The sequence below is a fragment of the Micromonospora sp. NPDC049836 genome (assembly GCF_044465125.1).
Taxonomy (GTDB): Bacteria; Actinomycetota; Actinomycetes; order Mycobacteriales; family Micromonosporaceae; genus Micromonospora.
Genome location: NZ_JBITLH010000001.1, coordinates 783341 through 840720 on the forward strand (window position 1 = coordinate 783341; position 57380 = coordinate 840720).

At 72.6% G+C, this 57380-nt stretch carries 49 protein-coding genes and 3 pseudogenes (2 of these 52 running past the window's edge); 22 read left to right on the forward strand and 30 right to left on the reverse strand.

Annotation, left to right across the window (positions count from 1 at the left end):
- Both ACIBPB_RS03755 and ACIBPB_RS03760 read right to left on the reverse strand, forming a co-directional pair.
- A protein-coding gene (locus tag ACIBPB_RS03755) for a type II secretion system F family protein (RefSeq protein ID WP_396838031.1) crosses the window boundary here: on the reverse strand, positions 1–668 show its 5' portion. 445 nt of this gene lie to the left of the window's left edge; only the first 668 of its 1113 coding nucleotides appear in the window; the start codon lies at positions 666–668; its stop codon lies beyond the left edge, outside the window.
- 17 nt (positions 669–685) lie between these two features.
- Positions 686–1312, reverse strand: a pseudogene (locus ACIBPB_RS03760) (ATPase, T2SS/T4P/T4SS family); the annotation flags it as partial.
- Between the two features lie 83 nt (positions 1313–1395).
- Between ACIBPB_RS03760 and ACIBPB_RS03765 the strand changes: the two are divergent.
- The 5 genes from ACIBPB_RS03765 (at position 1396) to ACIBPB_RS03785 (ending at position 4559) form a co-directional block, all read left to right on the forward strand.
- Positions 1396–1737 (forward strand): hypothetical protein, encoded by a 342-nt coding sequence (locus ACIBPB_RS03765; protein ID WP_396838032.1) that lies wholly within the window; start codon positions 1396–1398, stop codon positions 1735–1737.
- The gene (locus tag ACIBPB_RS03770; protein WP_396838033.1) at positions 1737–1913 is read left to right on the forward strand and encodes a hypothetical protein; all 177 of its coding nucleotides are present in this window, start codon (positions 1737–1739) and stop codon (positions 1911–1913) included. The genes ACIBPB_RS03765 and ACIBPB_RS03770 overlap by 1 nt, the downstream gene beginning before the upstream one ends.
- Positions 1910–2110 carry a hypothetical protein gene (locus tag ACIBPB_RS03775; protein ID WP_396838034.1) on the forward strand — a complete coding sequence of 67 codons (201 nt, stop codon included), beginning with the start codon at positions 1910–1912 and terminating at the stop codon, positions 2108–2110. The genes ACIBPB_RS03770 and ACIBPB_RS03775 overlap by 4 nt, the downstream gene beginning before the upstream one ends.
- On the forward strand, positions 2107–2808 hold the full coding sequence (locus ACIBPB_RS03780) for a DUF2637 domain-containing protein (protein ID WP_396838035.1): 702 nt from the start codon (positions 2107–2109) through the stop codon (positions 2806–2808). Before ACIBPB_RS03775 ends, ACIBPB_RS03780 begins: the two co-directional genes overlap by 4 nt.
- A 71-nt stretch (positions 2809–2879) precedes the next feature.
- Entirely contained in the window at positions 2880–4559 is a 1680-nt protein-coding gene (locus ACIBPB_RS03785; protein ID WP_396838036.1) for a helicase HerA domain-containing protein, read from the forward strand.
- A gap of 193 nt (positions 4560–4752) precedes the next feature.
- Here the strand turns inward: ACIBPB_RS03785 and ACIBPB_RS03790 are convergent, their stop codons facing one another.
- The 10 genes and pseudogenes from ACIBPB_RS03790 to ssd form a co-directional block, all read right to left on the reverse strand.
- Positions 4753–6198 (reverse strand): phage major capsid protein, encoded by a 1446-nt coding sequence (locus ACIBPB_RS03790; protein WP_396838037.1) that lies wholly within the window; start codon positions 6196–6198, stop codon positions 4753–4755.
- A 173-nt stretch (positions 6199–6371) separates the two neighbouring features.
- Positions 6372–6611 (reverse strand): hypothetical protein, encoded by a 240-nt coding sequence (locus tag ACIBPB_RS03795; protein WP_357329499.1) that lies wholly within the window; start codon positions 6609–6611, stop codon positions 6372–6374.
- 283 nt (positions 6612–6894) lie between these two features.
- A complete protein-coding gene (locus ACIBPB_RS03800; RefSeq protein WP_396838038.1) occupies positions 6895–7104 on the reverse strand; it encodes a hypothetical protein in 210 nt (69 codons plus the stop codon).
- A gap of 118 nt (positions 7105–7222) precedes the next feature.
- A complete protein-coding gene (locus tag ACIBPB_RS03805; protein ID WP_396838039.1) occupies positions 7223–8362 on the reverse strand; it encodes a hypothetical protein in 1140 nt (379 codons plus the stop codon).
- On the reverse strand, positions 8359–8712 hold the full coding sequence (locus tag ACIBPB_RS03810; RefSeq protein ID WP_396838040.1) for a hypothetical protein: 354 nt from the start codon (positions 8710–8712) through the stop codon (positions 8359–8361). The genes ACIBPB_RS03805 and ACIBPB_RS03810 overlap by 4 nt, the downstream gene beginning before the upstream one ends.
- A complete protein-coding gene (locus ACIBPB_RS03815) occupies positions 8699–8932 on the reverse strand; it encodes a hypothetical protein (protein ID WP_396838041.1) in 234 nt (77 codons plus the stop codon). The genes ACIBPB_RS03810 and ACIBPB_RS03815 overlap by 14 nt, the downstream gene beginning before the upstream one ends.
- 119 nt (positions 8933–9051) lie before the next feature.
- Entirely contained in the window at positions 9052–9393 is a 342-nt protein-coding gene (locus tag ACIBPB_RS03820; protein WP_396838042.1) for a hypothetical protein, read from the reverse strand.
- 135 nt (positions 9394–9528) lie between these two features.
- Entirely contained in the window at positions 9529–10923 is a 1395-nt protein-coding gene (locus ACIBPB_RS03825) for a recombinase family protein (RefSeq protein WP_396838043.1), read from the reverse strand.
- 8 nt (positions 10924–10931) lie between these two features.
- Positions 10932–11555: pseudogene (locus ACIBPB_RS03830) on the reverse strand (ATPase, T2SS/T4P/T4SS family); the annotation flags it as partial.
- On the reverse strand, positions 11552–12655 hold the full coding sequence (gene ssd, locus ACIBPB_RS03835) for a septum site-determining protein Ssd (protein ID WP_396838044.1): 1104 nt from the start codon (positions 12653–12655) through the stop codon (positions 11552–11554). The pseudogene ACIBPB_RS03830 and the gene ssd, both read right to left, overlap by 4 nt.
- 281 nt (positions 12656–12936) lie before the next feature.
- Here ssd and wrbA point away from each other — a divergent pair, with 281 nt between their 5' ends.
- The 5 genes from wrbA (at position 12937) to ACIBPB_RS03860 (ending at position 16976) form a co-directional block, all read left to right on the forward strand.
- A complete protein-coding gene (gene wrbA / locus ACIBPB_RS03840) occupies positions 12937–13542 on the forward strand; it encodes an NAD(P)H:quinone oxidoreductase (RefSeq protein WP_396838045.1) in 606 nt (201 codons plus the stop codon).
- A 252-nt stretch (positions 13543–13794) separates the two neighbouring features.
- Entirely contained in the window at positions 13795–14127 is a 333-nt protein-coding gene (locus tag ACIBPB_RS03845; protein WP_396838046.1) for a hypothetical protein, read from the forward strand.
- Positions 14124–15227 carry a WXG100 family type VII secretion target gene (locus ACIBPB_RS03850; RefSeq protein WP_396838047.1) on the forward strand — a complete coding sequence of 368 codons (1104 nt, stop codon included), beginning with the start codon at positions 14124–14126 and terminating at the stop codon, positions 15225–15227. Before ACIBPB_RS03845 ends, ACIBPB_RS03850 begins: the two co-directional genes overlap by 4 nt.
- Entirely contained in the window at positions 15224–15544 is a 321-nt protein-coding gene (locus tag ACIBPB_RS03855; protein WP_396838048.1) for a hypothetical protein, read from the forward strand. Before ACIBPB_RS03850 ends, ACIBPB_RS03855 begins: the two co-directional genes overlap by 4 nt.
- A 622-nt stretch (positions 15545–16166) precedes the next feature.
- Complete coding sequence (locus tag ACIBPB_RS03860) at positions 16167–16976, forward strand: HAD family hydrolase (protein ID WP_396838049.1); 810 nt, start codon at positions 16167–16169, stop codon at positions 16974–16976.
- 216 nt (positions 16977–17192) lie between these two features.
- Here the strand turns inward: ACIBPB_RS03860 and ACIBPB_RS03865 are convergent, their stop codons facing one another.
- Complete coding sequence (locus ACIBPB_RS03865; RefSeq protein WP_396838050.1) at positions 17193–17942, reverse strand: oxidoreductase; 750 nt, start codon at positions 17940–17942, stop codon at positions 17193–17195.
- Positions 17943–18244: 302 nt separating this feature from the next.
- Between ACIBPB_RS03865 and acs the strand changes: the two genes are divergently transcribed.
- The 5 genes from acs (at position 18245) to ACIBPB_RS03890 (ending at position 29759) form a co-directional block, all read left to right on the forward strand.
- Entirely contained in the window at positions 18245–20233 is a 1989-nt protein-coding gene (gene acs, locus ACIBPB_RS03870) for an acetate--CoA ligase (RefSeq protein WP_396838051.1), read from the forward strand.
- Between the two features lie 244 nt (positions 20234–20477).
- On the forward strand, positions 20478–23261 hold the full coding sequence (locus tag ACIBPB_RS03875) for an immune inhibitor A domain-containing protein (RefSeq protein ID WP_396838052.1): 2784 nt from the start codon (positions 20478–20480) through the stop codon (positions 23259–23261).
- A 380-nt stretch (positions 23262–23641) separates the two neighbouring features.
- A complete protein-coding gene (locus ACIBPB_RS03880; RefSeq protein ID WP_396838053.1) occupies positions 23642–25948 on the forward strand; it encodes an immune inhibitor A domain-containing protein in 2307 nt (768 codons plus the stop codon).
- A gap of 284 nt (positions 25949–26232) precedes the next feature.
- Positions 26233–28668, forward strand: a complete 2436-nt coding sequence (locus ACIBPB_RS03885) for an immune inhibitor A domain-containing protein (protein ID WP_396838182.1) — start codon at positions 26233–26235, stop codon at positions 28666–28668.
- 158 nt (positions 28669–28826) lie between these two features.
- Positions 28827–29759 carry an alpha/beta hydrolase gene (locus ACIBPB_RS03890; RefSeq protein WP_357309140.1) on the forward strand — a complete coding sequence of 311 codons (933 nt, stop codon included), beginning with the start codon at positions 28827–28829 and terminating at the stop codon, positions 29757–29759.
- A gap of 1 nt (position 29760) precedes the next feature.
- Here the strand turns inward: ACIBPB_RS03890 and ACIBPB_RS03895 are convergent, their stop codons facing one another.
- Together ACIBPB_RS03895 and ACIBPB_RS03900 are read right to left on the reverse strand one after the other, a co-directional pair.
- Positions 29761–30126, reverse strand: coding sequence for a hypothetical protein (locus tag ACIBPB_RS03895; protein WP_396838054.1), 366 nt, complete (start codon positions 30124–30126; stop codon positions 29761–29763).
- Complete coding sequence (locus ACIBPB_RS03900) at positions 30123–33902, reverse strand: SseB family protein (RefSeq protein ID WP_396838055.1); 3780 nt, start codon at positions 33900–33902, stop codon at positions 30123–30125. Before ACIBPB_RS03900 ends, ACIBPB_RS03895 begins: the two co-directional genes overlap by 4 nt.
- Positions 33903–34044: 142 nt before the next feature.
- On the opposite strand from ACIBPB_RS03900, the gene mycP reads away from it, so the two are divergent.
- Positions 34045–35253 carry a type VII secretion-associated serine protease mycosin gene (gene mycP / locus ACIBPB_RS03905; protein ID WP_396838056.1) on the forward strand — a complete coding sequence of 403 codons (1209 nt, stop codon included), beginning with the start codon at positions 34045–34047 and terminating at the stop codon, positions 35251–35253.
- A gap of 152 nt (positions 35254–35405) precedes the next feature.
- Here mycP and ACIBPB_RS03910 read toward each other — a convergent pair whose 3' ends face one another.
- Positions 35406–35699 (reverse strand): WXG100 family type VII secretion target, encoded by a 294-nt coding sequence (locus ACIBPB_RS03910; RefSeq protein ID WP_357309128.1) that lies wholly within the window; start codon positions 35697–35699, stop codon positions 35406–35408.
- A gap of 19 nt (positions 35700–35718) precedes the next feature.
- On the reverse strand, positions 35719–36036 hold the full coding sequence (locus ACIBPB_RS03915; protein WP_046569267.1) for a WXG100 family type VII secretion target: 318 nt from the start codon (positions 36034–36036) through the stop codon (positions 35719–35721).
- A 234-nt stretch (positions 36037–36270) separates the two neighbouring features.
- Between ACIBPB_RS03915 and eccE the strand changes: the two genes are divergently transcribed.
- The 5 genes and pseudogenes from eccE to rarD all read left to right on the forward strand — a co-directional run bounded on the left by eccE (position 36271) and on the right by rarD (position 40565).
- Complete coding sequence (gene eccE / locus ACIBPB_RS03920) at positions 36271–38061, forward strand: type VII secretion protein EccE (RefSeq protein ID WP_396838057.1); 1791 nt, start codon at positions 36271–36273, stop codon at positions 38059–38061.
- A gap of 110 nt (positions 38062–38171) precedes the next feature.
- Positions 38172–38558, forward strand: coding sequence for a phage holin family protein (locus ACIBPB_RS03925; RefSeq protein ID WP_046569252.1), 387 nt, complete (start codon positions 38172–38174; stop codon positions 38556–38558).
- Between the two features lie 79 nt (positions 38559–38637).
- Positions 38638–39084 (forward strand): annotated as a pseudogene (locus ACIBPB_RS03930) (GNAT family N-acetyltransferase); the annotation flags it as partial.
- Positions 39085–39156: 72 nt separating this feature from the next.
- Positions 39157–39645 (forward strand): GNAT family N-acetyltransferase, encoded by a 489-nt coding sequence (locus ACIBPB_RS03935; protein ID WP_396838058.1) that lies wholly within the window; start codon positions 39157–39159, stop codon positions 39643–39645.
- Entirely contained in the window at positions 39642–40565 is a 924-nt protein-coding gene (gene rarD, locus ACIBPB_RS03940) for an EamA family transporter RarD (RefSeq protein WP_396838059.1), read from the forward strand. The genes ACIBPB_RS03935 and rarD overlap by 4 nt, the downstream gene beginning before the upstream one ends.
- A gap of 13 nt (positions 40566–40578) precedes the next feature.
- Here the strand turns inward: rarD and ACIBPB_RS03945 are convergent, their stop codons facing one another.
- From ACIBPB_RS03945 to ACIBPB_RS03955, 3 genes are all read right to left on the reverse strand, one after another.
- Positions 40579–41268, reverse strand: coding sequence for an anti-sigma factor family protein (locus ACIBPB_RS03945; RefSeq protein ID WP_396838060.1), 690 nt, complete (start codon positions 41266–41268; stop codon positions 40579–40581).
- Entirely contained in the window at positions 41265–41780 is a 516-nt protein-coding gene (locus ACIBPB_RS03950; RefSeq protein ID WP_197087890.1) for a sigma-70 family RNA polymerase sigma factor, read from the reverse strand. Before ACIBPB_RS03950 ends, ACIBPB_RS03945 begins: the two co-directional genes overlap by 4 nt.
- A 171-nt stretch (positions 41781–41951) precedes the next feature.
- Entirely contained in the window at positions 41952–42734 is a 783-nt protein-coding gene (locus ACIBPB_RS03955) for an IclR family transcriptional regulator (RefSeq protein WP_396838061.1), read from the reverse strand.
- Between the two features lie 154 nt (positions 42735–42888).
- Between ACIBPB_RS03955 and ACIBPB_RS03960 the strand changes: the two genes are divergently transcribed.
- On the forward strand, positions 42889–44121 hold the full coding sequence (locus ACIBPB_RS03960) for an MFS transporter (RefSeq protein WP_396838062.1): 1233 nt from the start codon (positions 42889–42891) through the stop codon (positions 44119–44121).
- Positions 44122–44202: 81 nt separating this feature from the next.
- Here the strand turns inward: ACIBPB_RS03960 and ACIBPB_RS03965 are convergent, their stop codons facing one another.
- From ACIBPB_RS03965 to nuoF, 10 genes are all read right to left on the reverse strand, one after another.
- Complete coding sequence (locus ACIBPB_RS03965; RefSeq protein WP_396838063.1) at positions 44203–45285, reverse strand: polyprenyl synthetase family protein; 1083 nt, start codon at positions 45283–45285, stop codon at positions 44203–44205.
- A gap of 90 nt (positions 45286–45375) precedes the next feature.
- Complete coding sequence (gene nuoN / locus ACIBPB_RS03970; RefSeq protein ID WP_357309097.1) at positions 45376–46929, reverse strand: NADH-quinone oxidoreductase subunit NuoN; 1554 nt, start codon at positions 46927–46929, stop codon at positions 45376–45378.
- Between the two features lie 64 nt (positions 46930–46993).
- Positions 46994–48526, reverse strand: coding sequence for an NADH-quinone oxidoreductase subunit M (locus ACIBPB_RS03975; protein WP_396838064.1), 1533 nt, complete (start codon positions 48524–48526; stop codon positions 46994–46996).
- Between the two features lie 64 nt (positions 48527–48590).
- Positions 48591–50516 carry an NADH-quinone oxidoreductase subunit L gene (nuoL, locus tag ACIBPB_RS03980; RefSeq protein WP_396838065.1) on the reverse strand — a complete coding sequence of 642 codons (1926 nt, stop codon included), beginning with the start codon at positions 50514–50516 and terminating at the stop codon, positions 48591–48593.
- Between the two features lie 10 nt (positions 50517–50526).
- Positions 50527–50844 carry an NADH-quinone oxidoreductase subunit NuoK gene (nuoK, locus tag ACIBPB_RS03985; protein WP_357309088.1) on the reverse strand — a complete coding sequence of 106 codons (318 nt, stop codon included), beginning with the start codon at positions 50842–50844 and terminating at the stop codon, positions 50527–50529.
- Complete coding sequence (locus ACIBPB_RS03990; RefSeq protein WP_357309085.1) at positions 50841–51614, reverse strand: NADH-quinone oxidoreductase subunit J; 774 nt, start codon at positions 51612–51614, stop codon at positions 50841–50843. The genes nuoK and ACIBPB_RS03990 overlap by 4 nt, the downstream gene beginning before the upstream one ends.
- Positions 51611–52252, reverse strand: coding sequence for an NADH-quinone oxidoreductase subunit NuoI (gene nuoI, locus ACIBPB_RS03995; protein WP_046569221.1), 642 nt, complete (start codon positions 52250–52252; stop codon positions 51611–51613). The genes ACIBPB_RS03990 and nuoI overlap by 4 nt, the downstream gene beginning before the upstream one ends.
- 1 nt (position 52253) lies before the next feature.
- Complete coding sequence (gene nuoH / locus ACIBPB_RS04000) at positions 52254–53606, reverse strand: NADH-quinone oxidoreductase subunit NuoH (protein WP_396838066.1); 1353 nt, start codon at positions 53604–53606, stop codon at positions 52254–52256.
- A complete protein-coding gene (locus ACIBPB_RS04005) occupies positions 53603–56113 on the reverse strand; it encodes an NADH-quinone oxidoreductase subunit G (protein ID WP_396838067.1) in 2511 nt (836 codons plus the stop codon). Before ACIBPB_RS04005 ends, nuoH begins: the two co-directional genes overlap by 4 nt.
- On the reverse strand, positions 56113–57380 hold the 3' portion of the coding sequence (nuoF, locus tag ACIBPB_RS04010; protein WP_396838068.1) for an NADH-quinone oxidoreductase subunit NuoF. Its footprint extends 49 nt past the window's final position; the window shows 1268 of its 1317 coding nt (coding positions 50–1317); its start codon lies off the right edge, out of view; it ends in the stop codon at positions 56113–56115. The genes ACIBPB_RS04005 and nuoF overlap by 1 nt, the downstream gene beginning before the upstream one ends.

Here is a 57380-nt window from a genome sequence, read left to right on the forward strand (position 1 = left end):
GCCCCGGCATGCCGGCGCCGGACGGCCCGGGCGCACAGGAGGGCGTAGGCGGCCAGCACCGACCCGCCCACCGGGCCGCCGAGCACCGTCCCGATCACCCCGCCCAGCAGGGCCACCACCAGCAGGGCCGGCCGGGTGGGCAGGGCAGCCACCCGGTCCCGCACGCTCCACCTGGCAGCGGCCGCGCTCGTTGCCGGCCAGCCGGCTCCGCCGTGCCCGGCAGCCGAGGCCGGGGCGCGCGGGAGGCCGCCGGCCGGCTTGTCCCGCCGGGTGCTCACGGCCGGCCGGTCCATCCGGTCCCCGGGGTGTGCGCTGGACCGCGCCGCCGGGGCCGGCCCGGCCGCCGGCGCGCCCGTCCAGCCCGGCGGCGACGAGGCACCAGCCAGGTCCCGCGCGGTCCAGGACCGGCCCGGCCCGGACGCCAGCCGGAGCGCGGCGGCCGGGTGGCCCGGGTCCCGCCGGTTCGGTGGCCGGCCGGCCGGCGGTCGGTCCAGCATGGACATGCCGGCCGGGACCCGGGGAACGATCGGCGGCCCGCCGCGCACCAGCGGGGCCGCCCGGCCCGTCCCGGGCCGGTACGAGGGGGCGAGGACGGCGCGGCGGCGGGTCCGGGCGGTGCGTACCGGCCAGGCGACGACCGCCGCGGCGCCGATCAGAAGCACGGTCACCAGCCAGGCCATCCCGGTCACGCCGGGCCTGCCGGGCCTGCCGGGCCGGACCAGGCTGCACCGAGCAGCGGCGGCACGGCGACGTCGCGCTCCCGCAGCAGCGCGCCGAGCCGCCGGGCGGCGAGGCCGAGGCCGCGTCCGCGTACCCAGGCGGGGACCACCGTGGCGAGCCGGTCCGGGCCTTCGGGAAGCAGCAGGCCGATCGACTCGAGCACCCGGCCCTGGGTGGTGCGGCGCAGGTGGAGGAGCACCTGGAGCGCCGCGGTGACCTGGGCGTGCAGGGCGGCCCGGGGCAGGCCGCCGAGCAGCCCGAGCGCTTCGAGCCGGGCCGGGACGTCGGTCGGGGTGTTGGCGTGCAGCGTCCCCGCGCCGCCGTCATGGCCGGTGTTGAGGGCGGCGAGCAGGTCGACCACCTCCGCGCCCCGGCACTCGCCCACCACCAGCCGGTCGGGCCGCATCCGCAGCGCCTGACGGACCAGGTCGCTCAGACCCACCGCACCGGCACCCTCCACGTTCGACGTGCGCGCCTGCAGACCGATCACGTGCGGGTGGATTGGGCGCAGCTCGGCGGCGTCCTCGACGAAGACGATCCGCTCGGTGGCGGGGACCAGCCCGAGCAGCGTGTTGAGCAGGGTGGTCTTGCCCACGCGTAGCAATGTGCTACCGCGACCGGGTGAAGCGCTCGCAACGCCACCCGGTCGGCCACCCTCCCTAGAAGGGCAGAGCCTTGACCGTCACAGCTACAGCACCCGCGCCGGCCGGTAGCCGGCTGTCCACCGCCGACACCCACGGCATCCCCCGACTCGACCGGCTCTCGGTCACCGACGCCATCGAGCGGCACAACGTCTCCGGCTACGTCGCCTTCACGATGGGCGCCCGTATCCGCTCCGAGGCGGACGTCGACGCCGTGGCCTCGACCTGGCCGCCGATGTCACCCGAGCAGATCGCCGACTTGGACCGCTGGTGCGCCAGGGTCGCCGCGACGTCGGCCCGCACCCTCGCCGAGTGGTGGGGGATCTCCCTGGCCACCGCCGAGCAGGTGCGCGACCTCATGGCCGGTGGTGCCTGATGACCGACACCGCCGCCGTCGCCCTGCTGGCCGTGCTGCTCGGCGGCCCGGCCGTGATGCTCACGCCGTTCTGGCTGGCCCGGCTGACCGCCGAGCAGCACGCCGATGGCACCGCCGCCGCCATCCGCCGGGAGCACACCCGGGCCGCTGACCGTCCGAAGGAGTTGACCCGATGACCGAGCGGGCCGACCAGTTGCGCGACGCCGTGCTGTCCATGGCCATCCGGTACGCCGAGGCCAGGCAGGACTACGCCTACACCCTCAACGCCCACGCCGACGTGCGGGCGCGGCACCTGCGTGCCATGCACCGCCGCCTGATCGCCCTGAGCCGGCTCACCCGCGCTCTGGCCAACCTGTCCGGAGGTCCCCGGTGAACCTGACGGCTTTCGCGTCCCGTGCTGCTGCCGCCCTCGTGGCGGCGGTGGCCGGGTTCGCTTCCTACCGGCACATCTACGACGTGGCCACCGCCGCTGGTGAGCACCAGGGCGTGGCCGCCGTGCTGCCGCTGGCGATCGACGGCCTGATCCTGGTCGCCACGCTGGCGATGCTCGACGACAAGCGCCGGCAGCGCCGGCCGCGGCTGTCGGCCCGGGTCGCCCTCGGGTTCGGGGTGGCCGCCACCCTTGCCGCCAACGTGGCCAGCGCCCATCCGACCGTCACCGCCCGTCTGGTCGCCGCCGTCCCGGCGGTGTCCTTCCTCCTGGCGGTGGAGGTGTTGGCCCGGTCCGGTAAGCCGCTGCCGGTCGCCGAGCCGGTCGAGGTGACGCCGGAACCCGCCCCGGCCGACCCGTGGCGGTACGCCGAGCCGGTCGAGCCGGTGACGCCAACCTCCGGGTCACGTGACCCGGAGGTTGGCGTCAAGCCGCCCGTCACCAGGCCGCGCGCCAAGAGCCTCACCAGCGCGGAGAAGGTCGCCAAGGCTGCCGCCAAGCTGCCCGCCGGCACGGTCGCGCAGATCGCCGCCAAAGCCGGGGTGAGTGAGTCCACCGCCCGCCGCTATCTGCCGTCACCAACCGCGCCGGTAGCTGCGGAAACCCGCATCAACGGAACGTCAGTGGAGGTGAACGCCTGATGGCTGCGCAGACCGTCCGCATCGTGGAGCTGGAGAAGCTGCTCCGCCGCCGCAAGCGCCTCGGGTGGCGGTTGACGTACCGCTACCTGTCCGGCCGTCCGCTCGATGGCCGCACCGGCTACGGCTACCTACGCCGCGGCGCTGGCCGGCTCGCCGGGTGGCAGCGGCAGATCATCCGCGTCGGCACGCCCGGCGCCGTTGCCCTGGCGGCCGTCTACCCGGAACAGGCGCAGGCCACCGCCGGCGGCGTCGCCCTGGTTGCCGCCGTGAAGGGCCGTCAGCGGCTCGTGCGGCGCCGGTTTGACCGGGCGTACGTCCGGCCGACGCTGGCCGCCGTCGCCCCACCGCTGGGCATGCAGACCGGCGTAGAGCTTCACGTCGACTCGTCGTTGGGCAACCTCGTGCAGCGCCTCGCCAAGCCGCTGTCGCCGGCCGAGGAAGCCGCACGGCTGTGGTACGGCGAGCACGTCGAGCCGGTGCTGCGGTGGCTGCCCGACCGGGTGCAGCGCGGCGCGTGGGCGCTCCAGCGCAAGGCACGTCCGGTGACGGCCCGCCTCGAGGTGTTCCGTCGCCCAGCACCCGAGTACGGGCCGCGCATCGAGCTGACCATCCGATCCCCGTACTTGACCGCCGACCAGCGCAAGCTGGTGTCGTCCATCATCAGCAGCAAAATCCCCGTCTCCGGGCTGGTCGAGAGCTGGGATCAGGTCGGCCCGCAGGTGGTGGCCCGGTGGACCGTCCGCCGCCGGCCGCCGTCCCAGGTCGGTCACGAGCGCGTGGTGGCCGAGCTGCCCAAGCTCGCCGAGTGGGAGTTCTACATCGGTGACGGCATCGGCGGCCAGGCCGTCACCATCAGCTTCCGCGAGGACTCCCCGCACATCGCCATCTCAGCCGGGTCCGGCGCCGGGAAGTCGGTGCTCGCCCAGCTGGTCGCGGTGCAGGTGCTCGCCCGCGGTGGCCGGGTGCTCATCCTGGACCGCAAGGGTTCCCACCGGGCGCTGCTCGGCCTGCCCGGCGTCGACTACTGCACCCGGCCCGAGCAGATGCACCACGCGCTCATCCGCACTGAGGGCCTGGCCGACGAGCGGAACACCCTCGCCCTGCACGAGCCGGAAGACTGGGACCCGGGCGAGCGGTGGCTGGTCATCGCCGAAGAGCTGAACGCCACCATCGGCCAGCTGGCGAACTGGTGGGCGGAGAACCGCGGCAAGGGTGAGCCGAAGCGGTCCCCGGCGATCTCCGCGCTGGCCAATCTGCTGTTCATGGGCCGGAGCGCGAAAGTCAACGTGATTGCCATCGCGCAGATGCTCACCGCACGGGCGATCGGCGGACCGGAGGCCCGGGAGAACTTCGGCATTCGCTGCCTGGCGAGGTACACGGCGAACAACTGGAAAATGCTCGTGCCGGAGGCGGCAATGCCCAAGTCGTCGCGAACTCTCGGCCGGTGGCAAATCGTCATCGGCGGACAGTCGACAGAGGTACAGGTCGCCTACCTCAACAAAGCGCAGGTACGCGCCATCATCACGCCGGAAGTCCCTGATAGCCCGCTGACCAGCGACGTCCCCGAGGACGGGGACATGATGACGCTGCGGGACGCCGTCGACGCCGGTGTGCTGCCCTGGTCGTACGACGCAGCCAAGAAGCGCATTCAGCGGCGCGTAGGGGCCATTCCCGAGCCGCGAGGAAAGCGCGGAAACGCCGACCTGTACGCCCGGCAGGATCTCGCCGAATGGGCCGGCAGCAGCAAATAGGAAAGTGGGCAGCGAAACGCCCCCGGGGGAGGACGAGTCCCCGGGGGCGTTTCCGTGTCGGCGTGGCGCGCAGGTCGCGTCACAGGGCCCGCAGATAGGGCCCCTCCGCGCCTTCCTGTCCGTTGCCCCGGTGTGGATCCCCGAGATTGGGCACCGGCGGTGAGGTTGACGCGCCACGCCGCAAGATCAGGTGTCAGGCGGTGGTCGGGACGTCCAGCAGTCGGGCGGCCTGCGGCCGGACGACCTTCGCACCGGTCATCCGGTACAGCGTCAGGTTCCGCTCACCCTTCGGCCGGGAGTTGGCGCCCAGCCGCGGCGTGACCTCCACGAACGAGCCGATCCGGTCGACCACCACGTACGCCCGCGACAGGTTGCCGTACACCATCACGTAGTTGCTGGCGGTCGCCGCCGCGTTGTAGCTGCCGTCCATGTTCGACGTCTCCCACACCCGCCGGCCGAGCAGCGACGGCGGGTTGGCCATCAGCTCCGGGAACTTGATGGCCCCGTTCGTGGTCTCGAACTGGCGGGCGGCGTTGACGATCGCGATGTTGGCGTACCACGCGGCGCCGTCGGAGAACCGCGGCGGCAGGGCGTTCTGCAATGCGTAGATGTCGGCCGCGGTGAACGCCTCCGACACCGACGAGTTGATCTCGCTGGATGTGCCGACCAGACCGGTGATGAGGCCCTGCGGCGCGGTCGTGCCGTTGCCGGTGGTGAACGCGGTGGCCTCGAGCTGGTCGACGGCGTCCATGACGACCGGCTGGAGCTCGGCGACCAGGTCGCGGGTCGACCACGCCAGCTCGTACGAGTAGACGACGTTGCAGTCGCCGAGGAACAGCGGAATGTCCACCTCGGCCAGCGCCGGCGAGCCGTCCGCCGCCTCGGCCGCCTCCGTCTTCCACTCGGCGGTGGCCCCGGCGGACGTGACCACCCGGTGCTGGTTGGTGGCGGTCTGCACGACCCGGCTGTTGCGGCGGATCGGGTTGATCGACCCGTCCGAGGTGAGCAGGATCGACGGGTCCAGCGACAGCGGGATCAGCTCGCCGCCGACATTGTTGCCGGTCGACATCGCCGAGCGCATCTCGTCGCCGAGCGCCCGCGCCCGCCGGTACGCCTCCGACTCCCGGCCATCCCAGGTCAGGTGCCCGCGCTGCGGGTCGGCGAGCAGCTTGCCGAACGCCCGCAGGTAGTCCGGGTCCCCGGCGGCCTCCGCCCACCGGGCGGCGTTGGACCGTTCGCCGGTGGTGCCGGTGCGCAGCAGCCGGTCCACCTTGTCGGCGCTGTGGGTGGGCAGCTCACCGGCCCGCTCCGCCGCCTCGACGAACCGCAGCGCCTTGTCCCGCTGCGGGCCGCGCCGGGCCTGGTCCCCGCCGTCCTGCCGGGCGCCGTCACCGCCGATCACGCTGCCGCCGGCGGCCAGGTCGGTCACCGCGTCGCGCATCTCCTCGTCCAGGCGCTCGACGTCAACCCGCGCCTTGGTCTGCCCGGCGGTCAGCCGCTCCCACCGCTCCTGCTGGCCGGCGGTCGGGGTGCCGTCACCGATCGCCCGGTCCAGCTCGCCCATGTCGGCCTCGATGCGGGACCGCTTCGCGCGCGCCTCGTCCAGCTCCGCGCGGATGATGCTGATGCTGCGTGCCATGTACTCACTTCTCCTCAGGAAGGCACGGTCAAGGGTTCTGCCGTTGCTCCCTGGGAGGCCCGAACGGGCGGCCCGGGTCGGATGCTCGCGCCGGTACTGGTCGACGGGGCGGGAGGCTTGCGCGGCCCGCGGCGCCGGCCCCGGGCGCGGCCCGGTGGCAGATCGATCATAGGTCACTCGGTGGTGTCGCCGAGCCGTTGCCCCGGCCGCCACGCGGCCAGTACCTCCAGGTACCGCTCACGGTCACCGAACGCCGCCGGGCCGAGCTGGTCGACCAGCCCGAGCAGCCACCCGGCCAGCGCCCACGGGTCCACGGTGGCCAGCACCGCGTCAGCGCCAGCCACGTCACCCCGAGCCATCGCCGACAGCACCGCGACCGCGGCTCCCGTCACGTCGTCGTGGTCACGCGTCACGCGTCACGCCTCCCGTCACGGCGCACCCGGGGCGCGGGGGTCGGACGCAAAACCGCAGGTCGCGACCCATCCGTCCCTATGGCGGGAATCTGTGTGCGGAACATCTGGGGCGTCACGCGTTACGCCCCAGCGTCACGGCGTCGCGGGGGGAGAAACGCCTGACGGTAGTGCTGAGGGTCAGGAACGGTCCTCGCCCGGACGCCTACCGCCCCCCTGGTCCTGCCCATCACCCCAACCGACCGGAGATCTTGGCTCTGCGTGGCTCTGAGCGGGCTGATGCTGGTCATGCGAGTCTCCGTCGCCACGTTCCGGTGAAGGCGTCGAGCCATGAGCGGACGACGTGTCCGTTGTCGACCTCGCACATCTCGCCTCGGTCGAGGTCGACCACCACCACGTCTGGGTCGCTGCCGTCGTCGTCCTCTTCGTCGCGCCAGAACACGGCGTCGTCGAGGCGTTCGATCGCGTCGTCTAGGTCGTCGGCCTGGTCGAGCACTGCGCCGGTGGTTAGGTTGACGACGGCATACCGAGCTACTGACATTTCTGGCCACTCATCCGAGGTATCCCTACTGACATTTCTGGCCATTGGCGAGTGGCCAGATTTGTCACCACCCCTACGCACGGTCCACCTCCCGGAAGAGGTCGAGGGTTTCCTTGTCGACCGTCTCGATGTCCAGGCGGTACCGCCATCCACGGTCCCGGTCGTCGATCTCCAGCAGCCCCAGGGCGTGAAGCTCCTGGAGCACCCGGTCGACGGTCTTGCGTGGCCGCTGGAGACGCTTCACCGCGTCGGCGCAGTTGGTGTACGGGTTGTCGGCCACGTCGAGCAGCACCAGGCGGCGCAGCGGCGGCATGGTGTCCCGGGCGACCCGCAGCGCGATCCGGCGGGCGTGCTCGCGGCTCATCCCGAGTGCCATGCCACCCCGGATGATCTGCCCGAGCTGCTTGGCGAAGCGGGTGGGCATCTCCGGGGCGTGGGCGTCGAGCACGTTGCCCTGGTAGTCCCGCTCCACCGCCGTACGGGCCAGGGTCACCAGGTCGGCCACGTCCAGCAGCTCGTTCATGTCGTCGTCGGTGAGGTCGGCGCGGCACCCGTCCAGCGCATCGAGGATGCTGCTGGCCGCCGTCTCCAGCTCGGTGCGCATCTCGACTTCGCGGCCGACGTTGGCCAGCGCCTGGCGGCCGGCTTCCCGGCGGCCGGAGGTGGAGTCCATCCGCACGAGGGCGAACCGGTCGCCCATCGCGGAGATGACGCCGTGCGCCGCGTCGTAGGCGGTGGTGACCGCACCGATGAGGACCATGCGACCCGACCAGGTGAGGGTGCGCCCGCCGTCGGTGCCGACGTTGCGCTCCCACCTGCCGTCGTACACCTCGCGGAGCGCGGCGAGCACGGCGGCGCGGCTGTCCCGGTTCATCGACAGGATGCTGGTGAAGTCCTTGATCACGAGGGTGCCGTTGGTGCCGACCCGGCGTAGGAGTCCGCCGGTCGCGTCCTTGGCCTTCTCCTTCTGGGAGGCGGCCGACAGCAGCGCACCCTCGCTGGTGATCGTGCTGGTGATGATGGCCTTCCCGCCGAGCGCGCCGACGGTCTCCGTCTTCGCGTTGCCCGAGCCGGAGATGACCAGCAGCCACGTCGGGTCGCCGGTGAGGTGGTGAACTGCTGCGGTGGCGAGCACGGCGTCGAGGGCGTCGAGGTCGTACTCCTTGCCCAGCCAGCGGGTGAAGGTGTCGTGTACCTGCTCGATGGTGGTCACGCGGCTGCCCTCCCGAACAGGTCCCGCTCCTCGACGGTCAGCGTGGCGCCGTTCTCCGGCGAGCTGTACGGCTCGGCTCGGAGTTCCCGCTTGTCGAGGTCGATGCAGCGGCACAGCCACCGGATGACGCCACGCGGGCTGTACGGCTTCACGCCGACTGCGCGGGTGATCTCCTCGGCGATGGCCTTCTCAGCGGCGGCGTAGCCGGCGGCGAACCCCTCGGCGAAGTGCCACTGGCCTTCCCATTCGGTCTGCTGGTGCCACCCGAGCGGTAGACTCAGCTTGGTCTCGTCGGACTGCTGGATGGCCGCCCCGTTGCCCGCGGGGCGGCTTTTCTCATGCGGCTGCACTCTGGCCACCCCCGTTCGTGAGGAGGGCGGCGAGGCGGGCGCGCTGCTCGTGGGTGAGCGGCGGCGCGGTGTCGACCAGGCGGCGGATGTGCTCTTCCAGCTCGGCGGCGCGTAGGTCGCGGCGCAGGTCGGGAAGCCGGGGGTCTTCGGGTCCGTGCCAGCGCTCGATGATGGCGACGGTCGCGGCGGCGTTGCGGCGAGGCTGTGACTTCGCGGCCATAGGGCAGGTTCCTCCGACCTGCTCCGCTGAGAGCTGGTCACCTGCCCCAGGCTTTGTCCGGGTGTCCTGGGTGCGTCCCGGGCGGCGTCCTACCGCATTCGATCTGCTGTTCGAAGAGCTTACATGATCTGGGAAAGCGTCACGACCACCAGACTCCGCCGGCCCGGGCCGGTGTGTCGCGCCCAGACCGCCGTGATCCGCTCGTGCCGGAGTTTCCACGTTTCCCCGCACCGGCACTCCCACCGGTACGTCCGGTCGTGCCAGTCCCACGCCGTCTCCGGCGCCGGATCGCCGTGGTTCGCCGCCTCCCACGGGCGGTAGTCCTGCTGCCGAACGTTGGGGCGCGGTGTGACCAACAGGCCGTCGCGGGTCCAGTCCGGGTTGGTGAGCCTGCCGGCCCAGCCGGGCCGGGTCACGTCGGCCAGGTTCCGTCCGCACGGGCACCGTAGGCGCAGGATCATGGGTGCTCTCCTGTCGTGCGGGTATGCCGATACGATCGTGCATGGGTCGCTTGCCCTTCTAGGGAGGGTGAGTGATCAAGTCGTCCCCGGTTGGTGTTGCGAGCACCGCCGGGGGCGCACCGTTTCAGTTGTCGGTCAGGTGTTCCAGGTGATCTCCACCTTGCTGGGGTCGAACTCGCGGCGGCCGCTGCCGCCCGGCTGGAGCGTCACGGTCATCAAGGTCTGGATCACGGCCCGCTGCCGCTCCAGGGGCAGTTGGTCCCACACCGCCCGTACGTCGTCGGCGTCGACCAGCTCGGCGAGCACGGGCGCGCGGCTGCTGTGCGAGATCGCAGCCTCGATCTCGTCGAGCCGGGCGCGGATGCGCTCCGATCCGGCGCGCAGTTGGCCACGGTCGATCGCGCCATCGGCGAACGCGGCGGCCAGGTCGTCGAGCCGCACCCGAAGGGCGAGGGATTCCTCGCGCAGTGCTGGCACGTCGGGCCGGTTGTCGTCGACCAGGAGGTCGCGGGCATCAGGCCGAGCCAGCCGGGCAATGGCCAGCTCGGTCACGTAGTCGTCGACCCAATCCCGGCGCCGGCCCACGCATGCGCCAGCCCGACACTTGTAGATGTAGCGGTAGCCGTCGCTCTCCCGATCGCGCTTGATGCCGGCGGACGTGATTGACCCGCCGCACTTCCCGCACCGGGCGATGCCGCTGAGCAGGTAGGCGGCCCGGTTGCCGGTGGTGGTGCGCCGTGACGGGTCGTTGAGCAGGGTGACCAGTGCCGCGTGCGTTTCCTCGGTGAGGATGGCTGGCCACTGACCCTTGCCGACGACCTGGCCGCGGTACTCGGACAGCCCGGCGAGCCGGGGCCGCCGGAGCAGGTCCCGCGCCGTGCCCGGCGTCCACTTCATGCCCCGGACCGTGACCACACCCCGGTTGTTGAGGTCGCGGGTGACCGCGCCGAGCGGTACTCCGGCGAGCAGCTGCTCGGCCATCTTGGCGACCTCGGCGGCCTCGGCGGGCTCCAGTTGTAGGCCATCCTTGGTGTAGCCGAAGCAGCGCCGGCCGCCGTGGTTGAGTCCGCGTTCGGCGCGCTGCTGGGCGGCGCGGGCAACTCGCTCGCCCATCTCCTCTGCCTCGCCAGCGTCCTGGGCGGCAAGGGTCCGCGCGATCCGACGGCCCTGAGCGGTGGTGAGGTCGAACTCGGGCGAACGGATGTAGGCGAACTCGACGCCGTGCTCCGTGGCCAGGTCGATCAGGTCCTCGAACTCTCGCGGGCGTCGGGTGAGTCGGCCGGTTGTGTACGCGGCGATCACCTCGAACTGGCCAGCCCGGGCGGCTTCGAGCATCCGGCGGTACTCCGGCCGCGGCTTGCGGGACCGGCTCGACGCGCCGAGGTCGTTGTCTACGAAGTCGGCGACGTAGACCAGACCGCGACGCTCGGCGAGCGCGTCGAGGTCTTCGTCTTGGCGCTGTACGCCGAGCTCTTGACCTTCGCGGTCCTGGGAGATCCGCCGGTACTTCGCGGCAGGTCGTTTCCTCATGCGCTGGACAGTAGCACAACTGCACGGCTAGTCTTGCCGGACCCGGTGCCGCCGGTGACCAGGTACGCCAGCCGGGCCGCCACGAGAGCGGCGAGCACCGGCGCCACCGGGCGCGGCACGGTGCCCCGCTCGACCAGCTCGTCGAGGCTGAACGGTCGCTGCCGGAAGGTACGCAGGGACAGGTACGGCCCATCGGTCGCGACCGGCGGCAGCACCGCGTGCAGCCGGGTGCCGTCGGGCAGCCGGGCGTCGGCGTACGGGGACCCGTCGTCGAGCCGTCGCCCGGCGGCGGCCACCAGCCGCTGGGCCAGCCGGCGTACGTCGTCGACGGTGCCGAGCGGCACGGCCACCTGGTGGAGCCCCCGCCCGCGGTCGACCCACACCCGGGTGCCGTTCACCAGGACGTCGGTGACCTGAGGGTCGGCGAGCAGCGGGGCCAGCGGCCCGGCTCCCACGAGGTCGTCGTGCACCCGGTCGGCGATGCGCAGCAGGGCGGTGTCGCCGAGCACGGCGGCACCCGACTCGGCGCGTACGGCGGTGACGATCGCGGCCGGGGTGACCGGGGTGGCCGCGGCGGCGAAGCGGTGCCGCACCCGGACCGCCAGCTCCCCGGAGTCGGCCGGGCCGGTCACGCCGCACCCGTCACGGGCGACCCGGTCAGCTCGCCCAGGAGGCGCTGGCAGAGCGCGGCCAGCGGGCCCTTGCCGGCGGCGGCCGGCGCCTCGCCGCGTTCGAGCCCGCGGCACAGTCCCGGCTCCGGGCGGAGCGTGCCGGCCAGGGGCAGACCGAGCGCCCGGGCCACCTCGGTGGCCTTGAGCCGGCCGGGGGCGGGACCCCGCACCACCACGGAGAGGGCGGCGCAGTGCGGGGCCGCCTCGGCGACCACCCGGGCGGCGGCCGCGGTGGCCCGCAGCTCGGCGGGTACGACCACCAGGGCGCGGTCCGCCGACTGCAACGCGACGACCGCCGCGTCGTCCAGGTGCCGGGGCAGGTCGAGCACCACCACGTCGCGGCCCCGACGGCCGGCGTCGATGGTGGCGGCCATCGCCTCGGCGGGCACGCAGAGCAGGTCGCCCCGGTCCCAGGAGACGACGACGAGGTCGCCCCGGCTGGGCAGGGCGCGGACCAGCGACGGCGGGTCGACCCGGCCGTCGGTGCCGGTGAGGCTGGGCCAGCGCAGCCCTTCCAGTTGCTCCCAGCCGAGCACCAGGTCGAGGCCGCCGCCGAGCGGGTCGGCGTCCACCAGCAGGGTGCGCCGCCGGGCCCGGGCCGCGGTGACCGCGAGGCCGCCGGCGAGCACGCTGGCGCCGGCGCCGCCCCGGCCGCCGAGCACCGCCACCACCCGGGCGAGCCCGCTGTCGGACGGGTCGGCGGCGCACTCGGCGAACCGGTCGACCAGCCAGGGCTCGGCGGCCGGCAGGGTGGCGACGTGCTCGGCGCCGATCAGCTCGGCGAGCTGCGTACCCGGATCGAGGTGGCCGGAGCGGCCGACCAGCACGGTGCGTGGCCGCCGCGGCAGGCGGGCCCGCAGGCAGGCCTGGGCCTGGTCGGCGCCGACGAGCACCAGCGGGGCCGGGGTCCACCGGGCCCGGGCACCGGCCGGGTCGGCGGCCAGTTCGACCTCCGTGCCGCCGGCCGCGGCGAGCCGGAGCAGTTCGTCGAGGAGGTCACCGTCGGCGGTGACGAGCAGGGGAAGACGGCGGTGCGGCGGGAGCGGCGTACGGGGCGGCATGGGCGGCCTCCAGCGGTCGGGCTCGGGGTGCTGGGGGAAGCCTGGCGGGCCGGGCGGCGGGCGGCCGTCGCGCCGCCCGCGCCTGTGGATGACGGGGGCGGCTGTGGACGGCCCGCCACCGCCGGAGTGGATCTGCTATGCGCGGTCGGCCCCTCCGAGGCGCCCAGCCATCGGCGGCGATCTCTTTCGGACCCCGGTGAACGCCGGCCCGACCAGGGGCTACACTATTGTTGACAGCGCAAATTTATCGCTGACAACTATCCTGCGGAAGGAACGCCCCGATGGCACAGACCAAGCTCGCCGTCATCTACTACTCCTCCACCGGCACGATCCATGCCATGGCCAAGCGGCTCGCCGAGGCCGGCGAGAAGGCCGGCGCCGAGGTGCGGCTGCGCCAGGTCCCGGAACTCGCCCCCGAGGAGGCCATCGCCGCCAACGCCGCCTGGAGCCAGCACTTCGACGCCACCCGGAACGAGCCGAAGGCCACCGCCGACGACATCGTCTGGGCCGACGCGGTCCTGTTCGGCACGCCGACCCGTTACGGCAACGTCGCCAGCCAGCTCAAGCAGTTCATCGACACCCTCGGCCCGCAGTGGGCGCAGGGCCTGCTGGCCGACAAGGTGTACGCGGGCTTCACCGCCTCCATGACCGCCCACGGCGGCCAGGAGTCCACGCTGCTCGCGCTCTACAACACGATCCACCACTTCGGCGGCCTCGTCGTCGCCCCCGGCTACACCGACCCGCTGAAGTTCGCCGACGGCAACCCGTACGGCGTCTCGCACGTCACCGGCGGAAGCAACGACGCGCCCCTGGGCGACGCGCAGTTCGCCGCCCTCGACCACATGGCCGAGCGGGTCGTCCGGATCGCCGGCAAGCTCAACGCCTGACCGGCCCCGCCGGTGCCCGGCCGCCGCAGCGCGAGCCGGACACCGGCGGAGATCTCGTCGCGGACCATGGCCGCATTGCAGGACGTCCGATGGCCGTGCCGGGACGGGCATGCCGGCCGGGCACCACCGCCGCAGAGGCACTTCCGCGCTGCCCTGGTGCGCGAGTCGCAGGGACAGTCCCCACCGGCTGATGTTGCTATCGTCGCTGCCGTGACGGGGAGTAACAAGAGCCGGCGAAAGCCTCGCAGGTCCATGTCTGCCGAGGAGCGCGCACAAGCCGAACAGGACATTCGCGGCGCGGTCGCCGATCTGCAGGTCACGGCATATGCCAACCTCCGGAACGCCGTTGCCAACGTGGCGATCTTCTTCGGCTTCGTCGGCGTATTCGCCACGGTCATCGGCGAGGCGGACGGCCGGCGACTGATCCCGATGCTCGTTCTTGTCCTCGCCGGCCTGGTCGGGGCCGCCTACTACCCGGCCCGCCACCAGCACACACTGGCGGTCAGGCTGCTGCTGGCGTCGAGCGCGCTCGTGGTGCTCGGGCTGGCCGGTCTGGTTCTCGTCGCCACGGTGCTCGACTCGTGAGCTTCCAGGTCGAACCAGCGGCGCTGGTCAATTACGCCCGTCAAGTGGACCGCGCGAGCGGCGACGCGACCGCGATTTCGGGCTACATCGGTAGCCACACGAAGGAGGCCAGCGGCGGCGAACTGATCGCCATCGCCGCCGACGGTCACCGGCACGCCAGCACCGTCATCGCGGACACGATGAAGCGGCTGACCATCCTGCTCGACGCCTCCGACCCGGAGTTGTCGGCCGCCGCCGCCTACTACCGGAAAACCGACCTCGGGGCAGCGTCCGATCTGGATCGCACCCTCCCGGGTGCGGTCCCCTGCCAGCCGCCGACCGCGCTGGAGCAGGAACTCACCACCCTGACCTGCCCCCCACCGCCCTTCGTCGACCTGCGCGATGTGACCGGCAGCCTCACCCCGCCCCCGGAGCCGGACTCACCCCCGAACGCGCTCGGCTGGATGGACTACATCAGCCCGGCGTCCTGGGCCATGAAGGGCTTCGACGCCGTCTTCGGCTTCGACCCGATCTCCTGGCTCCAGGAACGCCTGTTCGGCAACTGGGAAGCCCTCGCCACCATGCAGCCCGTACTCGCCAACGCCGGCAACGCCCTGCACGACCTGGCCCTCAACGTCCAGACCGGCGCCGCGACGCTGCACCAGACGTGGCAGGGCCAGGCGGGGGACGCCGCGCACGGCTACTTCACCCAGCTGGCCGGCGCCACCGCCGCCCTGCGGGGGCCGCTCAACGACATCGGCAACGAGTACAAGATCATGGCGGATTCCGTCTGGTCGATCGGCGAATCGATCGGCGGCATCATCAAGGGCCTCATCGACGCGGCCATCATCGCCGGCATCTCCGCCGCCGCCGGGACCATCACCGCGGCCACCGGCGTCGGCGCCGTCATCGGGTACGGCGTAGCCGCCGTGGAAGTCGCCAACATGCTCCGGCTGTGGGGCCAGGCCACCCAGCTCTACCAACACGCCAGCGCCGCCGTCCTCGCGTTCCGGTCCGCGCTGACGCACCGGCTCGGTGACCTCGAATCCGTCAAGCTGCCCGCGCTGCCCGGCAGCAACGGCTACGACCATCCCCTCGTCGGGGCCGGGGCCGCCCGATGAGCGACATCGCGGACATCGCCGGCAACGACCCGCGACGGGCCCAGGCCCTGCGCGACAGCCTCCACCGGCTCGCCGACAGCCCACAACCGGAACTCCGCGAGCTGGCGCGCGGGATCCTCAAGGGCGACATCTCGCTCCGGGCCGCCGCCCTCACCAGCACGTACGGCGGCGCGGTCGGCGAGGCCTTCGGCAGCTTCTGGGCCTACTACAGCCAGCTCGACCCGGAAGAACGCCAGGAGCTCGAAGCCACCGCCTACGGCGACGACCGGGACGCCGAAGCGCGGCCCGGAGCGCACGATGTCCGGTCGAGCGGCTGACGCCAGGCGTCCGCTGCCGCCCCGTGGCTGACCTGCCCACTTTCGCGTACTAGCCGGTCGCCGTCAGTCATAGTGGTCGATCCTTGGCGGCCCGGTCGCGGCCAGACGGCCCAGCGACGATCCGGAACGGTCATCAGCGAGCCGATCCGCCCCACTCGCCGGAAGTCGGGCGAGGTGTTCCGCCACGTGGCGTTCCCGACCGACGAGCAGCCCTCCCGCTTGCAGGTTCTCGACGCTCGTCCGGTGTGATCCGTTCGCCCTCGTCCCGACCTGTTGCCGTGACCCGCTGCGGAGCAGCGCTCCCAGATAGGGACGACCCCCGTCGGGGGGAGACGGGGGTCGTCGGAGGTTCGGCTCCGGGGGGGTCGAGCCGAACCAACTCAGCGGTTACGGGGGGTGCAACCGCCGAGGGCCTCGCTGCGACGAGAAGTGAAATCTCGTCGCGGACTAGCATGCCGCAGCGACCCCTTATACGTCGAGTGGTGTTCGGTCCACCCACCGCTAATTCATGTCCAGATAGTGTGACTGCGGTCACTCTATGCACAGAGTGACGACAGATCCTCACCTTCGGGAGTCCCCGGGCGCCCGCCGAACGCCGGTCCTACGGCTAGACTTTCGCGCCGTGGGCCGAAGCGCCGCTTTCTTCGATCTCGACAAGACCGTCATCGCCAAGTCGAGCGCTCTGGCGTTCGGCCGGCCCTTCTACCGGGACGGGCTGATCACCCGGCGTGACGTCGTCAAGTCGGCGTACGCCCAGCTGATGTTCCGGCTGGGCGGCACCGACGAGCAGACCATGGCCCGCACCCGGGACTACCTCGCCGCGCTCTGCAAGGGCTGGCAGGTGGACCAGGTCCGGCAGATCGTCGCCGAGACGCTGCACGAGCTGATCAACCCCTACGTGTACGCCGAGGCCGCCGCCCTCATCGAGGAGCATCAGGCCGCCGGCCGGGACGTCGTGCTGGTCTCCGCCTCCGGCGAGGAGATGGTCCGGCCGATCGGTGAGCTGCTCGGGGTGACCGACGTGATCGCCACCCGGATGGCCGTCGAGGACGGCCGGTACAGCGGCGAGGTGGAGTTCTACGCGGCCGGCCCCAGCAAGGTCGACGCCGTCGGCGAGCTGGCCACGGCGCGCGGCTACGACCTGGCCGACTCGTACGCCTACTCCGACTCGTACAGCGACCGCCCGCTGCTGGAATGCGTGGGCCACCCCACCGTGGTCAACCCGGACCGGGCGCTGCGCAAGCTGGCCGTGGAGAACTCCTGGCCGGTGCTGGAGTTCCGGCACCCGGTCCCGCTGGGCCGGCGGCTGCGCGAGCGCCCCGCCGTCCCGGTCGCCGCCGCGGCCCTCGGCGTGGGGGTCGGGGTCGCCATCGGCATCGCCTGGTACGGCCGGCACCGCCGCACCCGCGCCGCCGCCACCCCGACCGCCTGACCACGGCCCCACCCGGCCAGCACCGCCGCACCCGCCGCGAGCGCCCCGACCGCCTGGCCGCGGCCCCACCCGGCCGGCACCGCCGCGGCCCACCGCCACACCCGCGACCCTCAACCGCCGCCGCACCTCGGAACCGTCACCGCCGCAGCACCCCGGAACCGTCGCCGCCGCACGGCGTACCGGTCGGCTGGCCGGTCGCGACATGGTCGGAAGCAGTCAGGAGGCAGCGGCGAGGACCTCGTCGCCGATGACGCCTATCTGGTCCGCGCCGATCTCCACGGCGGTCATGTAGTGGCGGAGCCAGGAGCGCAGCCCGTCCGGCGTGCCGGTGGCGAAGGCACCGGCCGCGCCGACGTACTCGGGCTCCCGCTCGCGATGCCCGACGTCGACGGCGACCAGGCCACGCGGGTCGAACCCGGTCGAGATCAGCACCAGCCGGGCGGCCGCCCGGGCCACCACCCCGGACGGGCCGGGGAACGGGCGCAGGTTGAGCAGTTCACCGTGCACCACGGCGGCGAGCACCAGCGGCGGCACCTTGGTGCCGCCGGCCACCAGGCCGGCCAGTCCGTCGAGGCGGGCGGCAACCACCGGGTCGGCGACCGGCCGGCCCAGCTCCGCCTCGGCCAGGACGTCCCGGGCGGCGAGCACGTGCAGCCGGGCGAGGACCTGGCGGGGCGCCCGGGGCCAGAGGTCGCTGAGTCCGGGCAGCGCGCCGGCCACCCGCAGCGCGCCCTGGAGCACCGGATCGGTGACCGTTCCGGCGCGTACCTCCTCGCGGTCGTGCCCGCGGCCCTCCAGCGCGGCGCTGGCCACGGCCGAGCGGAGGCTGACCTCGGCGGCGACCTGCCCGCCGTGCCGGCGCAGCGCGCGGTGTCGGTGGGCCTGGTCCACCCGGTCGCGGGCGGCTTCGACGGCGGGCGCGACGTCGGCGAGCGCGAGTAGCGGAGCGAGCGGGTCGGTGGTCACCCCGCCACGCTATCCAGCCCGGCGGGCCGACCGGGCGCCACCCGGCGCGAAGGCGACCCGGGCCACGGTGCCCGACGCCGGGCTGCGGCAAACCGGTGCCACCCGACCCCGGGAAGCAACAGCTTGCCGCAATCCGTGGCCTGCCCGGCTCGGCCGGCGCGGGGGCCGGGCCGGGCCGCCACCCGGCGCGGTGGGAGGGCCGCTGGGCGCGTCAGGGCCGGGCGGGCGGTCGCGGCGGGGATGCGCCGCGACTAACCTCTCCCGGGTAGGAGACGCAGGTCACGCGACGAAGGAGTCATCGCATGAGCGAGGCATTGGCCAACTTGCTGAACGAGACGCGCCAGTTCCCGCCGCCGGCCGAGCTCGCCGCGAACGCCAACGTCAAGGCCGAGGCGTACGCCGAGGCGGCCGGTGACCGACTCGCCTTCTGGGAGCGGCAGGCCGATCGGCTGACCTGGGCGAAGAAGTGGGACCAGGTGCTCGACTGGTCGAACGCGCCGTTCGCGAAGTGGTTCGTGGGCGGCCAGCTCAACGTGGCGTACAACTGCCTGGACCGGCACGTGGCGGCCGGCCGGGGCGACAAGGTGGCGATCCACTGGGAGGGCGAGCCCGGGGACACCCGCACCCTCACCTACGCCGACCTGCACCAGCTCACCTGCCAGGCGGCGAACGCGCTGACCGATCTGGGCGTGAGCGCCGGCGACCGGGTGGCGATCTACCTGCCGATGATCCCGGAGGCGGCGGTCGCCATGCTGGCCTGCGCCCGGATCGGCGCCACGCACAGCGTGGTCTTCGGCGGCTTCTCGGCCGACGCGCTGACCAACCGGATCCAGGACGCCAGCGCCAAGGTGGTGATCACCGCGGACGGTGGTTTCCGCCGGGGCAAGCCGTCGGCGCTCAAGCCCACCGTGGACGAGGCGGTGGCGAAGTGCCCCTCGGTGGAGCACGTGCTGGTGGTCCGCCGCACCGGCGAGGAGGTCGCCTGGTCGGGGAAGGACCACTGGTGGCACGAGACGGTGGAGACCGCCTCGCCGGAGCACACCGCGCAGCCGTTCGACGCCGAGCACCCGCTCTACATCCTCTACACCAGCGGCACCACCGCCCGGCCGAAGGGCATCCTGCACACCACCGGCGGCTACCTGACCCAGACGTCGTACACCACGCACGCGGTCTTCGACCTGAAGCCGGAGACCGACGTCTACTGGTGCACGGCCGACATCGGCTGGGTCACCGGCCACTCGTACATCGTCTACGGCCCGCTCTCCAACGGCGCCACCCAGGTCATGTACGAGGGCACCCCGGACACCCCGCACAAGGGCCGGTTCTGGGAGATCGTCGACAAGTACAAGGTCACCATCCTGTACACCGCGCCGACCCTGATCCGCACCATGATGAAGTGGGGCGAGGACATCCCCGCCGGGTACGACCTCTCCTCGCTGCGCCTGCTCGGCAGCGTCGGTGAGCCGATCAACCCGGAGGCGTGGATCTGGTACCGCCAGCATGTCGGCCGGGGTGAGCTGCCGGTGGTGGACACCTGGTGGCAGACCGAGACCGGCGCCATCATGATCTCCCCGCTGCCGGGGGTCACGGCGGCCAAGCCGGGCTCGGCGATGACCGCGCTGCCGGGCATCGTCGCCGACGTGGTGGACGACCAGGGCCAGTCGGTGCCGAACGGCGGCGGCGGTTACCTGGTGCTCAAGGAGCCGTGGCCGTCGATGCTGCGTACCGTCTGGGGCGACGACAACCGGTTCCTCGAGACGTACTGGTCGCGCTTCGGGGCCGGGGCCAACATCGGTGACGACTGGGTCTACTTCGCCGGCGACGGGGCCAAGAAGGACGACGACGGGCACGTCTGGCTGCTCGGCCGGGTCGACGACGTGATGTTGGTGTCCGGCCACAACATCTCCACCACCGAGGTCGAGTCGGCGCTGGTCAGCCACCCGTCGGTGGCGGAGGCCGCGGTGGTCGGCGCGACCGACCCGACCACCGGGCAGGCGATCGTGGCGTTCGCCATCCCGCGCGGCAGCACGGAGGTCTCCGGTGACGCCGGCGAGCAGCTCATCGCCGAGTTGCGCAACCACGTGGCGAAGACGCTCGGCCCGATCGCCAAGCCGCGGCAGATCATGCTGGTGCCGGAGCTGCCGAAGACCCGCTCCGGCAAGATCATGCGCCGGCTGCTGCGGGACGTGGCGGAGCACCGTTCGCTCGGCGACGTCACCACGCTCCAGGACTCCTCGGTGATGGAGCTGATCTCCAGTGGCATGAGCGGCGGGAAGTCCGACGAGGACTGACGGCTCGGGTGACGATCAGGCGGGTGGCGGTCCGGACGGGCCGTCACCCGCCGTCGTCTTTCCCGGCGGGTACGCCTCGGTAGTTCGGTGGAGGCGCGGCAGGCTGAACGGGCCAAAGGGACGTGTCACCCCTGTCAGTGGCAGACGTCTCTCCTCTAGGTTCAGCCGCACCGGGTCGGTTCGACGGGCGTGACTGCCTCGCGCGACCGGCCGGTTCTCTTTCCCATGCCCCACGAGGAGCGGCATGAACACATTTCCGCAGTCCGGGTCGCGCCGACGCCTACTCGTCGCGCTGCCCGCCATCGCCCTCGCCGCCGCATCACTAACCGTGACCGGCAGCGCGGCCGCCCAGGAGTCCGGGTTCAGCCGGACGATCGGTGCGGACGAGTTCTACATCAACTACGCCGAGCCGCAGGTGCAGCCGGACACGGCGGGCAAGGAGGTCAAGGGCAAGGACGGCATCTACTCCTCGCCGGTCGACCAGGCGCGGGCCTACGACCGGAAGTTCGCGGGCGGCAACCCGGTGGCGGCGCGCGAGCTCGCCAAGCTGGAGGCCAAGGCGATCAAGACGGGCCAGAGCCCGCGGAAGATCAAGAAGGCCAAGAGCACCCAGACGGCGAAGCTGCTGACCCTGCTGGTGGAGTTCAACGACCAGGCGAACGACGACTTCAGCAACGTGTACGTGCCGAAGACGGTCTTCGAGGACCGGAGCTGTGTCCTCGGCAGCGTCCAGAACGGCCCGAAGCACAACAACATCCCGAACCCGGCCTCGCTGCCCCACCAGGACAACAACTCCATGTGGGTGCCGGACTTCTCGCCCCAGCACTTCGACAAGATGCTCTACAGCAAGACGGGCATCACCGAGCGGGTCCGTACCGACCTGAAGGGGCCGGACGGCAAGCCGGGCATCGACATCTCCGGGCGCACCATGCACAACATGTACCTGGAGATGTCCAAGGGCGCGTACACGGTGGACGGGCAGGCCAGCCCGTGGATCACCGTGCCGCACTCGGAGGCCTGGTACGCCGCGTCCCGCTGCTTCCAGAACGAGGACGGCACCTGGACCGCGGGCCGTGAGCAGTCGATGAACGGCCACCCGGACAACCCGCAGGGCGCCGGCCGGCTCGCCACCGACGCGGTGGACACGTTGGCCAAGATGGACCCGAACTTCCCCTGGGCCGACTACGACATCGAGGACCAGGGCGACGCGGACGGCGACGGCAACTACCACGAGCCGGACGGCGTGATCGACCACCTGGTGCTCGTGCACGCGGGTGAGGACAAGTCCGGTGGCGGTGGCGCGCAGGGCGTCTACTCGATCTGGGCGCACTCCTCGACGGTGACCGGCGGCTACACCGTGCCGGGCACCAACATCAAGGTGTCGAACTACATCGTGCAGCCGGAGGACTCCGGCGTCGGCGTGTTCGCCCACGAGTACGGCCACGACCTCGGTCTGCCGGACCTCTACGACACCTCGGGCGCGGCCGACTCGGACGTCGACTTCTGGGACCTGATGGCCTCGGGCTCGCACTCCGGCGAGGTCTTCCAGGCGCTCCCCACCCACATGGGCATCTGGGACAAGTGGGTGCTCGGCTGGGCCGAGCCGCTCGAGGTCAACCCGGGTGACGACGCCCGCGCCGTGCAGCTCGGGCAGACCTCGAACACCCCGGTGGGCACCAAGGACGGCATCAAGGTCAACCTGCCGGACAAGGTGATCACGCTGGCCCAGCCGCACAGCGGTGCCAACATGTGGTACTCGGGCGCCGACCAGAGCTGGGCCGACGTCAAGCTGAGCCGCACGGTGACCGTCCCGAACGCCGCCGACGCGAAGTTCTGGATGTGGAACAACTACGTCATCGAGGCGGACTGGGACTTCGGCTTCGTCGAGGTCTCCACCGACGGCGGCAACACCTGGACCGAGCAGAAGGTCTACGACGCCGGCGGCAAGCTGGTCACGACCAACGACGGCTACGCGGACCCGAACGGCCGCATGGTCGACTTCGGTGGCAAGAAGTACGGCCTGACCGGCACCACCGGCGGCTGGCGGCACGACTACGTCGACCTGTCCGGCCTCGCCGGCAAGACGGTCCAGCTGCGGCTGCGGTACGCCACCGACGAGGCGTTCGAGGAGCGGGGCTGGTTCGCCGACGACTTCTCGGTCACCGGCGGCGGCGCCACCACCTGGAGCGACGACGTCGAGGGCGGCGCGAACGGCTGGAGCCAGGTGCTCGGCAGCTTCACCGACACCACCGGCGCCGGCTGGCACACCGACTCGGGCACCCAGGTCAAGTCGCACTACTACCTGGCCGAGTGGCGCAACTTCGACGGCTTCGACAACGGCCTGAAGTACGCCTACGACTCCACCTACTCGCGTGACGCCTGGAAGGTGGAGAAGGTCGCCTACAACGCGCCCGGCATGCTGATCTGGTACCGGGACACCACGTTGGGCGACGTCAACCACACGACCGCCCAGCTGACCTCGCTGCCCAGCTACGGGGCCAAGGGCGGCCTGCTGATCGTCGACTCGCACAACGACCCGCTGCGCCGGCAGGGCGAGGCGGCGGTCAAGGACCCGTCGGTGCAGGACAACCTGCCCAGCCGCCCGCAGTCGTCGAACGCGGCCTTCTCGCTGCACCAGACGTACCCCTTCCAGGAGTGTCTGGAGGCGACGAACGAGCCGTACAGCGAGTACTGCACCGCCTTCGGCGCGCAGGGCCCGGTGGCGGCGTTCAGCGACGCGAAGGGCTGGTACCCGGGTCTGGAGATCCGTGGCAGCAGCCTGTACTACCGGGACGCGGACGCCTCCGTGGTGGTGCCGTCGCGGCAGAACGCGCCGTACACCACCCGGATCACCAACCCGGACGGTACGCCGGCGACGGCGCTGTACGGGGCCGCCGTCGGGTCCACCGTGCTGGGCACCGGCAACCCCGGTGACGCGGGCGTCGCCTACGGCGTCTCGATCACCATCAAGCGGGCCGCCAAGGACAACTCGTACGCGACCGTGTACGTGACCTCGGCGCGGCCGTGAGCTGACCGGCCCGGCCCGTGCGGGTCGGACCACCCCGGCGGGGCCCGTCCGGAGCACAACTGCTCCGGGCGGGCCCCGTCCGCATGTCCCTGCCGGAACGCGGTTCGCCAGTTGTGTGACACTTTCGCGAAGCCGAGCGCTCCCCCTTGGGGACCTCATAATCGCCACTACTCAGAGTGATCGTGGCCAAAACGTAATGTGATTCGGCGTCGAATTACTGGGCTCTTTGGTCCGGATTTGACCCGGTAGCAAGGGCCGTCGTCTCGATGATTGACCGGTGACAACCAGGCAAACCTCTGTCATTGTGAGTGACGCATGACATGACAGTGATGGTTCTGGCTGTCTCTGTCATGTAACAGTTCCACAAAGGAGGAGGACCTTTGAGGAGACGAGTCACAGCGGGCCTGGCCTCGGCCGCGGCCGCGCTGCTGGCGGCCGGTGTCGTCACGGCGCCGGCGTCCGCCGCCCCCGCGGCGGGGCCCACCCCCGGCGCCGACAAGGCCAAGCACGGCAGGGACAACCTTCCGGATCCGAAGGCGGATCAGCAGCGGGAGGTCAAGAAGCAGGCGATCTCGAACCTGCTGACCGGCAAGGCCAAGCTCCAGACGCGCAACGGCTCGAAGGTCATCCAGGTGAAGGACGACCTGTTCGTCGAGTACCAGCAGGCGCCGAAGGAAGACCCCATCTTCACGATGCTGGTCAACTTCGGCGACAAGACCGACCCCCGCACCGGCGGCAGCGCCGGCCCGGTGGTCAACCAGATCCCCGAGCCGGACCGCAACTGGGACGGCAGCCCCACCGACGACAACAGCACCATGTGGCGCCCCGACTTCCACCGCGAGCACTACCTGGACATGTTCTACGGCGAGGGCGAGTCGTTCCGGGACTTCTACCTCAAGCAGTCGGGCGGTCGGTACACCGTCAACGGTGACGTGAGCGACTGGATCACCGTTCCCTACAACGAGGCCCGGTACGGCAGCAACGCCATCTCCGAGGCCGACGGCTACTGGAACTTCGTCAAGGACAGCGCCACGTCCTGGTACGACACCCAGGTCCAGGCCGGCAAGACGCCGCAGCAGCTCAAGGACTACCTGAAGCAGTTCGACATCTGGGACAGGTACGACTTCGACGGCGACGGCAACTTCAACGAGCCCGACGGCTACATCGACCACTTCCAGGCGGTGCACGCCGGTGAGGGCGAGGAGGCCGGCGGCGGTGCCCAGGGCGAGGACGCCATCTGGTCGCACCGTTGGGCCGCGTTCCCCAACCTCGAGGGCAAGGCCGGCCCCGCCGGCAACCTGGCCGGTGGCGTCCAGATCGGCGACACCGGGATGTGGATCCGTGACTACACCACGGAGCCGGAGAACGGTGGCCTCGGCGTCTTCGCCCACGAGTACGGTCACGACCTCGGTCTGCCGGACCTGTACGACACCGCGGGCGGCGACAACGGCACGGGCTTCTGGACGCTGATGTCCTCCGGTTCGTGGCTCAGCCACGGCATCGACGACATCGGCTCGACCCCGGGTTACATGGACCCGTGGTCGAAGCTCTACCTGGGCTGGCTGAACCACAGCACGGTCGAGTACGGCGCGGGCACCACCAAGGTGACCCTCGGCCCGGCCGGTGACAGCGACGGGCCGAAGGCCCAGGCTGTCGTGGTCAACCTGCCCGCCCAGACCCAGACCACGAACTACAACACGCCGTTCGGCGGGTCGTACGAGTGGTGGGGCGGCAGCGCGGACGACCTGAACACCACGCTGACCCGCACCCTGGACCTGACCGGTGCGACCTCCGCGTCGATCACCACGAAGGCCCAGTGGGACATCGAGGAGGACTACGACTTCCTCTACGCCGAGGTGTCGACCGACGGCGGTGCCACCTGGGCCGCCCTGTCCAACTCGCTCATCGACGCGGGCGAGACCGGGGTCGACGGCTCCACCAGCGGCAACTGGGTCGACCTGAGCTACGACCTGTCGGCGTACGCCGGCAAGACGGTGACCTTCCGCTACCGCTACGCCACCGACGGCGGCGTGCACCTGGCCGGCCCGTTCCTGGACAACATCGCGCTGACCAAGAACGGCACGGTGGCCTGGACCGACGACGCGGAGAACCTGGCCGCGGAGTGGACCGCGAAGGGCTGGACCCGGATGGGTGGCTCGGTGACCGCCAGCTACCCCCGCTTCTACATCGCCGAGAACCGGACCTACTTCGGTTACGACGACACGCTGCGGACCGGCGGGTACAACTTCGGGTTCAACAACACCCGGCCGAACTTCGTGGAGCGGTTCTCGAACCAGCCCGGCATGCTGGTCTGGTACGTGAACTACGCGTACGGCGACAACAACACGTCGCAGCACCCGGGCTACGGCCTGAACCTTCCGGTCGACGTCCGTCCGGGCCAGATCAAGGTCGGCAACCAGGGCACCATCACCAACCGGCGGAACGGCTACGACGCCACGTTCAGCCTGTACACCAAGCCGGCCCAGACCTTCCACCTCAACGGGCAGGCGGTCACGGTCCCGGAGCTCGCCCCGAACCCGATCTTCACCGACAGCGGGGCGAACAAGTACTGGAACAACAGCAACCCGTGGAACTCGGTGAAGGTCGCCGGCAGCGGCACCAAGATCGAGATCCTGCAGCAGGGCACCACCCCGACCAGCGACATGGTCGTCAAGATCACCAACTGATCGGGTAGCACGACAGAGGGGGCCGGTGGCGGCGACGCCACCGGCCCCTTTCGCGTACCCCGATGGCATTCGCCCTGGTCATCCCGCTCGATCGACCGGCCAACATGTGACGGTGTGGAGCGATCCCAACAAAAAGTTGCTACAAATCGACGCAGCTGTCTTCCCACCGGTCACGGGAATGTCTATCTTCACCATTGGTCCCACTAGTGGGACCTCTCCACCGGCCCGTACCCCCGTTGGGCCGGTTCCCTCACACCGGAGGTATCCACGTGCGCAAAGTCGCAGTGGGTCTGCTCGGGCTCTCGCTGACGGCGACCGGACTGGTGGCAGGCACGGCCGCCAGCGCCGCGCCGACGCCGAAGCTGCCGGCCGCCGCTCCGTCGGTCGCCGAGCCGCAGGCCCCCCACGATCTGCCGGACAAGCTCGAGGACAAGCGCCGGGCGCTCCGCCAGGAAGGCCTCAGCGAGGTCCTGTCTGGTCGGGCCAAGGCCCAGAAGATCAACGGCAGCACCGTCGTCAAGGTCGGAGAGACCGCCGGCGGCGCCGCAGCCGCAGCCGGCGCCCGCTCCGCCGCGGCGAAGGCCGGCAAGAAGGACCAGTACGTCGAGCTGGAGCGCGAGCGTACCGACAAGATCTTCGTGATCCTCGCCGAGTTCGGCGACGAGCGCGACCCGGCCTACCCGGACAAGGACATCAACCCGGACATCGCGGGGCCGACCAGGTACGACGGACCGCGGCACAACGAGATCCCGGCGCCCAACCGGGCGTTGGACAACTCCACCGTCTGGCAGGCCGACTACAGCCCGGAGCACTTCCGCCAGCTGTACTTCGGGACCAACCCGGGCGACGAGTCGCTCAAGCAGTACTACGAGGCCCAGTCGTCCGGCCGCTACACGGTCGACGGCATGGTCACCGACTGGGTGAAGGTCAAGTACAACGCCGCCCGCTACGGCCGCTCGGACGACCCGGTGGCGGACGACGATGTGGACAACCCGGCCAACGACCCGGCGGTCTGCGCGGACAACGTCTGCCCGAACACCTGGGACCTGATCCGCGACGCCGTCACCCAGTGGGTCGCCGACCAGAAGGCCAAGGGCCGCACCGATGCCCAGATCAAGGCCGACATGCAGTCCTACGACCAGTGGGACCGGTTCGACTACGACGGCGACGGCAACTTCAACGAGCCGGACGGCTACATCGACCACTTCCAGATCGTCCACTCCGGTGGCGACCAGGCCGACGGTGACCCGCACCAGGGCGAGGACGCCATCTGGAGCCACCGCTGGGCGGCCTACAACACCTCCCGGGTCGGCCCGCCGAACTTCCCGATCGGTGGCACCCAGATCGGCGACACCGGCATCTGGATCCGCGACTACACGATCCAGCCGGAAAACGGTGGCCGCAGCGTCTTCTACCACGAGTACGGCCACGACCTCGGCCTGCCGGACGACTACAACAACATCAACGGCGGCGACAACAACAACGAGCACTGGACCCTGATGGCCCAGAGCCGGCTCGGCGGCAAGAACGACCAGGGCATCGGCGAGCGCGGTGGCGACCTCGGCGCCTGGAACAAGCTCCAGCTCGGCTGGCTCGACTACGAGGTGATCAAGGCCGGGCAGAAGCGCACCCTCAACCTGGGCCCGGAGGAGTACAACTCCGCCAAGGCGCAGGCCGCCGTCGTGGTGCTGCCGCAACGGGAGTACACCTTCCAGTACGGCAAGCCGTTCGAAGGCACCAAGCAGTACTTCTCCGGTAACGACGACGACCTGGACAACACCATGACCAGGACGATCGACCTCACCGGGAAGACCTCGGCGGCGCTGACCATGAAGGGCCGCTTCAACATCGAGAGCGGCTACGACTACCTCTTCTTCGAGGCGTCGACCGACGGTGGCAAGACCTGGGCCGCGCTGCCCGGCACGGTCAACGGCAAGCCCATCCCGCCGGTGTCCAACACCGACCCGACGCCGGGTCTGACCGGCAGCAGCGCCGGCAACTGGCTGGACATCAACATCCCGCTGAACACGCTGGCCGGCAAGGTGGCGCAGTTCCGGTTCCACTACACCACCGACGGTGGGGTCTCCTCCGGCGGCTTCTTCGGCGACGCCATCACGGTGACCGCCGACGGCCAGACCCTGCTCAGCGACGGCGCCGAGAACGGTGCCGGGGACTGGGCGCTCAAGGGCTGGACCATCGCCGAGGCGACCTACACCCGGCTCTTCGACAACTACTACATCGCCGGCAACCGGTCGTACGTCTCGTACGACAAGTACCTGAAGACCGGCCCGTACTACTTCGGCTACGCGAACACCCGCCCGGACTGGGTGGACCACTACGCGTACCAGGAGGGTCTGCTGATCTCGTACTGGAACCTCCGGTACGCGGACAACGACACCTTCGAGCACCCGGGTGAGGGTCGTAACCTCTACATCGACGCGCACCCGCGGCCGATCTACAACCTGACCGGTGCCCCGTGGCGGGCCCGCGTCCAGGTCTACGACGCGCCGTTCAGCCTGAAGAAGGCCGACTCGTTCACGCTGCACATCAACAGCCAGCCGCAGTACATCCGGGGCCAGGCCGCGCAGCCGCTGTTCGACGACACCAAGCAGTACTGGTACCCGGAGCTGCCGAACCACGGCGTCAAGCTCCCGGCCGCCGGCGTCAAGATCAAGGTTCTCCAGCAGAACGGCACCTCGATGAAGGTCCGCTTCTCCTGAGCCACTGATCACCGCACCATCCGCGATGCCCGGGCAGGTCACCTGCCCGGGCATCGCCCGTTGCGGCCTCCGGCCGTCCCGGGTGATGCCCCGGAGAAACCCCCCATCCTGGCCACCTGCGCGGCCGTTCGGCCCGGAGCCGCCCTAGGCTGTGCCCCATGACCGACCAGCGAGGCGGACCCGTCGACGAGTCCTGTGTCCTCCCCGAGGGGCCCTGGACGCACCGCTTCGTCGGCGCCAACGGCAGCCGCTTCCACGTCGTCGAGGCCGGCACCGGCCCGATGGTGCTCTTCCTGCACGGCTTCCCCGAGTACTGGTACGCCTGGAAGGACCTGCTGCCGGCGGTCGCCGACGCCGGGTTCCGGGCGGTCGCCGTCGACCTGCGCGGCTACGGCGCGAGCGACAAGCCACCCCGGGGGTACGACGGCTACACCCTCGCCGCCGACGTGGCCGGCCTGATCCGCGCCCTCGGCGAACGGTCGGCCACCCTGGTCGGCAGCGGGGCCGGCGGCCTCATCGGCTGGACCGCCGCCTCCTTCCACCCGACCCTGGTCCGGCGCCTGGTGGTGCTGGGCGCGCCGCACCCGCTGCGCCTGCGGGCCGCCATCTTCGCCGACCCGCGCGGGCAGTTCACCGCCTCCACCCCGACGCTGAAGTTCCAGCTACCCCGCTACGAGCACGTGCTGACCCGGGACGACGGCGCCGAGGTCGAGCGGATGCTGCGCCGCTGGGGCGGTCCGGCCTGGGTGCACGGTCCCGAGTTCGAGGCGTACGCGCGGTGCTGCCGGGTGGCCATGCAGATCCCGCAGGCCGCCTTCTGCGCCCTGGAGGGCTACCGCTGGGCGTTCCGCTCGGTGCTGCGGCTGCACGGCTACCGGTTCGTCAAGCTGATGCAGAAGCCACTCGTCACGCCGACCCTCCAACTGCACGGCGCGCTCGACCGGGCGTCCCTGCCCCGCACCGCCCAGGGCTCCGGCCGCTACGTCAGCGGCCCGTACGAGTGGCGGCTGCTCGACGGGGTCGGCCACTTCCCGCACGTCGAGGCCCACGACCTGGTCCTCGGCGAGGTGCTGCGCTGGACGAAGTCCTGAGTCAGACCCGCTGCTCGCGCAGGTCGGCGACCTCGCGCGCCGGCGCCCACCCCTGGTAGACGCCGAAGTCGAACGCCTCCAGCCCCATCGCCTTCGCCACCGGCCAGCGCCCGCCGGTGTACTCGACCCGCAACCAGCCCTCGTGCTCGGCCAGCACGATGAACGGCTGCCCCTGCCAGGTGCAGGTGGTCCGCACGTACGCGAGATCCTCGACCTCGGCGGCCGGCACCACCCGCACGTACCGGCCGGGGCGTACCTCCTCGAAGCCCTCACCGGGCTCGGGCTGGTAGAGGCGGACGTCGTCGCCGTCCGGGCTGGCCTGGTACTCCCGGCCCTGCCAGCGGGCCACGTAACCGTCCCGGTTCATGCCGGGTCCACCGGTCGCCAGAGCAGCGCGTCGGTGTCCAGGACCGCGACCACCCGCTCGCTGCCCTCCGCGCCGACCCGCCACAGCTCCGCGCCGTGCGGCAGCCGGGCGCTGTCCACCTTGAACTCGGCGACCACGTCGCTGGTCTCCCCCGGCGCGAAGCCGTTGCCCCGGAACGGGGGACGCTCGATGACCCAGCCCTCCATCGCCCGCATGGCGGCCTCGTTCTGCCCCCCGTACGGGATGCGGTAGAGGCTGGGCCGGTACGCCGGCCAGCGCAGCAGGTAGATCTCCTCGGCGTCCCGCCGGAACGGCGAGTCCGGGTGCCCGAGGCCGAGCGTGTCGAAGAGTTCGGCCGGCGTACGCAGGTGCGACAGCTCGCTGGCCCGGTGCACGAAGCCGGACACCCGGTCGTAGCCGCGCTCCAGGTAGTAGGCGAGCTGGCTCGGCGCGATGGCCTTCTGCATGGTCACCGGACGGGTGCGGTCCACCGGGGGCGCAGCCGTTCGGCTGGTGGACGCCGGTTCGGTATCGGCGGCGGAGGCGTCCGCCTCGCCGTCCGGGTCGTCGCCGAGCCCCACCTCGGCGGCCCAGTTGGCCAGCGCGAGGACCTGCTCACCCGGGTAGGTCGCGCCGACCGGGCTGCCCGGGTTCACCGCGAACGACCAGCTCACGTCCGGCCAGCTCCGGATCAGCCGGACGAACTTCACCCGGGCCGTGTCGACCGGGCCGCCGGAGCGTTCGGCGAGCCGCTCGGGCGAGGTGTGCACCACCACGTACGTCCCGCCGTCGAGCTGCTCGGTCCGCCACACGAAACCCGGGTCACCGGGCCGGCTGCCCGGCGCGGAGTCGGGGGCCACCGGCAGCAACACCCGGGCCAGCAGCAGCGTGGTGAGGAACCCGTCGGTGCTGCCGCTGCTCGTCGCGGCCAGCAACTCCTCCTCGACCTCGTTCGCCGGCACGAAGTCGGCCGGCGCCACCGGCGCGCCGCCGGCCACCGGGGTCGGGCCGGCGGTGGCCGCGGTGACCGGTGCCGCCGGCTCCTCCACGGCGCCGGTCGGCCCACCCGTCCTGCCGGCATCGAGGGGCGTCCCGGCGGCGTCGGACGTCCCGGTCGCATTGCGGGGCGTCCCGACGGCGTTCAAGGGCGTCCCGGCGGCGTCGGAGAGCGGTCCGGCGGGGTCGGCGGGCGGTCCTGGCGGCCGGCTGGCGGGTGCGAACAGCGACGCCGCTCCCGGGGCCACGGGCAGCGAGCCCGGCGATCCGTCGGCGGGGGCGACCGGCGGGGCGGTCTCCTCGCTCGCCGGCGCCGGCCGGGTCCCGGACGGCGCGTCGGCGGGACCGAAGAACGAGTCCGCCCCCGGGGTCTCCCCGGTGACCGGCGACCCGCCCGGCCCGGCGGGCGGGTCGAACAGCGGCCCGGTCGGCTCGGCGGACGGATCGTGCAGCGGCCCGGTCGGCTCGGCAGGCGGACCGAACAACGGCACCGTCGGCTCGGCGGGCGGATCGTGCAGCGGCACCGTCGGCTCGGCGAGCGGCTGGACCGGCTCGAACAGGGAGCCGGTGCCGGGCGGGCGGGCCGGGGCGGGCGGCTCGTCAACCGACCGGCCGTCCGGGCCGGAGCGCACGAGGAATGCCCCGTCCGGCTCCGCCGGACGGCCCGCCGCGCCGACGGGCTCGACGCCGCCGGGTGGGTCGAGGGTGAGAGGCACGGTCGCCTCGCTGGCACCGGCCCAGGGCACGACCGGCTCACCACCACCCACCGGGTGCACCGGCGACGCGGCCTGCTCCGGGGCGCCGGCCCAGGGCACGACCGGCTCACCACCACCCACCGGGTGCGCCGACGGCATTATCGGCTCGCTCAAACCGCGCCAAGGCGCGGCCGGCTCGCCACCACCCGCCGGGTGCAGCGGCGACGCGGCCTGCTCCGAAGCGCCGGCCCAGGGCGCGACCGGCTCGCCCACGCCCGTCGAATGCCCCGGCGGCACCCGCGCCTCGGTCGTCGCCGGGGCGGCGACGGGAACGGTGGGTACGGCGTACGGCTCGGGAACCACCGGCTCCGGCCGGACCGGTGCGGGCGGCTCGGCAACGGTGAGGTCCCGGGCCTCGATGACCGTGCCCTCGATGACGATCGGGGTGAATCCCCGCCGCGACGCGGGCGGGGCGGACACCGGCTCGGCGAGCGACGGGGGTAGCTCCTCCGCCTCCGCCGGGACGGCGAAGCCCGCCTCCCCGGGCGCCGGGATGGGCTGGGTGCGCTCGTCGGCGTCGGTCAGGTCGGCGGGGCGGGGACGGCGCCGGGGCAGGGCCTCAGTCGTCTCCTCGGCGGAACCGGGCGGTGCCGCCGGGCGGAAGGCGCGCGGCGGCTCCTCGTCGGTACCCGGGCGGCGGGCCGGGGTGGCCTCGGTGGCCGCGGCGGTGCTGAACGCCCGGGTCGGGTCCTCGGGCACCGGCTCGTTCAGCGGCCGGCGACGCGGGAACGGCCGCCCGCCACCGGCGAACCGGGACGGCGGTGCGGGGCGCTCGGCACCCCGGCTGACCGGCTCCACTGGGGACGGGCGCCGGGACGGACCGGCGGGCGGCTCGAAGAACGACCGGGCCGGCGGCGGGGGCGCGGGCTCGCCGGAGCGGCTCCGGGCGGCGCCGCCCCGGCCGGCGTCGGCGAAGGGATCCGGCTCGTCGGGCCGCCGCCGCAGGTCGCTCACCCAGCCGGAGAGGCTGTCGGCGGCGGCGTCGGAGGGGTTGGCGGGGGCCCGGTCGGGCAGGCCGTTGCCCGGGCGTAGCCATCCGTCGCGGGCCGTCGCGTCGCCCTCCGGCGGTCGGCCCGACGACCCGAGGCGGTTCGCGGCCAGGAAGCCGGGCGGTCCGGGGCGGCGGGGAATCGGCGGCAGCGGTGGGTCGGCCGCGCCCGGTGCGGCGGGGCGGCCCGGCGGGACGGGCGGTGCCGGGAGTGACCCGGTCGCCGGCTCGACCGGCGGGACCGGGCCCCGGAGGTCGGTGGCGGTCTGCTCCCAGGGCGCGGCCGGCGACGCCGTGGCGGGGAAGCCGGACGACGCCGGTTCCGCCGGCCGGGCCGGCACGGAGCGGCCGGCCGTGGGTACGCCGGCGGCCGGACCATCAGGTCGCGTCGGTTGGCCGGCGAACCCGGAGCGCGGCAGGGGCGAGGCGACCGGCGCCGGGGCGGCGGCAGGGCCCGGGCCGGGCGTGGCCGGCGCGACCGGCGTCCTCGATGCCGGCACGGCCGGCCCCGCCGGCCACCCGGCCGGGGTCGAGCCGGCGCCGCCCGCCGGCGGGGTCACGCCGGCCGGCGTCTCCCGGCCGGTGGCGCGGGCGCGGGTCGCGTTCTCCACCCGCTCCAGGCGGGCCCGGGCTCCCATGGTGCGCCCCGGCAGCCGGACGTCCCCCCGGGACAGTTGGGCCACGTACCAGGCCGGCAGGTAGCCCTCGATGGGCAGGCCCGGATTGACCGCGAGCCACCACTCATGGTTCGGCCAGCCGGCGGCCAGGTCGGCGTACGGGACGCGCCGGGTGGCACCGGCGTTCTCGCCCAGGCAGGCCCGCATCGCGTTGACCGAGGTAAATGCCAGAATGTGCGTCCGGCCGCCGGTCGTCCAGGTGCCCCAGCCCACCGGCGACTGCCCGCCGAGCGCCTCGGCGGAGACCGGCAGCAGGAGATCCGTCCTGGTCAGGATGCGGAAGTAGAGCTGCTGGTCCTGGGCGCGGAGGGCATCCCGCAGCGCCACCTCGGCCTCGGTGGCCGGCTCCCATCCGGTCACGGCCACCTCTCCTTCCGTGCACAGGCCACAGGTATCGCTTACAACCTACAAGGTGGTAACAAGATCACAATGGCTGGCCGCCGGCGGCGCGGCCGGGGCGCTAACATCCCGTTCCGGAGTCGACACGATACGGAGGCGGTCGATGTCCCGGCCCATCGCACGCCCGGCCCTGGCCCTCCTGGCGGCCGTTCTCGGCACCGCGCTGCCGGCGGCCACCCCGGCGGCCGCCCGGGTGCCCGCCCCGTGCGCCACGCCGCCCGCACCGGCGCGCCCGGTGACCGGCCGGCCGTGGCCCCAGCAACGGTACGCGCCCGACCGCCTCGCCCCGCTCGCCACCGGCGCCGGGGTGGTGGTCGCGGTCGTCGACTCGGGCGTGGACCGGACCCATCCCCAGCTCGCCGGGCGGGTGCTGGCCGGCGCCGACTTCCTCGACCCGGGCGGCGACGGCACCCGGGACTGCGCCGGACACGGCACCGGGGTGGCGAGCATCATCGCGGCGGGGCCCCAGCCCGGGGTGGCGTTCCGGGGTCTGGCGCCGGGCGTCCGCATCCTGCCGGTACGGGTGAGCGAACAGCAGGTCGTCGACGGGCGGGAGGCGGGGCGGACGGTGGGCGCGGCCGGTTTCGCCCGGGCCATCCGGTGGGCGGTGGACCACGACGCCGACGTGCTCAACCTCTCCGTGGTGCTGTACGCGGACCACCCCGCGGTGCGGGCCGCGATCGCCTACGCGCAACGCCGGGAGGTCGTCGTGGTGGCCGCCGCCGGCAACCTGCACGACAGCGGCGATCCGTGGCCGTATCCGGCGGGGTACGACGGGGTGCTCGGGGTGGGTGCGGTCGGGGCGGACGGGGTGCGCTCCCCCTTCTCCCAGACCGGCCCGTACGTCGACGTGGTGGCGCCCGGCAGCGACGTGCTGATGGCCGCCCCGGGACGGGGGCACCACCGGGCCGAGGGCACGAGCTACGCCGCCCCGTTCGTGGCGGCCACCGCCGCGCTGCTGCGGCAGTATCGCCCCGAACTGAGCGCGGCGGAGGTGACCCGGCGGATCCTGGCCGGCGCCGACCCGGCGCCCGGCACCGGGGAGGGCTACGGGGCGGGGGTCCTCAACCCGTACCGGGCGGTGACCGAGTCGGCCGGGCCGGTGGCCGCCCGACCGGACCGGGTGGCGGCGCTGGCGCTCGACCGGGACGACCCGGCCACCCTGGCCCGGCAGGCGCGTCGCGCGGCGGCCCGGCACCGGGCGCTCCTGGTGGCCGGCGCGGCGGGCGCGGCGGCCCTCGTGCTGGTGCTGATGGCCGCGGTGCTTCCGCGCGGCGCCCGCCGTCGCTGGCGCCCGGCCGACCCGGCCTGATCCGCCCGCCGTCCCGCGTCCGGGCCGACTCGGCCGGCTGGCCCGGCCCGGGCCGGCCGGGCCACGGCTCCGGGTCGGGCACCGGGCACCGGGCACCGGGCACCGGGCACCGGGCACCCCACGACGCGAACCCGCGACCGGCCGGACCGGGACTACTGGAAGAGGTTGGTGTTGCGCTTCTCGGTGTCGAGATAGTCGGCGGCGGAATCGTCCACCGCCAGCTTGATGTCGCGCAGCATCGCCTGGAGGTCCTGGGAGGCCGCCCGCCACCGCGCCTGCCGCTGTTCGTACGCCTCGCGGGCCTCGCCGGACCAGCTCGCGACCAGCGGAGCGGCGTCCCGCTCGAGCTGGCCGAGCTGGCTGTCGAGGGTGTTCAACGCCTTCTGGATGTCCGCCCCGGCCTGGTGCAGCGCGGCGAAGTTGACGACCAGCACACCGTGGTCCATCGGTTCCGTCCTTCCCTGGTCAGAGCGGCAGTTGGATGCCGCGGTGCGTGCCGGCCACCCGGGTGGCCGCCTCGGTGTCCGACGCGTCGTACTGCCGGCCGGCGGTGCGGATCGCGGTGGCGGTCTCCCGCAGGGCCCGCTGCAGCGCCGCCTGGTCCTCCGCCCACTGCCGCTTGACCTGCTCGAACGACCGCCCGCCGGCACCCCGCCAGGCCTGCTGCAACACCTCCAGCTCCGCCATCAGGCCACTGAGCATGGTCTGCAACGACTGGTCCGCCTGCTCGAACTTCGCGGCGGTCTGCCGCATCACCGCAGCTTCCGCCTGGGTCTGGGACATCCCGGACGTCACCTCGTCTCCTCGGTCGTGGCTGGTCGCCGCAACGACCACCGTGGATATGCCGGAGCGCGCGGTGCCGGAATCGGGGATGGGAGGGGACGGCGCGCTCGACGAACTCGTCGCTGACGGTAGCGGTCCGATTGCGGTTCTGCTACCCCCCGGGCTCCCCTGTGGACAAAGACCGCCTACGATGAGCCACGGCATCGTCACCCGACGAACAGGTGAGGAGGCGCGGTGACGGCGACCACGACCGGCCGGCCCCCGGCGGTCTCCGGGGCGCCACGCTGGACGCTGCGCCCCGCCGCCGGCGCGCGGGCCGGTCAGGTGGTGGCCACCCAGCTCGCGGTCGCCGCGCTCGTCGCGGCCGTCGGGCGCGGGGTGGCGGTGACCGCGGCCGCCCTGCTGCTGGCGGCGGTGCTGCTCCCCGCGACCTGGGCCCGGTGGCGCGGGCGCTGGCTGCACGAGTGGCTGCTGATCGGTCTCGGGCACCTCGGCCGGCCGCGGGCCCTGCCGGCCACCGCCGGGCCGGCCGCGCTGCTGGGGTTGGTCGCCCCCGGCACGGCGGTGCACCCCGTCGAGCTGGCCGGCGGGCCGGCCGCCGTGCTGGACGACCCGGCCGGCACGACCGCGCTGCTGGAGATCGGCGATCCCAACGACCTGCTCGGTGACGGCCCGCGGGCCCTGCCCGCACCGCTGTCCCTGCTGCCCCCGACCGGCCCGGACAGCCCACCGGTGCGGGTCCAACTGCTGCTCTCCGCCTCGCCCGCCCCCGCGCCCGGCGCCGGGGCCGGCCCGGCCGGCGTCTCCTACCGGCAGCTCACCGACGGGCGGCTGGCCGCCCGGTCGCGGGCCGTGCTCGCGGTCCGCGTGCTCCGGACCGAGGGCTGGTCGGACGCGGAGCTGCGGCGGGCACTCGCCGGGGCGGTCCGGCGGATCGTGCGCCGGCTCAGGCCGCTGACCGGGCGGCCGTTGGGCGGGCCGGCGGCCCTGCGGGTGGTGGCCGAGCTGGCCCATCACGATCCGGGCGCGCCGGTCCGCGAGTCCTGGCCTGCGGTCACGGCCGGCGGGCTGACCCAGGCCACCTACCGGTTGTGCCGCTGGCCGGACCCGCACGGCGAGGCGGGCCGGCGGCTGGTGCCCCGGCTGCTGGCGCTGCCCGCCACCGCGGTCACCGTGGCGCTCTGCGTCGGTCCGCGCGCCGGTGCCGACGCCGCGCCGGTTCCGGTCGAGCTGACCGTACGGCTGGCCGCCCGGACCGCCGCGGAGCTGTCGGCCGCCGACCGGGCCCTGCACCGGCTGGTCGGCGATCTGGGCGCGGCGGTCCGGCGGCTGGACGGTGAGCACCTGGCCGGCCTGGCCGCCACGCTGCCGCTGGCGGTGGCCCGGGGCGGCGCCCCGGTGGCCGGGGCCGAGCTGGCGGCGCTGGAGCTGCCGCTCGGCGAGTCGGGGCTGATGGTCGGGACCAACCGGCACGGCGGCGGGGTGACGGTCCGCCTCTTCGGGCCCGGCCCGACCCGGCTGCTCCTGGTCGGCGGGGTACGCGCCGCGCAGCTCATGGCCCTGCGTGCGCTGGCGCTCGGTGCCCGGGTGGTGGTGCGGACCGGCCGGCCCCGGGCCTGGGAGCCCTTCGTGCAGGGCGTGGGCGGGGCGGTGCCGCTGCTCCCGCCGGGACGGCCGGTGGGCGGTGCGCCGGGCTCGCCCCTGCAACCGCTGCTGCTGGTGGCCGACGGCGGCGCGCCACCGGCCGAGACCGGCCCCTGGTGCTCGGTGCTGCTGCTCCGGGAGAAGTTGGCCGCCGCCGACGCGCCGGCGCTGGCCCGGGCCGACCTGGCGATCCTGCAACCGCTGGATCCCGGTGAGGCGGCGCTGGCCGGCGCGGCCCTGGGCCTCGGCGGCTCGGCGGCGTGGCTGACCCGGATCCGGGACGACATGGTGGCCGTGGTCAACCGGCGGGCGCTGCGCTGGGCGCTGCTCTCCCCGACGCCGATCGAGGCGCAGCTGGTCGGCCGGCCGAGCCGCCGCTGAACGGCCGCCGATTCGACACGGCCCGACCGGCCGAGCCGCCGCCGAGCCGGCGCGGATTCGTCGATCTTTCCGGGTTCCCCCGGTGGACGGTCCGTGGCACGATCCCGGCCATGGGTTTTCTGAAGGGTCTTCTGATCCGGCTGGCCACGACGGCCGTGGCCTTCTGGCTCGCCACGCTGCTCATCCCGGGCATCACCCTGGACTCCGACTCGGCCACCGAAACGGTGACCACGCTGGTGCTGGTGGCGGCGATCTTCGGGGTGGTCAACGCCGTGCTCCAGCCGGTCATCAAGACCGTCGGTTGCGGCTTCTACCTGCTCACCCTCGGTCTGATCGCGCTGGTGGTCAACGGTCTGCTCTTCCTGCTGACCAGCTGGATCGCCGGTGAGGCCGGGCTGCCGTTCCACGTCGACGACTTCTGGCCGGCGGCGGTGCTGGGCGCGCTCTTCGTCGGCATCGTGACCTGGATCCTCGGCGCGGTCCTCGACCGGGACTGACCACAACGGCGCGGTCCGCGACCGCGACTGACCACATCGGCCCGGCCCCGGAGGGTCGCCGCGCGACGGCGCCCGCCGGGGTCGCGACGCGGGGAGGGGCATGCCGACATTCATGATCCGGGCGGCCACGGACGCGGACGTCGAGGCCGTCCTGGCCTTCTGGCGGTTCGCCGCCGAGGACACCGACCGGCACGACACTGCGGCGGGGGTGCACCGGCTGGTCGCGCGCGACCCCGAGGCCCTGCTGCTGGCGGTCGATCAGGGCACGGTGGTGGGTTCGGTGATCGCGGGCTGGGACGGCTGGCGCGGGCACCTGTACCGGTTCGCCGTCCATCCGGCGCACCGTCGCCGAGGCATCGGCCGGGCGCTGCTGGCCGCCGCCGAACGGCACCTGGCCCGGCTCGGTGCCCGGCGTGCCGACGCCATGGTGCTCGACGACAACACGCTGGGCCGACAGGTCTGGGCCGCCGCCGGCTACCGGCAGCAGACGGAGTGCCACCGCTGGGTCAAGCCGCTGTCGTCCTGACCCGGGGCGGCCAGACCAGCGGGCGGGAATTGGCTGGTGAGCAGGGCGGGTGCCGATACTAGCGTCGATCGGGTGTTCTCTCTGACCCGCGCCGACGGCTACCAGCTCAGCACCGACCCGGACCGGCTCGACCTCGACCGGGTGCACCACTGGCTCTCCACCGACGCGTACTGGGCGCTCGGGCGGGAGCGGGAGACGGTTGCCCGCGCCTTCGCCGGCTCGATCGGGTTCGGCGTCTACCGGCCCGGGGACGGCCGGCAGGTGGCGGTCGCCCGGGTGGTCACCGACCGGGCCACCTTCGCCTGGCTCTGCGACGTGTACGTGGACCCCGCGGAGCGGGGCCGAGGGCTGGGCACCTGGCTGGCCGGGGCGGTCCGTGACCACCTGGCCGGGCTGGGCGTACGGCGGATCCTGCTGGCCACCGCGGACGCGCACGGGGTCTACGCGAAGGTCGGCTTCGGCCCGGTCGACGTGCGGCACTGGATGGAGTACGACCGGCGGGTGAAGCCGGTCACCAGAAAGGATCCCGACCCCAGGCCACCCCTTACGGTAGAGGCGTGAACCAGACCCGCCTCGGTTACCTGTACGGCCTCGGCGCGTACCTGATCTGGGGTTTCTTCCCGCTCTATCTGAAGCTGCTCCGGCCGGCCGGGCCGGTGGAGATCCTCGCCCACCGGATCGTCTGGTCGGTGCTCTTCGTGGCGCTGCTGCTGGGCACGATGCGCAACATCGGCTTCCTGCGCGCGCTGGCCCGGCGGCCCCGGGCGCTGGCCGGCATCGCCACCGCGGCCGCGCTGATCGCCGTCAACTGGGGCACCTACATCTACGGCGTGAACTCCGACCGGGTGGTGGAGACGGCCCTCGGCTACTTCATCAACCCGCTGGTCATCGTGCTGATCGGGGTCTTCCTGCTGCGCGAGCGGCTGCGCCCGGCGCAGTGGGTGGCACTCGCGGTGGGCGGGGCCGCCGTCGCGGTGCTCACCGTCGACTACGGCCGGCTGCCCTACCTGGCGCTGGTGCTGGCCTTCAGCTTCGCCGGCTACGGGCTGGTCAAGAAGCGCCTCGCCCTGCCCGCCGCGGAAGGGCTCTTCGTCGAGTCGGCGGCGCTGGCCCTGCCGGCCCTGGCCTATCTGGGCTGGCTGACCCGGCGCGGCGACCTCGCCTTCGGGCACGTCTCGGCCGGGCACACCGCGCTGCTGGTGCTCGCCGGCGCGGCCACCGCCGTCCCGCTGCTGCTCTTCGCCGGGGCGGCCAACCGGCTGCCGCTGTCCACCCTCGGCATGCTCCAGTACGTCGGCCCGATCCTCCAGCTCGGCTGCGGGGTGCTGGTCTTCCACGAGCCGATGCCACCGGCCCGGCTGGCCGGCTTCGCGCTGGTCTGGCTCGCGCTGGTCATCTTCACCGTGGACGCCCTCCGCGCCGCCCACCGCACCCGCGCCGGCGCCCGTACCGCCGACCCCGTGCCCAGCCCGGCCCGCTGACCACCGCGCGGGGTCAGCGGACGTCGTAGGCGAGGACGGGAGTGTCGTCGCCGCGGAGCAGTTCCAGCCGGACCAGTTCGCCCTCGGTGAACCGGGTCGCGCCGGTGAAGCGCAGGTCGTCGCCGGGAGCGGCCAGCCAGGACCCGATCTGCTCCGTCGCGCCGTCCGGGCCGTGCGCCACCAGCCGGAAGGTGTACGCCTCGCGGTGCCCGGCCCGGCGGTCGTACCCGCAGTGCATGGTCACCTCGGTGCCCCAGTCGGTGCCGGTGAGGCCGATCTCGGCGTGCACCGGCACCGTGCCGGCGACGGGCCGCATGGCGGCCAGCGACACCGCCGGCGCGGGCGGCGGGACGGCCGGCCGCAGCAGCGACACCCCGACGCCGGTGAGCACCGCCAGGGCCGCCGCGGCGAGCGCGGTGGCCGCGTACCGCCGGCGGGACCGGGACCGGTCGCGGCGCCGGCGCTCCCGCGCGGCGTCGAGCAGCGCCGGCACCCGGGCGGTCTCCGGCCCGTCGTCCAGGAACTGTTCCAGCCCGGCCGGGTCGAGCCGGCCCAGCAGCCCGGGCAGCACGGCGATCTCGGCCACCGCCTCCCGGCAGGACGCGCAGCCGGCCAGGTGCCGCTCGTAGGCGGCGCGGTCGGCGGGGGTGAGGGCACCCAGCACGTACGCCCCGTCGTCGTGCGCGAACTCGCAGCGGGTCATCCGGTCACCCCCATCTCGGCCAGGACCAACCGTAGTGAGCGCAGCGCGTAGTGGGTGCGGGACTTCACCGTGCCCGCCGGCACCCCCAGGCGGGCGGCCGCCTCCGCCACCGAGCGGCCCTGGTAGAAGCACTCGACCAGCACCTCGCGGTGGGTCGGGGTGAGCCGGTTGAGCGCCTCGGCCACCGTCCACGCCTCGACCGCGCGTTCCGCCTCGTCGACCGTCTCGGGCGGCTCGGGCAGCTCGTCGGTGTAGACCTCGCCGACCCGGGTGGACCGGCGCCGCCAGGCGTCGATGGCCAGGTTCCGGGCGGTGGTGAAGAGCCAGGCACGGACCGAACCGCGCCGGGGGTCCAGCGACTCGGGGTGCCGCCAGGCGCGGAGCAGGGTCTCCTGCACCAGGTCCTCGGCGCGGGTGCGGTCGCCGTTGACCAGCCGGAGGGCGTGCGCGAAGAGCGCGTCGGCGTGCTCGTCGTGCAGGGCGCGCAGCAGTTGAGCGTCGTGGTCGGTGATGGTGATCCCTCGCTTCCGCTGGCGGCGAGACCGGCGATGCGTTCGACCCTTGATACGTGCGGCGACGCCGAACGGTTCAGCCCCAGGTCAGGTCGTCGCCGAAGCGGTCCGGTCAGGAGGGCCGGCCGGGTGGGCGACCGGTACCGGGAGGGCGGCGGCGAGTGTCCCGGGTCAGGGCTCGCTGGCGATGCCGTCGGCGATGGCTCGGGCGGCGGTGAGCAGCTTGGCCCGGACCACCCGGGCGGAGGTCATCATCTCGCCGGCCGGCAGGGCGCAGGCCAGCACCACCCGCCGCTCGATGTCCTTGTCCGGGGTGACCAGCACCGCGGCGCAGGCCACCCCCTGCCGGAACTGGCCCAGCTCCAGCTGCATGCCCCGCCGGTCGCCGGCGGCCAGGTCGGCCTCGAACGCCTCGGGGGTGAGGATGGTGGCGCCGGTGAACGGGCGCATGCCGTACTCGCGCAGGTAGCGGAAGCGCTGCTCGGCGGTGAGGGTGGCGAGCAGGCTCTTGCCGAGGGCGGTGGCGTGCGCCCCCTCGTCGAAGCCCGGCACCAGGTCCTCCAGGTAGGGCGAGCGGGCGCCCTCGGCGACCGCCGTGACGGCCACCTGGCCGCCCACGAAGCGGCCCAGGTAGTGGCTCCACCCGGTGTCGGCGGCCGCCCGCCGCAGCGACTCCCCGACCGCCTGCGGCCCGCGGAACGCGGTGACCAGCTCGCGGTACCGGTCGGCCACCTCCAGCCCGACGATGTAGGTGCCGTCCTCGCGCCGGATCACGTAGCCCTCGTAGGCGAGGGTGCGGACCAGGTGGTAGGTGGTGGCCACGGTCAGCTCGCAGCGGCGGGCGATCTGCTTGACGGTGAGGCCTCTCGGGGCACGGCCGACCGACTCGAGCACTCGTAGCGCGCGGGAGACGCTTCGGATCAGGTCCGAAGGTTCCGCCAAGGGGTCGCGCACAACCACCTCCGCCGCCGGGGACTTACACCATATGAAAAACCGCCCGAGTGCGAAATGCCTCTCCGGATCGAGGATGCCAGATCACCGGGGTCGAACCGGGTACCGACAGACACCATCAGCTGCCGAAACGTGGCCGGCGTAGGTTGGGCGGACGATGACCGACACCGTGTTGCACCCCTCGCCGCCGGCGCCCCGCCACACCGTTCGGACCAGCGCGGGCGCCATCATCACCACGATCGCCTGCGTCCTGCCGGTCTTCCTGCTCGGCGGGCTCGCCGTCCAGATGGGCCACGACCTGCACTTCTCCCCGGCAGGTCTGGGCCTGGCCGTGTCGGTCTACTTCGGGATCAGCGCGCTGGCCTCGGTCCCCTCCGGGGCGCTCGTCGAGCGGTACGGGCCGGTCACCGTGGCCCGCGCCGGCATCCTGCTCTCCGCCGGCTCGCTGCTGGCGGTGGCGGCGCTGGCCCGGTCGTACCCGGTGCTGGTGCTGCTGCTCGCGCTCAGCGCGGCGGCGAACGCGCTGGGCCAGCTCGCCAGCAACGCGGCGCTCGCCGCGCACGTGCCCGCCGACCGGCAGGGGCTCTCCTTCGGGCTGAAGCAGGCCGCCATCCCGATCTCCACCCTGCTGGCCGGCGCGGCGGTGCCGGCCATCGCGCTGACCGCCGGCTGGCGCTGGGCGTTCGTGGTGGCCGCCGGGGCGGCGCTCGCCGCGCTGCCGGCCGTACCGGGGCGGCGGCGGGAGTCGACGGGCCGGGCGGCCGTCGGGCGGGCCGGGCCGGGACGGGCGGCGCTGCTGGTGGTCGGGGTGGCCGCCACCCTGGCGGCCGCCGCGGCGAACGCGCTGGGCACCTTCGTGGTGGACTCGGCCGCCGGGCGCGGCCTCGCGCCGGCCCTGGCCGGCCTCACCCTGACCCTGGGCAGCGCGGTCTGCGTGGCGGCCCGGATCGGCGCCGGCTGGCTGGCGGACCGCCGCGCGGGCGGGCACGTCACGGTGATCGCCGGCATGCTCGTGGTCGGCGCCGCCGGGCTGGGCCTGCTCGCGCTGCGCGGTCCGGCGGCGCTGGTCGCCGGCGTGGTGCTCGGCTTCGGTCTCGGCTGGGCCTGGCCGGGGCTGCTGAACTTCGCGGTGGTCCGGCTGCACCCGCAGGCTCCGGCCGCCGCCACCTCGATCACCCAGACCGGGGTGTACGCGGGCGGCTGCGTGGGCCCGCTGGGACTGGGCGCGGTCGCCGCCCATCTGGGCTACCCGGCCATGTGGACGGTGGCCGGCACCGCCATGCTCCTGGCCGCCGCCCTCATGCTGGCCGGCGCCCGCCTCCTGACCCGGGCCCACCCCGCCCCCGCCCGACCGCGCTTCCCCCGACCGGCCCCCGCCGCGGGGCGTTGATCAGGAGTTTGGGTCACCCCGAGCCGGGGTTCCCGACCCGAACTCCCTGATCAACAGCAGGAGCAGCCCCGGGGGTGGGGGTCAGCTGGTGCGGTCGGCGATGTAGTCGCAGAGGGATTCCAGGGCGCGGCGGGCCGGGCCCTGAGGAAGCGGGGCGAGCTGGGTGCGGGCGTCCTCGGCGTAGCTGCGGACGGTCTCCCGGGCGCGCTTGAGCGCCGGGGACTCGCGGAGCAGGCCGAGCGCCTCGGCGTGCAGCGCGTCCTCGACCAGCGGGCCGGTGGCCAGGATCTCCCGCAGCCGCACGCTGGCGGCGTCCGAGTCGTCCGAGCCGAGCGCGTACAGCACCGGCAGGGTGGGCACGCCCTCGCGCAGGTCGGTGCCGGGGGTCTTGCCGGACTGCACGGACTCGGAGGCGATGTCCAGCAGGTCGTCGGAGAGCTGGAAGGCCACCCCGATGATCTCGCCGTAACCGGCCAGGGCCTCGACGTGCTCGGCGGGGGCGCCGGCGAACATGCCGCCGAACCGGGCCGAGGTGGCGATCAGCGAGCCGGTCTTCTCGGCGATCACGTGCAGGTAGTGGGCGACCGGGTCGGAGCCGCGCGGGCCGACCGTCTCGGCGATCTGCCCGTGCACCAGCCGGGCGAACGTGCGCGCCTGCAGCCGGACCGCGTCAGGCCCCAGGTCGGCCGCGATGTCGGCGGCCCGGGCGAAGAGGAAGTCGCCGACCAGGATGGCCACCGAGTTGGTCCACCGGGAGTTGGCGCTCGGGGCGCCCCGGCGCACCGCGGCCTCGTCCATCACGTCGTCGTGGTAGAGCGTCGCCAGGTGAGTGAGCTCCATCACCACCGCGGCCGGCACCACCTCGGCGGCGGTCGGCTCACCGAACTGGGCGCCCAGCGCCACCAGCAGCGGACGGAACCGCTTGCCGCCCGCGTCGACCAGGTGCCGGGAGGCCTCGGCCACGAGCGGGTCGGCGCTGGCCACACTCTCCCGCAGCTGGCCCTCGACGCCATCCAGCACGCCCAGCACGGACGCCTCGACGCGCGGGTCGGCGAGGTGCATGCCGAGCGCGCCGAACTGACCCGTGCCCGCCGGACCCCGACGACCGCCGGAGCCGGTGGCACCTGAACGCTCGCCAGCCGGAATCACCACGTACTCAACCATGCCACACCCGTTCGACCTGCCCGGAGAGGGGGATACGGACCGGGGGCCGGTACGCCAACGGCGTACCGGCCCCCGGGGAACTGCCAGGGGTCATCTGACGAATTCGGCCGCACCGTTGGCCAGATCCAGCAGGGGCGCCGGGGCGACACCCAGCACCAGCGTGGCCAGCACGCCGATGACCAGGGCCGCCGAGGTGAGCGCACCCGGCACGGTGACGGTCGGGGTGGCGTCCCCCGGCTCGGAGAGCCACATCATGACCACCACCCGCAGGTACGGGAAGGCCAGCACCATGCTGGTCAGCACGCCGGCGATCACCAGCCAGGCCTGGTCCGCGTCCAGCGCCGGCGCGAAGACGGCGAACTTGCTGGTGAACCCGCTGGTCAGCGGGATACCGGCGAAGGCCAGCAGGATGAAGGTGAAGATCGCCGCGAAGAACGGCGAGCGGCGGCCCAGCCCGGCCCAGCGGGACAGGTGGGTGGCCTCGCCGTCGGCGTCCCGGACCAGGGTCACCACGGCGAACGCGGCGAGCACCGAGAAGCCGTACGCCACCAGGTAGAACATCGTGCCGGAGAGCCCGTCCCTGCTCGGCGCCAGCACGCCCACCAGCAGGTAGCCGGCGTTCGCGATGGACGAGTAGGCCAGCAGCCGCTTGATGTCCGTCTGGGTGACCGCCAGCACCGCGCCGACCAGCATGGTCAGCACCGCCACCGTGCCGAGGACCGGGGTGAAGTCCCAGGCGGCCCCGGCGAAGGCGACGTGGAAGACCCGCAGCAGGGCACCGAACGCGGCGACCTTCGTGCAGGCGGCCATGAAGCCGGTCACCGGGGTCGGGGCGCCCTGGTAGACGTCCGGCGTCCAGACGTGGAACGGCGCGGCGGCGGCCTTGAAGAGCAGGCCGATGGCGAGCAGCGCCATGCCGGCGTAGAGCAGCGTCGGGCTGGACGACGACTCGGTGACCGCGGTGTGCACGGTCGCGAAGTCGACCCCGGCCACCCGGCCCGGGATGCCCGAGGTGAAGCCGTAGATCAGCGCCACCCCGAACAGGAAGAACGCCGACGCGTACGCGCCGAGCATGAAGTACTTCAGCGCCGCCTCCTGGCTCAGCAGCCGCCGGCGGCGGGCCAGCGCGCAGAGCAGGTAGAGCGGCAGCGAGAAGACCTCGAGCGCGATGAACATGGTCAGCAGGTCGTTCGCCGCCACGAAGATCAGCATGCCGCCGATGGCGAAGGTGGCCAGCGGGTACACCTCGGTGGCGCCGGCCGCGCCCTCGGCCTGCCGCCGGTCGTCGGCCGACTCCGCGGTGACCGCCGCGTGGGCCACGAAGGCCCCGCCGCGCTCCACCGCGCGCTCACCGATGAGCAGCAGCGTCATCATGGCCAGGATCAGGATCGCGCCCTGGAGGAAGAGCGTCGGCCCGTCCACCGCGATGGCCTGGCCGGCGGTGAGCAGCCGGTCGTCGGCGTTCAGGATCACCATGGTCAGCGCGGCCAGCACCGCCAGCAGGGCGAGCGCGAGCTGCACCCCGTTGCGCAGCCGGCGCGGCACGAACGCCTCGACCAGGACGCCGACCAGCGCCGCGCCCAACATGATCAGGATGGGAGCCAGCGCCGCGTAGTCGAGCGACGGCAGCTTCAGTTCACTCACTTTCGGTGCCGCCTTTCGTTCGCGACTGCGGGGCTCACTCGCTCCGCTCGTTCACTCCTCGCGCTCACTTCGCGGCCTCCTGGACGGTGCCGACCGCCGGGGCGGGGTCGGTCCGACCCACGTCCTGCATGGTCGCCTTGACGGCGGGGTTGATGACATCGGTGACCGGCTTCGGATAGAAGCCGAGCAGCACGATGAGCGCGATCAGCGGGGCGACCACGACCTTCTCGCGCAGGGTCAGGTCACGGCGCATGCCGTCGACCTCGGTCAGGGCCGGGTTCAGCGTGCCCTGGGTGGTGCGCTGGATCATCCACAGCACGTACGCCGCGGCCAGGATGATGCCGAGCGTGGCGATCACCGCGACCGGCTTGTTGGTGGTGAAGGTGCCGATCAGCACCAGGAACTCGGAGACGAACGGCGCGGTGCCGGGCAGCGCCAGCGAGGCGAGACCGGCGAAGAAGAGCACCCCGGCCAGCACCGGGACCAGCTTGCCGGCGCCGCCGAAGTCGCTGATCAGGGCCGAGCCGCGACGGGCGATCAGCATGCCGACCACGAGGAAGAGCAGGCCGGTGGCGAGCCCGTGGTTGAGCATGTAGAGCACCGCGCCGGTGCCGGCCTGGGTGGTGAAGGCGAAGATGCCGACCCCGATGAAGCCGAAGTGCGCGATCGAGGTGTACGACACCAGCCGCTTCAGGTCGTTCTGCCCGACGGCCAGCAGCGCGGCGTAGATGATGCCGATCACGCCGAGCGCCAGCGCCCAGGGCGCGAACCACCTCGACGCCTCGGGGAAGAGCGGCAGGCAGTACCGCAGGATCCCGAAGGTGCCGACCTTGTCCAGTACGCCGACCAGCAGCGCGGCGGCGCCGGCCGGAGCCGCGCCACCGGCGTCCGGCAGCCAGGTGTGGAACGGGAAGAACGGCGCCTTGATCGCGAACGCGAGGAAGAAGCCGAGGAAGAGCCAGCGGGCGGTGTCGGTGGCGAACTCGGCCTGGCTGAGCGCCTGCCAGTCGAAGGTCTTCCCGCCGACCACCCAGAGGCCGATGACCGCGGCCAGCATGAACAGGCCGCCGACCAGCGAGTAGAGGAAGAACTTGACCGCCGCGTACTGCCGCTGGTGGCCGCCGTAGCTGCCGATCAGGAAGTACATCGGCACCAGCATGACCTCGAAGAACACGTAGAAGAGGAAGACGTCGGCAGCCGCGAAGACGCCGATCATCGTGCACTCGAGGACGAGCAGCAGCGCGAAGTAGGCCGGCACCGAGCGCTTGGACGACTCGGCGTCGTGCCAGGACGCCAGGATCACCAGCGGCACCAGGATCGCGATCAGCATCAGCATGACCAGGGCGATGCCGTCCACCTCGAAGGTGAAGTTGACGCCCCAGTTCGGGATCCACGCGTACGACTCGCGGAACTGGAACCGGTCACCGTCGGCGGAGAAGGCGATCCACATCACCACCGACAGCACCAGCACCAGCAGCGACCAGCCGAACGCCACCAGCTTGGCCAGGTCCGGCCGGCGGCGTGGCAGCACGGCCACGACCAGGGCGCCGACCAGCGGTGCCACGGTCAGCACCGAGAGGAACGGGAAGTTGGACATTATTCGGCCTTACCTCCGTCGTGACTGCGTGGCCCGCCGGCGGGGGCGGCCGCGTTCAGGTCGATCACGCCAGCCACCCCGCCTGCACCGCGAGGAACGCCGCGACCACGAGCAGCGCGCCGGTGAGGATCGAGGTCGCGTACGACCGCACGAAGCCGGTCTGCAGCCGCCGGAGCCGGCCCGAACCCCCGCCCACCGCGGCGGCGAGGCCGTTGACCAGCCCGTCCACGCCCCGGTTGTCGAGGTAGACCAGCGCCCGGGTGAGGAAGATGCCCGGCTTCTCGAAGACGGCCTCGTTGACGGCGTCCGTGTAGAGGTTGCGGCGGGCCGCGGTGACCAGCACCCCGGCCGGCTGCGGCTCGGTGGCCGTGCCGTTGCGGAACAGGAACCAGGCCAGCCCGGCGCCGAGGACCGTGACCGCCAGCGAGAGCGTGGTGATCAGCCAGTGCGCGAGGACCGCCTCGTGGCCCTCCTCCTGGCCGCCCAGCCCGGCGGTCGCCTCCAGCCAGTCCGGCACCGACGTGGCGAGCAGGAAGCCCGCCGCGACCGAGCCGATCGCCAGCAGGATCAGCGGGATGGTCATCAGCTTCGGCGACTCGTGCGGGTGCTCGATGTCCTCGGTCCACCGCTTCGGGCCGTGGAAGGTGAGCACGAAGAGCCGGGTCATGTAGAACGCGGTCAACCCGGCGCCGATCAGCGCGGCCATGCCGAAGAGCCAGGCGGTCCAGCCCTCCCGCTCGAACGCGGCCACGATGATCGGCTCCTTGGAGAAGAAGCCGGAGAACGGGAACATGCCGATGATGGCCAGCCAGCCCATCATGAAGGTCAGCCAGGTGACCTTCATGTACTTCGACAGGCCACCGAAGCGGCGGATGTCCACCTGGTCGTTCATGCCGTGCATGACCGAGCCGGCGCCGAGGAACATGTTGGCCTTGAAGAAGCCGTGCGCCAGCAGGTGCACGATGGCCAGCGCGTACGCCGCGCCGCCCAGGCCGACGCCGAGGAACATGTAACCGATCTGGCTCACCGTGGACCAGGCCAGCACCCGCTTGATGTCGTCCTTGGCCGCGCCGATGAGGCAGCCCATCAGCAGGGTGATCGCGCCGACGCTGACCACCACCAGCTGGAGGGTGGTGTTGGCCGAGAAGACCGGGTTGGAGCGGGCGATCAGGTAGACGCCCGCGGTGACCATGGTGGCCGCGTGGATGAGCGCGGAGACCGGGGTGGGGCCCTCCATCGCGTCCGGCAGCCACGCCTGGAGCGGGAACTGGCCGGACTTGCCGGTCGCGCCGAGCAGCAGCAGCAGGCCGAGCACCAGCACGGTGGTCTGGCTCAGCGCGCCGACCCCGTTGAACACGTCCTCGTACTGGGTGCTGCCGAGCTGGGCGAAGAGCATGAAGATGCCGATGGCCAGGCCGGCGTCGCCGACCCGGTTCATCAGGAAGGCCTTCTTGCCGGCGGTGGCCGCGCTCGGCCGGCCGTACCAGAAGGAGATCAGCAGGTACGACGCCAGGCCGACGCCCTCCCAGCCGAAGTAGAGCATCACGTAGTTGTTGCCGAGCACCAGCAGCAGCATCGCGGCGACGAACAGGTTGAAGTACCCGAAGAACCGCCGCCGGCCCTCGTCGTGCGCCATGTACTCGACCGCGTACAGGTGGATCAGGAAACCCACCCCGGTGATCAGCAGGACGAAGACCGCGGCCAGCGGGTCGAAGAGCAGACCGAAGTCCACCTTCAGGTCACCGGCCGTGATGAACTGCCAGAGGCTCAGCTCGACCTGCTTGTTCTCCAGGCCACGAAGCTGGAAGAAGTAGGTCAGGCCGAGCACGAAGGCGGCGCCGATGGCCGCCACGCCCAGCCAGTGACCCCACCGGTCGGCCCGGCGGCCGAGCAGCAGCAGGATCGCCGCGCTGACCAGCGGGATGGCCACCAGCAGCCAGACGCTGCCGAGAAATCCACTCGCCTCTGCGAAACGCACAGTCTCTTCCACCGTCGGCCCCTCAGTACTTCAGCAGGTTGGCGTCGTCGACGCTGGCCGAGCGCCGGGTCCGGAAGATCGCCATGATGACCGCGAGTCCGACCACGACCTCGGCCGCCGCCACCACCATCACGAAGAACGCCATGATCTGACCGTTCAGGTCGCCGTTGATGCGGCTGAAGGTGACCAGGGTCAGGTTCGCCGCGTTGAGCATCAGCTCGACGCACATGAACAGGACGATCGCGTTGCGCCGGACCAGCACCCCGACCGCGCCGATGGTGAAGAGCACCGCGGCGAGGACCAGGTAGTAGTTCGGCTCGACCGAGAAGAAGCTGCTCATTTCCGTTCCGTCCCCTTCAGCGAGGTCTCCTCGGCGGTCAGCTCCCGGACCGGCATGATCTCGGGGATGCTGCGCTCGGTCAGCCGGCCGTCGGGCAGGCGGGCCGGGGTGGCCACCGAGGACGACGTGGCGAAGACGCCCGGGCCAGGCTTCGGGCCGGGGTAGTTGCCGGGCCGGAACCGGGCCTTCATGGTGGCGACCTGGTCCATCCGGTCCTCCTTGCGCCGCTCGACGTGCGCCAGCACCATCGCGCCGACGGCCGCCGTGATCAGCAGCGCCGAGGTCAGCTCGAAGGCGAAGACGTACTTGGTGAAGAGCAGCCGGGCGATGCCCTGCACGTTGCCCTCGGCGTTCGCCCGGTCCAGGCCGACCGCCTCGACGCCGTCGAGCGCCCGGTACAGCCCGGTGCCGACCAGGCCGGCGAAGCCGAGCGCCAGCACGACCGCCGCCGTACGCTGCCCGCGCAGCGTCTCGATCAGCGAGTCGGAGGCGTCCCGGCCGACCAGCATGAGCACGAACAGGAAGAGCATCATGATCGCGCCGGTGTAGACGATGATCTGCACCATGCCGATGAACGGCCCCGCCTGGAGGACGTAGAACACGCCCAGGCAGAGCATGGTCAGCACCAGCCAGAGCGCCGAGTGCACCGCGTTGCGGGCCCACACCATGCCGATCGCGCCGAGCAGCGCCAGCGGGGCGAGGATCCAGAAGGTCACCGCCTCGCCGCCGCCGACCGAGGCGGCCTCGGCGAGCACCGTCTGCGTGGTCATGCCGTGTCTCCCTTGCCTGCCGCCACCCGCTGGGCCGCCTGCTCGGCGCCCGGGAAGGTGACGCCGGGGGTCTCGTCGAGCTGGTACCGGCCCGGGTTGTTGGCCGAGTGCTCGGCGCCGGCGGAGGTGCCCGGGTTGGTCAGCGCGCCGACGTAGTAGTCCTTCTCGCTGTCGCCCAGCCGCATCGGGTGCGGCGGCTGCTCCATCCCCGGCAGCAGCGGCGCGAGCAGCTGCTCCTTCGTGAAGATCAGGTCCTGCCGGTTGTCCCGGGCCAGCTCGTACTCGTTGCTCATGGTCAGCGAACGGGTCGGGCAGGCCTCGATGCAGAGCCCGCAGAAGATGCACCGGGCGTAGTTGATCTGGTAGACGCTGGCGTACCGCTCACCCGGCGAGAAGCGCTGCTCCTCGGTGTTGTCGCCACCCTCCACGTAGATCGCGTCGGCCGGGCAGGCCCAGGCGCACAGCTCGCAGCCGATGCACTTCTCCAGGCCGTCCGGGTGCCGGTTGAGGATGTGCCGCCCGTGGTAGCGCGGCGCCGAGACCGGCGGCTTGAACGGGTAGTCGGTGGTGACCACCTTCTTGAACATGTGCGAGAAGGTGACCCCGAAGCCCTTGAACGTTCCGGTGATCGCGCCCACGTCACACCTCCCTGGAGTCCGGGCCGGCGACGACGTTGGCCGGCTCCCGCTCGGCGACCACGCGCCTGGTGCGCGGGCTCGGTGGTACCTGAAGATCCATCGGGGGCAGCGGGAAGCTGCCGTGCGGCCGGCTGTTGACCTGTTCCTGCAGCGGCGGCGCCGGCTCCTTCTTCCGGCTCGGCCAGAAGAGCGTGGCCAGCAGCAGCACACCCGCGCCGATGGCGGTGGCGACCAGCCGGTCCTTGGTCTGCCAGTCCTCGATGGAGCGCAGGCCGGCCAGGACCAGGATCCAGACCAGGTTGATCGGCAGCAGGACCTTCCAGCCGAAGCGCATGAACTGGTCGTACCGGAGCCGGGGCAGGGTGCCCCGCAGCCAGACGAAGACGAAGACCAGCGCGATCACCTTGCCGAAGAACCACAGCATCGGCCACCAACCCGTGTTGGCGCCGGCCCACAGGGTGATCGGCCAGGGGGCCCGCCAGCCGCCCAGGAAGAGCGTCGTGGTGACCGCGGACATGGTCACCATCGAGACGTACTCGGAGAGCATGAAGAGCGCGAACTTCAGCGAGCTGTACTCGGTCATGAAGCCCGCGACCAGCTCCGACTCCGCCTCGGGCAGGTCGAACGGCGCCCGGTTCGTCTCACCGACGGTGGCGATGAAGAAGATGATGAAGCTGGGCAGCAGCAGGATCGCGTACCAGCCCGGCGCCGGCACCTGCTGGCCGGCGATGGTGAGCTGGGTGCCGTCGCCCTGGGCCGCGACGATGCCGCTGGTGGACATCGTGCCGGCGGTCATGAACACCGCCACGATGCTCAGCCCCATGGCGACCTCGTAGGAGATCATCTGGGCGGTGGACCGGAGCCCACCGAGCAGCGGGTAGGTCGAGCCGGAGGCCCAGCCGCCGAGCACGATGCCGTAGATGCCCATCGACGAGCAGGCCAGCAGCACCAGCACCGCCACCGACACGTCGGTGACCTGCAGCGGCGTCCAGTGCCCGAAGATGCTCACCTTCGGGCCGAACGGCACCACCGACAGCGCGGTGACCGCGCAGATCACCGAGATGGTCGGGGCGAAGAAGTAGACGACCTTGTCGGCGGCCTTCGGGAGGATGTCCTCCTTGAAGGCCATCTTCAGACCGTCGGCGAGGGTCTGCAGCAGGCCGAACGGGCCGACCTGGTTGGGGCCGGGCCGCACCGCCATCCGGCCGACGACCCGCCGCTCGAACCAGACGCCGAGCAGTGTGGCCAGCAGGCCGAAGGCGAACGCAAAGACGATCTTGATGAGGACCAGCCACCACGGGTCCTTGCCGAAGTCGGCCAGCGTCGGGTCCTGCGCCGCGAGGTAGAGGTTCACTGGACACTCCCGGTGTTGAGGAGCGGACCCGGCCGGCCGGCGGCGTCCGCGGCGACCCGCCCGGCCGGGACGGTCGCCCCGCCGACCGCGCCCGCCGAGACCGTGACGACGTCGCCGGACGTCGCGCCGAGGCTGCGCCGCACGGTCGAGCCGGGCGAGTTGGTCGGTAGCCAGACAACCCCGTCCGGCATCTCGGTGATTTCCGCCGGCAGGGTGACCGCGCCGCGGTCGGTGCCCACGGTCACCGCGTCCCCGTCGGCCACGCCGAGCGTCTCGGCGGTGCCCTTGCCCAGCCGCACCACCGGCGGGCGCGCGGTGCCGGCCAGGTGCTCGTCGCCGTCGGTGAGGCTGCCCAGGTCGATCAGCTGGTGCCAGGTGGCCAGCACGGCCTCCCCGGCGCCCGGCTGCGGCACGGTCGCCGGCTCCACCATCGGCGCGCCCGGGCGGTCGACCCGGGTCGGCGGCAGCGCGCCCAGCTCGCGGCGGACGGTCATCACGTCGCCGGTGCCGAGCCGGACGTCGAGCTGCGCGGCGAGCGCGTCCAGCACCCGGCCGTCGTTCATCGCGTCCGTCTCCAGCACCCGCTCGAAGGTGCGCAGCCGGCCCTCCCAGTCCAGGAAGCTGCCGGCCTTCTCGACCACCGGGGCGACCGGGAGGACCACGTCGGCCCGCCGGGCCACCGCGCTCATCCGCAGCTCCAGGCTGACCAGGAACGGCACCGCGTCGAGGGCCTGCTCGGCCAGGCGCGGGTCGGCCAGGTCGGCCGGGTCGACGCCGGCCACCACGAGCGCCCCCAGCTGGCCGTTGGCGGCCGCGGTGAGGATGCCGTCGGTGTCCCGCCCGGCCTGGCTCGGGATGACCCCGGCCGGGATGTCCCAGGCCTCGCCCAGCTCCGCGCGGGCCGCCGGCTCGGTGACCAGACGGCCACCGGGCAGCAGGTTGGGCAGGCAGCCCGCGTCGACCGCACCCCGGTCGCCCGCGCGCCGCGGCACCCAGGCCAGCTTGGCCCCGGTACGCCGGGCGACGTCCGCCGCCGCGGAGAGCCCGCCCGGCACCGCGCCGAGCCGCTCGCCGACGATCAGGATCGCGCCCGGCTGGCTCAGCGCCTCGGCCACCGTGGCGTGCTCGGCCAGCACGCTGGCCTCCTCGCCCGGCACCACCCGGGCCAGCTTGGCCCCGAGCTTCTCCAGGCCCCGGGTCGCGAACGGCGCGATCGCGTACACGGTCAGGGTCTTCTTCAGGTACGCCTTGCGCAGCCGCAGGAAGAGGATCGGGCACTCCTCCTCCGGCTCCAGGCCGACCAGCACCACCGCGGGCGCGTTCTCCACGTCCGTGTAGGTCACGTCGGTGACCCCGGCGACGTTGCTGGCCAGGAAGTCGGCCTCCTCGCGGGAGACCGGGCGGGCCCGGAAGTCCAGGTCGTTGGTGCGCAGCGCGACCCGGGCGAACTTCGCGTACGCGTAGGCGTCCTCGACGGTCAGCCGGCCGCCGGTGAGCACCGCGCTGCCCTGCCCGCCGTCCCGAGCCGCGCGCAGCCCGTCGGCGGCCCGGGTCAGCGCCTCGCTCCACGAGGCCTCGCGCAGCTCACCGCTGCGCTCGTCGCGCACCAGCGGCGTGCTGAGCCGGTCGAACGCCCGGGCGTACTGGAAGCCCCAGCGGCCCTTGTCGCAGTTCCACTCCTCGTTCACCGCCGGGTCGTCGCCGGCCAGCCGGCGCAGCACCTTGCCACGCCGCCAGTCGGTGCGCTGGGCGCAACCGGCCGCGCAGTGCTCGCAGGCGCTCGGGGTGGAGACCAGGTCGAACGGGCGGGCCCGGAACCGGTACTGGGCACCGGTCAGCGCGCCCACCGGGCAGATCTGCACCGTGTTGCCGGAGAAGTACGAGTTGAACGGGACGTCACCCGCATCGCCCTCCTCGCCGTACGCGTCGTCCCGGTAGATGTTGATCTCCTCGGCGGACGACCGGCCCATCAGGTCGATGAACTTGTCGCCGGCGATCTCCTCGGAGAACCGGGTGCAGCGCTGGCAGAGCACGCACCGCTCGCGGTCGAGCAGCACCTGGGTGCTGATCTCCACCGGCTTCGGGTACTCCCGCTTGTGCTCGTGGAACCGCGAGTCCGTCCGGCCGGTGGACATCGCCTGGTTCTGCAGCGGGCACTCGCCGCCCTTGTCACACATCGGGCAGTCGAGCGGGTGGTTCACCAGCAGCAGCTCCATGATCCCCGCCTGCGCCTTCTTGGCGACCGGCGAGGTGAGCTGGGTCCGGACCACCATGCCGTCGGCGACCGCCTGGGTGCAGGAGGCGACCGGCTTGCGCTGGCCCTCCACCTCCACCAGGCACTGCCGGCAGGCGCCGGCCGGGGCCAGCAGCGGGTGGTCGCAGAACCGCGGGATCTCGATCCCCATCTGCTCGGCGACCCGGATCAGCAGCGTGCCCTTGGGCGCGGTGACCTCGACGCCGTCGATGGTGAGGGTGACGGTTTCGGTCTGCTTGGCTACGTCGGTCATCAGTGCGCTCCCACCAGCTGCTTGTCCGACAGCTTCGGCGCGGTACGTCCCTCGATGTAGTCGAGGTAGTCCTGCTTGAAGTACTTCAGCGACGAGGTCACCGGGCTGGTCGCGCCGTCGCCCAGCCCGCAGAACGCGCGGCCCAGGACGTTGTCGCAGGTGTCCAGCAGGGTGTCCAGGTCCTCGTAGGTGCCGTGGCCGGACAGGATGCGCCGGTAGATCCGGGCCATCCAGTAGTTGCCTTCGCGGCACGGGGTGCACTTGCCGCACGACTCGTGGTGGTAGAACTCCATCCACCGGTAGGTCGCGTACACCGGGCAGTCCTGGTCGGAGAAGATCTGCGTGGCCGTGGTGCCCAGGATCGAGCCGGCCGCCGCCACCCCCTCGAAGTCCAGCGGCACGTCCAGGTGCTCGGCGGTGAGCAGCGGGGTCGACGACCCGCCCGGGGTCCAGAACCGCAGGTTGTGCCCGGGCTGCATGCCACCGGCCAGCTCGATCAGCTCGCGCAGGGTGATCCCCATCGAGCACTCGTACTGGCCGGGGTTGGCGATCCGGCCGGAGAGCGAGTAGATCATCGGGCCGGAGGACTTCTCCGTACCCATGGTCTTCCACCAGTCGGCGCCGCCCAGCACGATGTACGGCACGCTGGCGATGGTGCCGACGTTGTTGACCACGGTCGGGCTGGCGTACAGGCCGTGGGTCGCCGGGAACGGCGGGCGCAGCCGGGGCTGGCCCCGGAAGCCCTCCAGCGAGTCCAGCAGCGCGGTCTCCTCACCGCAGATGTACGCCCCGGCCCCGGAGTGCACCACCAGTTCCAGGTCGAACTTCGAGCCGAGGATGTTCCGGCCGAGGTAGCCCTTGGCGTACGCCTCCTGGACCGCGTTGCGCAGCCGGCGCGCGGCGTGAACCGCCTCGCCCCGGATGTAGATGTAGGCGCGGTTGGCCCGGATCGCGTACGACGCGATGATCACGCCCTCGACCAGCGAGTGCGGGTCGTGCGTCATCAGCGGCAGGTCCTTGCAGGTGCCCGGCTCGCCCTCGTCGGCGTTCACCACCAGGTAGTGCGGCTTCCCGTCGCCCTGCGGGATGAAGCCCCACTTGAGACCGGTCGGGAAGCCCGCACCGCCGCGACCGCGCAGGCCGGAGTCCTTGATCAGCTGGATCAGGTCGTCCGGGTGCGCGTTGAGCGCCTTGCGCAGGGCGGCGTAGCCGTCCAGCTTCTCGTAGGTGGCGATCCCCCAGGCGTCCGGCGACAGCCAGCGCTTGG

What these genes read in the sequence shown, in the direction of transcription:
- ACIBPB_RS03770 (WP_396838033.1), top strand. Translation starts at nt 1,737, where the DNA reads ATGACCGACACCGCCGCCGTCGCCCTGCTGGCCGTGCTGCTCGGCGGC.
- ACIBPB_RS03775 (WP_396838034.1), top strand. Translation starts at nt 1,910, where the DNA reads ATGACCGAGCGGGCCGACCAGTTGCGCGACGCCGTGCTGTCCATGGCC.
- ACIBPB_RS03790 (WP_396838037.1), bottom strand. Translation starts at nt 6,198, where the DNA reads ATGGCACGCAGCATCAGCATCATCCGCGCGGAGCTGGACGAGGCGCGC.
- ACIBPB_RS03815 (WP_396838041.1), bottom strand. Translation starts at nt 8,932, where the DNA reads ATGGCCGCGAAGTCACAGCCTCGCCGCAACGCCGCCGCGACCGTCGCC.
- ACIBPB_RS03820 (WP_396838042.1), bottom strand. Translation starts at nt 9,393, where the DNA reads ATGATCCTGCGCCTACGGTGCCCGTGCGGACGGAACCTGGCCGACGTG.
- ACIBPB_RS03825 (WP_396838043.1), bottom strand. Translation starts at nt 10,923, where the DNA reads ATGAGGAAACGACCTGCCGCGAAGTACCGGCGGATCTCCCAGGACCGC.
- ssd (WP_396838044.1), bottom strand. Translation starts at nt 12,655, where the DNA reads ATGCCGCCCCGTACGCCGCTCCCGCCGCACCGCCGTCTTCCCCTGCTC.
- wrbA (WP_396838045.1), top strand. Translation starts at nt 12,937, where the DNA reads ATGGCACAGACCAAGCTCGCCGTCATCTACTACTCCTCCACCGGCACG.
- ACIBPB_RS03845 (WP_396838046.1), top strand. Translation starts at nt 13,795, where the DNA reads ATGTCTGCCGAGGAGCGCGCACAAGCCGAACAGGACATTCGCGGCGCG.
- ACIBPB_RS03855 (WP_396838048.1), top strand. Translation starts at nt 15,224, where the DNA reads ATGAGCGACATCGCGGACATCGCCGGCAACGACCCGCGACGGGCCCAG.
- acs (WP_396838051.1), top strand. Translation starts at nt 18,245, where the DNA reads ATGAGCGAGGCATTGGCCAACTTGCTGAACGAGACGCGCCAGTTCCCG.
- ACIBPB_RS03875 (WP_396838052.1), top strand. Translation starts at nt 20,478, where the DNA reads ATGAACACATTTCCGCAGTCCGGGTCGCGCCGACGCCTACTCGTCGCG.
- ACIBPB_RS03890 (WP_357309140.1), top strand. Translation starts at nt 28,827, where the DNA reads ATGACCGACCAGCGAGGCGGACCCGTCGACGAGTCCTGTGTCCTCCCC.
- ACIBPB_RS03895 (WP_396838054.1), bottom strand. Translation starts at nt 30,126, where the DNA reads ATGAACCGGGACGGTTACGTGGCCCGCTGGCAGGGCCGGGAGTACCAG.
- mycP (WP_396838056.1), top strand. Translation starts at nt 34,045, where the DNA reads ATGTCCCGGCCCATCGCACGCCCGGCCCTGGCCCTCCTGGCGGCCGTT.
- ACIBPB_RS03910 (WP_357309128.1), bottom strand. Translation starts at nt 35,699, where the DNA reads ATGGACCACGGTGTGCTGGTCGTCAACTTCGCCGCGCTGCACCAGGCC.
- ACIBPB_RS03915 (WP_046569267.1), bottom strand. Translation starts at nt 36,036, where the DNA reads ATGTCCCAGACCCAGGCGGAAGCTGCGGTGATGCGGCAGACCGCCGCG.
- ACIBPB_RS03925 (WP_046569252.1), top strand. Translation starts at nt 38,172, where the DNA reads ATGGGTTTTCTGAAGGGTCTTCTGATCCGGCTGGCCACGACGGCCGTG.
- ACIBPB_RS03945 (WP_396838060.1), bottom strand. Translation starts at nt 41,268, where the DNA reads ATGACCCGCTGCGAGTTCGCGCACGACGACGGGGCGTACGTGCTGGGT.
- ACIBPB_RS03960 (WP_396838062.1), top strand. Translation starts at nt 42,889, where the DNA reads ATGACCGACACCGTGTTGCACCCCTCGCCGCCGGCGCCCCGCCACACC.
- ACIBPB_RS03965 (WP_396838063.1), bottom strand. Translation starts at nt 45,285, where the DNA reads ATGGTTGAGTACGTGGTGATTCCGGCTGGCGAGCGTTCAGGTGCCACC.
- ACIBPB_RS03975 (WP_396838064.1), bottom strand. Translation starts at nt 48,526, where the DNA reads ATGTCCAACTTCCCGTTCCTCTCGGTGCTGACCGTGGCACCGCTGGTC.
- nuoK (WP_357309088.1), bottom strand. Translation starts at nt 50,844, where the DNA reads ATGAGCAGCTTCTTCTCGGTCGAGCCGAACTACTACCTGGTCCTCGCC.
- ACIBPB_RS03990 (WP_357309085.1), bottom strand. Translation starts at nt 51,614, where the DNA reads ATGACCACGCAGACGGTGCTCGCCGAGGCCGCCTCGGTCGGCGGCGGC.
- ACIBPB_RS04005 (WP_396838067.1), bottom strand. Translation starts at nt 56,113, where the DNA reads ATGACCGACGTAGCCAAGCAGACCGAAACCGTCACCCTCACCATCGAC.